General features: G+C 54.4%; 47 protein-coding genes and 1 riboswitch (1 of these 48 running past the window's edge). Of the genes, 17 read left to right on the top strand and 30 right to left on the bottom strand.

All coding sequences use genetic code 11. The features are described 5' to 3' along the window. Window positions 1-967, bottom strand: the 5' portion of a protein-coding gene (locus FE783_RS27735; RefSeq protein WP_158302060.1) for an ABC transporter substrate-binding protein. It extends 416 nt beyond the left edge of the window; only the first 967 of its 1,383 coding nucleotides appear in the window; it begins with the start codon at window positions 965-967; its stop codon lies off the left edge, out of view. Window positions 968-1,374: 407 nt separating this feature from the next. Here FE783_RS27735 and FE783_RS27730 point away from each other — a divergent pair, with 407 nt between their 5' ends. From FE783_RS27730 to FE783_RS27715, 4 genes are all read left to right on the top strand, one after another. Then, window positions 1,375-2,235 (top strand): helix-turn-helix domain-containing protein, encoded by an 861-nt coding sequence (locus FE783_RS27730; protein ID WP_138882631.1) that lies wholly within the window; start codon window positions 1,375-1,377, stop codon window positions 2,233-2,235. A gap of 725 nt (window positions 2,236-2,960) precedes the next feature. After that, on the top strand, window positions 2,961-3,503 hold the full coding sequence (locus FE783_RS27725; RefSeq protein WP_238403280.1) for an RNA polymerase sigma factor: 543 nt from the start codon (window positions 2,961-2,963) through the stop codon (window positions 3,501-3,503). A gap of 29 nt (window positions 3,504-3,532) precedes the next feature. Further along, window positions 3,533-5,053 carry an extracellular solute-binding protein gene (locus tag FE783_RS27720; RefSeq protein ID WP_158302059.1) on the top strand — a complete coding sequence of 507 codons (1,521 nt, stop codon included), beginning with the start codon at window positions 3,533-3,535 and terminating at the stop codon, window positions 5,051-5,053. A 24-nt stretch (window positions 5,054-5,077) separates the two neighbouring features. Then, entirely contained in the window at window positions 5,078-6,445 is a 1,368-nt protein-coding gene (locus tag FE783_RS27715) for an ABC transporter substrate-binding protein (RefSeq protein WP_138882628.1), read from the top strand. Between the two features lie 52 nt (window positions 6,446-6,497). Here the strand turns inward: FE783_RS27715 and FE783_RS27710 are convergent, their stop codons facing one another. From FE783_RS27710 to FE783_RS27645, 14 genes are all read right to left on the bottom strand, one after another. Further along, on the bottom strand, window positions 6,498-7,562 hold the full coding sequence (locus FE783_RS27710) for an FAD-dependent oxidoreductase (protein ID WP_138882627.1): 1,065 nt from the start codon (window positions 7,560-7,562) through the stop codon (window positions 6,498-6,500). Continuing rightward, window positions 7,559-9,502 carry an FAD-dependent oxidoreductase gene (locus FE783_RS27705; RefSeq protein ID WP_138882626.1) on the bottom strand — a complete coding sequence of 648 codons (1,944 nt, stop codon included), beginning with the start codon at window positions 9,500-9,502 and terminating at the stop codon, window positions 7,559-7,561. The genes FE783_RS27710 and FE783_RS27705 overlap by 4 nt, the downstream gene beginning before the upstream one ends. 13 nt (window positions 9,503-9,515) lie before the next feature. After that, on the bottom strand, window positions 9,516-10,823 hold the full coding sequence (locus tag FE783_RS27700; protein WP_158302058.1) for an ABC transporter substrate-binding protein: 1,308 nt from the start codon (window positions 10,821-10,823) through the stop codon (window positions 9,516-9,518). A 298-nt stretch (window positions 10,824-11,121) separates the two neighbouring features. Next, window positions 11,122-11,763: an SGNH/GDSL hydrolase family protein gene (locus FE783_RS27695; protein ID WP_138882624.1), complete on the bottom strand. Its 642-nt coding sequence runs from the start codon at window positions 11,761-11,763 to the stop codon at window positions 11,122-11,124. 28 nt (window positions 11,764-11,791) lie between these two features. After that, window positions 11,792-13,546: a glycosyl hydrolase family 28-related protein gene (locus tag FE783_RS27690; RefSeq protein WP_138882623.1), complete on the bottom strand. Its 1,755-nt coding sequence runs from the start codon at window positions 13,544-13,546 to the stop codon at window positions 11,792-11,794. Window positions 13,547-13,611: 65 nt separating this feature from the next. Continuing rightward, entirely contained in the window at window positions 13,612-14,724 is a 1,113-nt protein-coding gene (locus FE783_RS27685) for an FAD-dependent oxidoreductase (RefSeq protein WP_138882622.1), read from the bottom strand. Then, window positions 14,721-15,047, bottom strand: a complete 327-nt coding sequence (locus FE783_RS27680; RefSeq protein ID WP_420799775.1) for a hypothetical protein — start codon at window positions 15,045-15,047, stop codon at window positions 14,721-14,723. Before FE783_RS27680 ends, FE783_RS27685 begins: the two co-directional genes overlap by 4 nt. Beyond that, window positions 15,031-15,537, bottom strand: a complete 507-nt coding sequence (locus FE783_RS27675) for a hypothetical protein (RefSeq protein ID WP_238403283.1) — start codon at window positions 15,535-15,537, stop codon at window positions 15,031-15,033. Before FE783_RS27675 ends, FE783_RS27680 begins: the two co-directional genes overlap by 17 nt. A gap of 548 nt (window positions 15,538-16,085) precedes the next feature. Further along, window positions 16,086-17,150, bottom strand: a complete 1,065-nt coding sequence (locus tag FE783_RS27670; RefSeq protein WP_138882619.1) for a LacI family DNA-binding transcriptional regulator — start codon at window positions 17,148-17,150, stop codon at window positions 16,086-16,088. 170 nt (window positions 17,151-17,320) lie between these two features. Next, entirely contained in the window at window positions 17,321-18,451 is a 1,131-nt protein-coding gene (locus tag FE783_RS27665; protein WP_138882618.1) for a glycoside hydrolase family 88 protein, read from the bottom strand. Window positions 18,452-18,488: 37 nt separating this feature from the next. Further along, window positions 18,489-19,541 (bottom strand): LacI family DNA-binding transcriptional regulator, encoded by a 1,053-nt coding sequence (locus tag FE783_RS27660; RefSeq protein ID WP_138882617.1) that lies wholly within the window; start codon window positions 19,539-19,541, stop codon window positions 18,489-18,491. Window positions 19,542-20,080: 539 nt separating this feature from the next. Beyond that, window positions 20,081-20,833 carry a succinate dehydrogenase iron-sulfur subunit gene (gene sdhB / locus FE783_RS27655; RefSeq protein WP_138882616.1) on the bottom strand — a complete coding sequence of 251 codons (753 nt, stop codon included), beginning with the start codon at window positions 20,831-20,833 and terminating at the stop codon, window positions 20,081-20,083. Window positions 20,834-20,835: 2 nt separating this feature from the next. Beyond that, window positions 20,836-22,596, bottom strand: a complete 1,761-nt coding sequence (gene sdhA, locus FE783_RS27650) for a succinate dehydrogenase flavoprotein subunit (protein ID WP_138882615.1) — start codon at window positions 22,594-22,596, stop codon at window positions 20,836-20,838. Window positions 22,597-22,612: 16 nt separating this feature from the next. After that, window positions 22,613-23,278: a succinate dehydrogenase cytochrome b558 subunit gene (locus tag FE783_RS27645; protein WP_138882614.1), complete on the bottom strand. Its 666-nt coding sequence runs from the start codon at window positions 23,276-23,278 to the stop codon at window positions 22,613-22,615. Between the two features lie 471 nt (window positions 23,279-23,749). Between FE783_RS27645 and FE783_RS27640 the strand changes: the two genes are divergently transcribed. Continuing rightward, a complete protein-coding gene (locus FE783_RS27640) occupies window positions 23,750-24,655 on the top strand; it encodes a LysR family transcriptional regulator (RefSeq protein ID WP_202916274.1) in 906 nt (301 codons plus the stop codon). Here the strand turns inward: FE783_RS27640 and FE783_RS27635 are convergent. From FE783_RS27635 to FE783_RS27625, 3 genes are read right to left on the bottom strand one after another with little or no spacing between them, the layout of a single operon-like run. Beyond that, window positions 24,652-25,881, bottom strand: coding sequence for a cation:proton antiporter (locus FE783_RS27635; protein ID WP_138882613.1), 1,230 nt, complete (start codon window positions 25,879-25,881; stop codon window positions 24,652-24,654). The genes FE783_RS27640 and FE783_RS27635 overlap by 4 nt on opposite strands. 29 nt (window positions 25,882-25,910) lie before the next feature. Then, entirely contained in the window at window positions 25,911-26,576 is a 666-nt protein-coding gene (locus FE783_RS27630) for a potassium channel family protein (protein ID WP_138882612.1), read from the bottom strand. A gap of 12 nt (window positions 26,577-26,588) precedes the next feature. Next, window positions 26,589-27,929, bottom strand: a complete 1,341-nt coding sequence (locus tag FE783_RS27625; protein WP_202916273.1) for a TrkH family potassium uptake protein — start codon at window positions 27,927-27,929, stop codon at window positions 26,589-26,591. Window positions 27,930-28,020: 91 nt separating this feature from the next. Then, window positions 28,021-28,233, bottom strand: a riboswitch (cyclic di-AMP (ydaO/yuaA leader). A gap of 248 nt (window positions 28,234-28,481) precedes the next feature. On the opposite strand from FE783_RS27625, the gene FE783_RS27620 reads away from it, so the two are divergent. After that, window positions 28,482-30,086 (top strand): CPBP family intramembrane glutamic endopeptidase, encoded by a 1,605-nt coding sequence (locus FE783_RS27620; RefSeq protein ID WP_138882611.1) that lies wholly within the window; start codon window positions 28,482-28,484, stop codon window positions 30,084-30,086. A gap of 64 nt (window positions 30,087-30,150) precedes the next feature. Here FE783_RS27620 and uvrC read toward each other — a convergent pair whose 3' ends face one another. Continuing rightward, on the bottom strand, window positions 30,151-32,052 hold the full coding sequence (gene uvrC, locus FE783_RS27615) for an excinuclease ABC subunit UvrC (protein WP_138882610.1): 1,902 nt from the start codon (window positions 32,050-32,052) through the stop codon (window positions 30,151-30,153). Window positions 32,053-32,334: 282 nt separating this feature from the next. Beyond that, window positions 32,335-32,652: a thioredoxin gene (gene trxA / locus FE783_RS27610; RefSeq protein ID WP_138882609.1), complete on the bottom strand. Its 318-nt coding sequence runs from the start codon at window positions 32,650-32,652 to the stop codon at window positions 32,335-32,337. Between the two features lie 266 nt (window positions 32,653-32,918). On the opposite strand from trxA, the gene FE783_RS27605 reads away from it, so the two are divergent. After that, complete coding sequence (locus tag FE783_RS27605) at window positions 32,919-33,050, top strand: YqzM family protein (protein ID WP_138882608.1); 132 nt, start codon at window positions 32,919-32,921, stop codon at window positions 33,048-33,050. 82 nt (window positions 33,051-33,132) lie between these two features. On the opposite strand, the gene FE783_RS27600 is transcribed toward FE783_RS27605, so the two are convergent. The 7 genes from FE783_RS27600 to FE783_RS27570 all read right to left on the bottom strand — a co-directional run bounded on the left by FE783_RS27600 (window position 33,133) and on the right by FE783_RS27570 (window position 45,495). After that, on the bottom strand, window positions 33,133-34,323 hold the full coding sequence (locus tag FE783_RS27600) for a hypothetical protein (protein WP_138882607.1): 1,191 nt from the start codon (window positions 34,321-34,323) through the stop codon (window positions 33,133-33,135). A gap of 100 nt (window positions 34,324-34,423) precedes the next feature. Continuing rightward, complete coding sequence (locus FE783_RS27595) at window positions 34,424-35,104, bottom strand: WCX domain-containing protein (RefSeq protein WP_138882606.1); 681 nt, start codon at window positions 35,102-35,104, stop codon at window positions 34,424-34,426. Window positions 35,105-35,153: 49 nt separating this feature from the next. After that, the gene (gene dnaI, locus FE783_RS27590; protein ID WP_138882605.1) at window positions 35,154-36,113 is read right to left on the bottom strand and encodes a primosomal protein DnaI; all 960 of its coding nucleotides are present in this window, start codon (window positions 36,111-36,113) and stop codon (window positions 35,154-35,156) included. A 55-nt stretch (window positions 36,114-36,168) separates the two neighbouring features. Beyond that, window positions 36,169-37,665, bottom strand: coding sequence for a DnaD domain protein (locus FE783_RS27585; RefSeq protein WP_138882604.1), 1,497 nt, complete (start codon window positions 37,663-37,665; stop codon window positions 36,169-36,171). Between the two features lie 188 nt (window positions 37,666-37,853). After that, window positions 37,854-38,738 (bottom strand): alpha/beta fold hydrolase, encoded by an 885-nt coding sequence (locus tag FE783_RS27580; protein WP_138882603.1) that lies wholly within the window; start codon window positions 38,736-38,738, stop codon window positions 37,854-37,856. A 72-nt stretch (window positions 38,739-38,810) separates the two neighbouring features. Further along, a complete protein-coding gene (locus tag FE783_RS27575) occupies window positions 38,811-44,714 on the bottom strand; it encodes a CehA/McbA family metallohydrolase (protein WP_138882602.1) in 5,904 nt (1,967 codons plus the stop codon). 487 nt (window positions 44,715-45,201) lie between these two features. Continuing rightward, window positions 45,202-45,495: a YuiB family protein gene (locus tag FE783_RS27570; protein WP_138882601.1), complete on the bottom strand. Its 294-nt coding sequence runs from the start codon at window positions 45,493-45,495 to the stop codon at window positions 45,202-45,204. A 180-nt stretch (window positions 45,496-45,675) separates the two neighbouring features. Between FE783_RS27570 and FE783_RS27565 the strand changes: the two genes are divergently transcribed. The 4 genes from FE783_RS27565 (at window position 45,676) to FE783_RS27550 (ending at window position 50,338) form a co-directional block, all read left to right on the top strand. Then, window positions 45,676-46,302: a DUF3298 and DUF4163 domain-containing protein gene (locus FE783_RS27565; protein ID WP_138882600.1), complete on the top strand. Its 627-nt coding sequence runs from the start codon at window positions 45,676-45,678 to the stop codon at window positions 46,300-46,302. 126 nt (window positions 46,303-46,428) lie between these two features. Then, complete coding sequence (gene hemQ, locus FE783_RS27560; RefSeq protein WP_138882599.1) at window positions 46,429-47,175, top strand: hydrogen peroxide-dependent heme synthase; 747 nt, start codon at window positions 46,429-46,431, stop codon at window positions 47,173-47,175. Between the two features lie 294 nt (window positions 47,176-47,469). Further along, window positions 47,470-48,351 carry a helix-turn-helix domain-containing protein gene (locus tag FE783_RS27555; RefSeq protein WP_158302057.1) on the top strand — a complete coding sequence of 294 codons (882 nt, stop codon included), beginning with the start codon at window positions 47,470-47,472 and terminating at the stop codon, window positions 48,349-48,351. Window positions 48,352-49,048: 697 nt separating this feature from the next. Further along, entirely contained in the window at window positions 49,049-50,338 is a 1,290-nt protein-coding gene (locus FE783_RS27550) for an ABC transporter substrate-binding protein (protein WP_158302056.1), read from the top strand. A gap of 108 nt (window positions 50,339-50,446) precedes the next feature. On the opposite strand, the gene sda is transcribed toward FE783_RS27550, so the two are convergent. Then, entirely contained in the window at window positions 50,447-50,587 is a 141-nt protein-coding gene (gene sda / locus FE783_RS27545; RefSeq protein WP_138882596.1) for a sporulation histidine kinase inhibitor Sda, read from the bottom strand. After that, on the bottom strand, window positions 50,584-50,820 hold the full coding sequence (locus FE783_RS27540; protein ID WP_138882595.1) for a hypothetical protein: 237 nt from the start codon (window positions 50,818-50,820) through the stop codon (window positions 50,584-50,586). Before FE783_RS27540 ends, sda begins: the two co-directional genes overlap by 4 nt. Before the next feature lie 403 nt (window positions 50,821-51,223). Here FE783_RS27540 and FE783_RS27535 point away from each other — a divergent pair, with 403 nt between their 5' ends. After that, on the top strand, window positions 51,224-52,201 hold the full coding sequence (locus FE783_RS27535) for a helix-turn-helix transcriptional regulator (protein ID WP_138882594.1): 978 nt from the start codon (window positions 51,224-51,226) through the stop codon (window positions 52,199-52,201). A 152-nt stretch (window positions 52,202-52,353) separates the two neighbouring features. Here the strand turns inward: FE783_RS27535 and FE783_RS37720 are convergent, their stop codons facing one another. After that, window positions 52,354-52,524, bottom strand: a complete 171-nt coding sequence (locus FE783_RS37720) for a hypothetical protein (protein WP_158302055.1) — start codon at window positions 52,522-52,524, stop codon at window positions 52,354-52,356. A 1,261-nt stretch (window positions 52,525-53,785) separates the two neighbouring features. Here FE783_RS37720 and FE783_RS37715 point away from each other — a divergent pair. The 5 genes from FE783_RS37715 to FE783_RS27510 are packed head-to-tail and all read left to right on the top strand — an operon-like array spanning window position 53,786 to window position 57,420. Then, entirely contained in the window at window positions 53,786-54,925 is a 1,140-nt protein-coding gene (locus FE783_RS37715; protein WP_158302054.1) for a sensor histidine kinase, read from the top strand. Then, window positions 54,922-55,581 carry a response regulator transcription factor gene (locus FE783_RS27525; RefSeq protein WP_138882592.1) on the top strand — a complete coding sequence of 220 codons (660 nt, stop codon included), beginning with the start codon at window positions 54,922-54,924 and terminating at the stop codon, window positions 55,579-55,581. Before FE783_RS37715 ends, FE783_RS27525 begins: the two co-directional genes overlap by 4 nt. A 3-nt stretch (window positions 55,582-55,584) precedes the next feature. After that, a complete protein-coding gene (locus FE783_RS27520) occupies window positions 55,585-56,547 on the top strand; it encodes a polyprenyl synthetase family protein (RefSeq protein ID WP_138882591.1) in 963 nt (320 codons plus the stop codon). Window positions 56,548-56,566: 19 nt separating this feature from the next. After that, window positions 56,567-56,944 carry a hypothetical protein gene (locus FE783_RS27515; protein ID WP_138882590.1) on the top strand — a complete coding sequence of 126 codons (378 nt, stop codon included), beginning with the start codon at window positions 56,567-56,569 and terminating at the stop codon, window positions 56,942-56,944. 17 nt (window positions 56,945-56,961) lie between these two features. Beyond that, window positions 56,962-57,420 carry an NUDIX hydrolase gene (locus FE783_RS27510; protein WP_138882589.1) on the top strand — a complete coding sequence of 153 codons (459 nt, stop codon included), beginning with the start codon at window positions 56,962-56,964 and terminating at the stop codon, window positions 57,418-57,420. The last annotated feature ends 251 nt before the right edge of the window (window positions 57,421-57,671 follow it).

The raw sequence follows: 57,671 nt of genomic DNA, 5'->3' as shown, positions 1-57,671 counted from the left end.
TATCCCAGTTTACTTGTTTCAGTTGTTCTTCCCACACATAGATCAGACTCGACAGGTACATCATCATGGCAGCGTTTTGATCTTTGACAAAAGCATTATTATTGTTAGGAACAGTTCCGGTTTGGGACAACAGATTCGTATAACCAGACTCGGTTGTCGGACTCTTGAAGTAGGTTTCGTAGAACGTTTTCCAGCGTTCATCCTTATAAATGGTTGGTTTGTCTGTTTTGGCATCGACACCCGGGATCGACATCGGGTTCATGCGAATCGTGTGTGACGGAGAGTGGACGTATCCCAAATACTGTCGGTTGCCGTCGTTGCGAGAAAGCCGAAGCGACAGCCTAACCATATCTTGCCAAATCATGCCGTCTTTCGGGTATTCAACCCCAAATTTATCGAATATATCCTTGTTGTAATACAGAACCAGATTATTCGTTTGCACGGGGAGTCCGAATAATTTGCCTCCCGAAGCCTGTCTCATCGCTTCGATAATCGTCGGCTCAAAACGATTCAGATCAACCTGATGCTTTTTGATCAGCTCTGACATGTCGTATTCAATGCCGTAGGGAAAAGCCCATTCCTCGAAGTTGCCGATCGACTGGAAGAAAATATCAAACCGCGTTTTGTTGGCAAGCAATTCATCCAGGTTGGTTCCTTGCGTTCTCGTGATATACTTGATGGAATAGTCAGGAAACTTCTGACGAATCAGGTCACCATACCGATAATCAAAGCTTGCTTCGGAGTCGCCGTTATTGGTGTAAAACACGATTTCCACAGGATCTCCTTTTTCGTTTTTGGAGCCGGGAGAATCCGGGGATGTTCTGAAGCCGTTGTCGGCATTTGCCTGTTCGGTTTGTGAACCGTTTCCTTCCGCTACGGTATGAGGCTTTCCGTTACAGCCCCCCAGCAAGGGTGTCAACGTCAGCAAAAACAAGACGCACTTCAGAAAAGCGGCCTTTTCTTTCAACTTGGAACACCATCCTTTTGTTATCGTGATACATATCAAACACAATGTTAGCGCTTACAATTCGAGATGCATTTTTATTTTTTCCTCCGGAAGTTCAAAACTAACGTTGTGTCGAACAGCGCTTTTCAGAAAGCGTTCCGAAGCAACACTGGCTCATTTCTTTCCGCTTCCTCCCCCCTTTCTTTCGTTCAGCACAATCAGCTCTAAGTTTTATGCAGAATAACAACGACAATCTTGACTCTCATTGAGAGTATATAGTATATTTCTGACCAAATATATGAATATTCCTGTTGAATACATACACAATTGTGTTAAGATTAGCTCATTTAACAATCGATTTGATGAACTAACAAAAGGAGATGCTGATTGCGACGTGAACATGCTCCTCGCAGACAGCAGCCATATTCATGATTACATTATCGGGCTTTAATGGATCCAATATCGCGGATCTAGCCAGCAACGGCAATGATCATTACTTCACAGTTAATTCCTGCGGATATGAAAAGTTCATGACAAAAAATGTCAAGAAGCTGAGAGAAAATGGACGGCCAGACTTTCAAGTGATTTATATGCTGAAAGGAACGGGCCATTTTTGGATAGATGGTCGGCAGACCGAGGTAACGAAGGGGCAGATTGTGCTATTCCATCCGGATGAAAGACAAGAATATGCCTATGCTGGCAAGAATTCTCCGGAGCTGTATTGGATTCATTTTTCCGGATACGGAGCGCTCCAATGGCTGGAGACGGTTGGACTTTCCAAAAAACGGATTTATCATGTCGGGAAAGATCCGCAGGCAATCGAGCTGTACAAAAAAATCATGGTTGAACTTCAAATCAAAGCGCCACTGTTTCAATCCGCGGTCGATTCGTACACCATGTCGTTGATGTCGTTATTCGGAAGAAAGGCGAGTCTCATGCAGAAGCCGGAAGCTTATGTAAAGGACCCATCCATCTTGCAAATTATGACTGAAATGCATGCAGATTGCACCAAAAAATGGACCGTAGCGGACATTGCAAAACAATGCGGTTTGAGTCCGAACCGAGTCATGCATAAATTCAAAGAGCAAACCGGCAGTTCGGTCATTGGTTACTTGACCCGTATCCGGATGGATAAAGCCAAGGACATGCTATTGAACACCTCATTGAGCATTAAGGAAATTTCTCAACTCATCGGATACGATAACCAGCTCTATTTCAGTCGATTGTTCCATAAAACGGAGAGCATGTCCCCGAGAGACTACAGGGCAGGGGAGTTCAGACACCTCTAGAAACGTGCTGTTGGCAATCCTGGCATTAGACGCGTGCTGAAAAACATACAAAAACCCGAACTAACCATGAGTTCGGGTTTATATGCTGCCATTTTTTATTTAATCCGGAGTCAATGCCCTCTCCGTTAGTACGGTGGTGGTACAGTCAAATTCGAAATTCAGACAAATATGCTTCATGGTCTTATGGTCTTATGATCTTGGATTTCCACATTCGATATTTGTATAAGCAATCCACGCCACCAGTTCACCTATAGTCATTCCCAATGGACGTTCAGTGGTATTATTGGAGGACTCGACATAATCTTTAATTATTGGTGAGATCAAAAAAATGAAAATAAAGTAAAGAATCCTACCAATTATTAAAAGGAGAAAAAAATAAAATCCGCCCGAAAATGAATGTTTTTTACATTGAATAAGTCCAAATATCAATAAAGCCGAAAACAGAACAATATAGACTACACTAAGAAATATAACCAAAATATTCATAATATCCAGAATATCATCTCCTTTAGTTGGAGCTTTTCTTCACTTTTTGGGGCGTTCTCGGGGGCTCCCCCAAAAGTAATCGGAATATGCTGCGAAGATATTTCTTCACTTTTGGGGGATGTTTTCGGGGTCCCCGAAAAGTAATCGGAATACGCTTCAGAGCTTTTCTTCACTTTTTGGGGAAAGTGAGGGAACTCTTTGCAATAAGCGCTCGTCCAATACATCGAGGTGAACGAAAAGTGGGTTTGGAATATTTGAGCACGCTGTCCGACAGCACGGACAAAAACGCCATCCTATCGGACTTGATGGAGCGCTACGGCAACGACGTATGGAACTACGCGTTTTTCCTGACGAGCCGTTTCGATCAGGCGGACGATATTTTTCAGGACGTCTTCATCAAGGTATACCGCAGCATGTTTTCTTTCCGCGGGGAATCGAGCGTCAAAACATGGCTGCTCGCGATTACGCGCAACGTCGCCAAGGACCATCGCAAGTCGGCATGGGCCCGCCGGGTGCTCTTGATGGCAACGATCCGCCGGTCGGAAACGGCTTCCTCGACGGAAAAGGAAGTGCTCAGCCGGATGGTGAACGGCGACATATGGAAAGCCGTCATGGATTTGCCCGAGAAGCTGCGGGAAGCGCTGCTCCTATACGCCCACCATCAGTTGACCGTTCCCGAAATCGCCTCCATGCTGAACATCTCGCAGGGCACCGTCAAATCGCGGCTCCACCGGGCCCGCGCGAAGGTGCCCGCCATTTTGAAGGAACAATTGATCGATTAGCGATGTCAGACACCAAGGAGGCGATCCGATTGAAATTGAAACGACTGGATTGGGAAAAAGAGCTCCGGCATTTCCCTTTGAATCCGAAGGGCGTGCCGGCCAAATTAAAGCAAACCGTGGAGGAACGAATCGCGATGGGTGCGACACCGAAACGATATAGAGGCGGGGCTTGGGCCGCCGCCGCAGTCATGCTGATCGCAGCGGCCGTCCTGTACGCCGAACGCGAGACGGTCATGAGCCTGTTCAGGCAGGAGAAGGACGAGCTGCCGTTCGACGTCAGCTCGGAACGGTCCATCAAAGTTCATTGGATCGACGGCATGTCCTTCATGAGCCGCTATGGAGAGGCATTTATTATTCAACATCCGAATATGGACGTGGAGACGATCAACTCGCCTCCTTACGATCCGCAGAAAGACCGGACGGCCCAGTTCGAAGAAATGATCGACCGGGACAAGCCCGATATCGTCTACTTGACGACGGACATTTACCGCCAAATGGCCGAGAAAGGCAAGCTGCTGTCGCTGGAAACGTTCATCGGCAAGGACAAGTACGATTTGAACGGCTTTCACGACGGGGTATTGGAAGCGCTGAGGGAAGCGGGCGGCGGCAAGCTGTACGGATTCGCTCCGGACTTCCAAACCAATGCGCTTTATTACAACAAATCGCTGTTCGATAAATACGGAATCCCATATCCGACCGACAAGATGACCTGGGAGGACGTGTTCCGGCTTGCGCAGCGTTTTCCGGCCGATGGCGAAGGGGATAACCGCATTACCGGACTGTCCAGCTCGCTCCTTTCCGCTTCCGCCTATGCAACGGCCGAAACCGCGGGATCGACGTTGGGGCTCAGCCTAATCAGCTCCGACGGCGACAAAATGACGGCGGATACGCCGGCATGGAAGAGCATATGGCAGTTCGTCGAAGACGGAGTCAAGAAAGGCTGGCTGTACGAAGCCAAGCCAAGGACGGGCAGCATATCCGGCATCGATTACTACAAACGGTATCCGTTTGCTACCGGCACCTCCGCCATGATGGTCGGGCAGGCAAGAGTCGCATACGAATTGATCGAAGCGAAGAAACGATACCAGTTGGCCGACTTCGCCTGGGATATCGTTACGGAACCGGTCGATCCGGCCAAGCCGAATATGGCCTCCTCTTTCTCGTTCGACGGCATTTACGCCATTCCGGCACAGTCGACGAACGCGCGAGATGCGTGGGAAATGCTCAAGCTCATACACAGCGATTCGATAGCGAAGAAAGTAGCCGCCCAATACTCCGGCGGACTCGGTTTAAGCACGCGCAAAAGCGTCACCTCGTCGTCGAACGGCTACCATATGGAAGCTTTCAGCGCCTTGAAGCCGGATCCGGAGACACGGTTCAACAGGAACGCGATCCTTTCGCGAGACGTCAATACTGCGATTTCTACCGCAATAAACGAAGAAATCAAAGCCGCGGCAGCGGGAACCAAAAGTCTCGAAGCCGCAATTAACGCCATTCAGCAGCGTGGGCAGCAGGCCATCGAGCAGGCGAAAGCCGCGCAGAAACCGTGAACGGGATGGAGGTTGAACGAACCAATGAAGTCGAATAGCAAATCGGGCTCCCGGTTCGCCGGGGCGGCCCTGACCGCCTTGCTGGCAGTCCCCGTCCTGCTGGCCGCCTGCAGCGCCAAGACAGGCGACGCGCCGGCCAAACAGGTGCTCCGCATCCCGTTCGGCAGTGAGCAAACGTTTCAATCCCAGTACGGCGACTATTTTGCCGTCAAGTTTCCGGACATCCAGGTGGAAATCATTCCGACCGAAGGACTTCGCGGGCCAGGCAAAAACTATACGGAAGAATATGAGAAGCTGATCCGCGAGCAGAAGCCGGACCTGCTCGTCATCTATTCGATCGACTACGACAAATGGGCGTCCAAAGGACTGCTGCTCGATTTGGAGCCGTTCGCCCGGAAATCGAAATTCGATCTGGACAGCTTTACCCCCTCGGCGCTCGCGCAGCTCAAATCAAACACCGAAGGCAAGCTGTTCGGGCTCGCACCGGAATTGACCAGCTATGCGCTGTATTACAACAAAGATCTGTTCGACAAATACGGCGTGCCGTACCCGACCAACGAAATGTCGTGGGAAGATACGATGAAGCTCGCCCGCAGATTCCCGGTCGATCCCGACCCCGCGAAGCGGATATACGGCATTCACGAGAAATATTCGACGCCGTTCGATTTCGTCAACGATATCGCCAGCACCGAGAACGCGGCATATTTAAGTCCTGACAGGAAGAAGATGACGCTTGACTCGGACGTGTGGAAAAAGGCGTTCCGCCAAGTGATAGAGGGTTTCAAGAGCGGCAATCTGTATTATTACTACAAAGACGGCAAGCGGGTCAATTACGGCCCGGAAGAAACGAAGCAAATGGATTTGTTCAGCTCGGGCAAAGCCGCCATGATGATCAGCGGAACCGAGCAAATGTTCCGCATGAAGCAATGGGGGGAGAACGGCCTAAATTGGGACATCGTCACCGTACCCGTCGATCCGGCCAATCCTGAATACACCCGCTATTTTAACGTTAGCCCGATCTATTCGATCGCGGCCAATGCGCAAAATGCGGAAACCGCTTGGAAAGTCGTGCAATATTTCAACAGCGAAGAGGCTGCACGTGTAAACCAGAAAACGTCCGACGTCTTGTCGACCCGCACCGCTTTCGCGAAAACGAAGGACGGTCGCAGCCTGGAGCCGTTCTACACGCTGAAGCGCCGCAGCTTGGAGAACAGCTCGTATGCCGTAATGCCCAGCTCGTTCTACGGTACGTTCGAAACGTTCGTGATTCGCGTAATCGACGATGCGGTCAAGAACCGCCTGACCGTCGACGAAGCGCTGCGGACGCTTCAGACGGAAGGCCAAGCGCTGCTGGATAAAGCTTGGGCGGAAGAAGCCGCCAAGACGAAGTAACATGAAAAGCCGCAAGCCGCCCCGCTTATTCCAGCGGGAGCGGCTTGTCGGTTTATAAATGATGAATTCGATCCTGCGAGTCTTCTCCGGACCTTGAGGTGATCAAGGAAGCCGCCGCCTCGCCCAACAGCATACGGTTGATTACGGACAAAGTCTGCATCTCCGCAGCCGGTTGCCCGGTACTTGCAGCCAAGTAGCGAGGGAGCCACGGGCCGGCAAGTACAAGTCCTTTGCACCGGGAAATGGCGATGTCTCCTGCTGTCAAACCAGCAGCCCTAAGCGACCCATTGAACGGCTCCAGCAGATGGCCGATCGGCCGGTCTTCAGCTGGGAAACCGTCCTCCAGCCGGAAAGCGGAGCCGCCCCATTCTTCCTCCGCCCAATAATAGACGGCCGCCTGCCCGCAGCCTTCCACCTGTTCCCGGATCGCCCGAACCGCTTCCGGGATAGTCGCGTGGAACTCCAAATTGCGACCGGACGAGTCAAGCGCCGTCAGCCCGATATCGGCTCTTGCGCGGCCCTCCGACTCGGAACGCAGGAGCAGCGTATGCCCGTCCGGCAGCACAATCTCCTTCGTTCCGTCAACCTTCGCGTTCCGCATATGAAAAGCTCTGCTAACTTTTCTCGCCAATGCTGTTTTTGCGTAGTCTTCATCGATTAGTCGCCCGTGATCCTCCGTCTCAATGACGAGTGGAGCGTTCAGCAGCCGGTATCCTTCCCGGGTACCCGCGATCAATCCGGCAACCGCGCCGTCGCGCAAGGCAATTTTCGACGACCACCCGTGGAACATCACATCGACGTCCGCTTCCATAGCCCATCGGTCGAACAGCAGCTCCGCGACGGACGAACGGGTTCCCCCGTCGTGCCTCGACCAGCGGGCCAGCTCCTTCGTCAATTCGCCGACTAGCGCCGAATCGGCTTGCGTCCGCTCCAATCCGGCTGTCGCGCACCGCGCGCGGCCGATCTCCCAGCCGTGCGCGCTTCTTCGCTCGACTATCGCCACTTTGCTTCCCGAGCGTGCCAGAGCGGTCGCGCATGCGATCCCGATCAGCCCTCCGCCCGATACGATCGCATCGTACGTTCCGTAAACCGGTATTGCATCGCCAACACCTTTCATGCCTGCTCCACCTTCCCGCTCGTATCGGACTTCAATGCATCCGTTAGCCGATCGCGCACGATTCGGGCCATGTTCCGGGCATATATGCGGCTATCGTTCCGGTAAGCATCCCATATCCGCATGGCGGAATCTTCTCTGCCAAGCAGCCCGAGCAAATAAGCAGCCGTCATGTCGAGATTCCAGCGAATCGAAATCGATGTCTGAATGCCGCTTCCCCAGTCGCTGCCCAAACCGGGATCAGCCAGCAGCAGCTCCGTTTGACGGACGGCTTCCTCCTTCAAGGAGCGCGGAAGGAGCGGAGCAATCTCGATCAAGTAGTGGAATATATGCAGCGTTTGCGCGAAAACGGGCAGCCGAATCGAAGCCACGGCCGACTGCAGCTTGCCGAGCAGCATTTCGGCGCACGACGTCTCCCGCAAATGCTTCAAAGCGACGAGACAGGCGATCCAACGCGGCGGAATACGCGGCTCAAATCCCGGCAGGGCGTCATCATCCTCATCGGCCACGGCGCGAATCAAATCCGGCACCCCGGTCCTATCGCCGTGCAGCGCCAGCGCAATAGCCGCGCCCCGGCGCTGCCGGCCCGTCGACTTCGCGTGCGTTTCCTTCAAGAGAGGGAGTGCGGCGTCTCCGGCTTTCCATAACCACCATAGTGCTTTGCCTTCCTCGTCGGTGCCGAGCGCATCGGCAAGCGAATGAAGCGCTTCGGGCCGGCGGACCGATTCGGGCGTCCATCGGCGTTCCTCCCGTTTGCTGCCTGACAGCGTAACCCAAGGAGCACTGACACGTGTCAAGTCGTCCGCCCGCAGCACGCCTCGTTCGACGAGACGACGCTGCAGGAAGCCGATGTCCAGCTCGCGCGGCTGCCGGCCGGTCGCGCAGCACAGGGCTGCGGCCGTACCGGCGACTTCGCCGACGGCGTGCATATCCGGCTGCATCCGCAGAGCGGCGGAAGCATCATGCTCCATAGACAGCGCGCGGCAAGCGATCAACAGCCCATCCGTTCCGGCAGGAACGAAGCAGCGGAAAGGGACATCGCCCCCGATCCGATGGCTCCAGGCACTCATGACTTCCGTCCACCACTGTGCAAATTTGCTCTCGTTCGCCATATCTTTGGCATGGGTGTCGTAATGGGAATAGCATTTCATCACGACATCGTCGAACCGGCGGTCCATAATCAAATCGTCCAGCGTCAACGTATACTCCCCGCGAACGAGCCTGCCCTCCCGCGCCCCGAAATGCGGAGAGATCGCAATGAAACCGTCTTTGCCAAGCTCCGGGAGTTCCCATAGCAGCTTCCGGGCATACATGATGGCGCGGGATACGTCTCTCGTGCTGGACGTATCGACCCATCCGGCATCGAAGTTGCGGAAATCGGCTATTTCGCTCTCGTTCGAATATCGCGGAGGAACGGAACAGCCGTTCATGACGCCGTCCCACTCGCGCCCTTCCTCGAACGGAACCCCCGCCAAGGCGCATACGTCGCCGTTTCCGGTGCTGTCGAGCGTAATTTGGGCATCAATGCGGACGGTGCCTTCCGGGGTTTCGAACACGGCTCCGGCTACCTTTCTTCCATCCGTCAGTGTTTCGACGGCGACGCAATCGTACAGGACGGCAACGCCGTTTTCAGCCAATATTTGCTGCAGCGCGATTTTTTTCGCTTCCGGATGAAAGCCCTTCGCTTTGCTTCCCAATTCGTCCGCAATGCTCCTCGTCCGTTTGTCCAGTTCCTGTTGCATGCCGACATGCAGCCCCAAATAGTAGGCGTGAATGCCCGTATGGGTACCGACTCCCCCGATTCCCCCGCTGCTCTCGGCCAACACCACTCGCGCGTTTCCGTTCGCGGCGGCGAGCGCTGCCGTCACTCCGGCAGTGCCTCCTCCAACCACAAGCACATCCGTCTCCAGTCGTTTCACTCCGCTTGCTCCTTCCCGCTCCATAATCCCCGGCCGCCTATTTGCCCATCTGCTCGGCGATTTTTTTATTGATTTCTTCCTCCGCCTCTCGTAGGGCGGTATTTACGTCCTTGCTTCCCTGTTGGACTTCGATCAGCTTTTTGTACATGGCCGTGCGCGCAATATCGTCGTATCGCGTATACGGAGCCGGAGCCGCGATCGTATCCATCATGAATGACTGCAAATGCTTCCCTTTCAGCTCCGGGAACATGCTGCCGAATGCCTGTGCCGCCTTCTCGCTGCGGATGACGGGAACGTTGCCTTTGGCCGACAGCGTCGTCTGCACCTCTTCGGATACGAGGAACGACATGAATTGAAAAGCTTCGTCCTTATGCTTGCTCATCGGGGTAATGGCGAAATACGGAGCGTTCATCTGCGTGCCCGCCCCTTTCTTGCCGGCAAACTCGGGGAACGAGACGACATCCCAGTTCAAGCCTTTCTGGGTAGCGTCCGGCAGGAGCGGAATGAGCGTCGGTCCGGTTCTCATCGCCAGCGTCTTCTCCTTCAGAAACAAATCCTGCTCGGCTCCGCCGATATTGCCCTCAATGCGTCCGAAGCTCGACATCGTTTCCATCCATTTTTGCCAAGCATCCGTATTGACCGCCGCCTTCGATGTTTTCGGATCGATGAAAGCAAGTCCCGACTGGTTTTTGTACGTAATGTTCTGCTGGTTGAACATGAACCCCTTATATTGGATACCGCCTTCCATGCGGGTCAGGCGCTTGGCCAGCTCGTATACCTCTTCCCACGTCATGCCGTCTTTCGGGTACGGAACGGCGAATTTGTCGAACAGATCTTTGTTGTAGTACAGTGCAGCCGTACTCATGTAATAGGGCATCATCAGAAACTCGCCGTTCTCGGAATACGATCGGATCACCTGCTCCATGCCGGGATTCAGCCGGCTCAAGTCAAACTTATGCTTCTGAATGAGCGGAGTCAGGTCCGAGATCAGCTTCAAATCCTTGAACGTACCGATCGAAGCGATGCTGCAGCATACGAGATCCGGTGTCTCGCCGGTAGCTAGAGCGCTCTCGAACGTAACTGTCGTCAAGTTGATTTGCACGAACTTCAATGTAATATGCGGGTATTGCGTTTTCAGCATATCCTCGAGCCCCATGTTTTTAAAAAAGAGGGGATCCAGCGTAGCGAAAATCGTCAGCGTCACCGGCTCGGGATTCGTTTGCTTGGCAGTCTCCCCCTCCGTGTTCCGTACACCGGTTTTCCCGCCGCTCCCGGCGCTACACGCCGTCAGCGCAGCCGCAATCATCCATACTAGAATCAAACGTCCCCATTTTGTCCCCTTCATCGAAAAGCCTCCCCCGATATGACCCATCCTCACACTCCGGCCAATCCCTCCGCGCTGGGAATCGCGCAAATTTTCAAGCTGAAACGTTACCAATCGCTGCTTATGCCAATGGCATGCTCGCCGTAGCGCACGCGTTGAACGTTTACCCGATATCGTATACGGCATCCATTTCGCGGGAGCCGTCTGGACCCCGTATGCCGCCACGTTCGGGTTTGTGCTGCCGTTATTTGGGGCTGCTCGTCGCTTTGGCGCGCAGAAAAAGCTTGCGCCGCGCGGGCCGTAACGCGAAATAACGCGCCTACAGGGCGCCGCCCAGCCTGGCGGCAATGCAAGCCGCGTAGCGCTCGTGCCCGAGCCGCGTCGGATGAACGCCGTCGTTCGAGCCGCTGTTCTCGATCGTGCGGAGCAACTGCCCCAAGTCATTCCCTTGCGCCAGCCATCGCTCCCAGTCCGCCTCGATGTCGGCGAGCATGCATCCGCGGCCGGCGGCAACGTCGCGGATCGCCGCGTTGTAATTTCGGATGCGGTCCGAGACGCCGGACGGTGCGTACCACTGCTGCGGATGCCGCGAATAGTAGTACGATCGACCGTCGCCTTCGATAATCGGATGGATCGTGCATAATACCAGCGTTGTGCCGATTCGTTGCAACTGCTCCGCCATATGCGCCAAATTTGTCTTGAACTCGGGTAATGGTACTTTTGCATCCGTTTCCGACAAGGCGACATGATCGTTCATGCCGAACTGGAGAATGCAGACATCCGGCCGGAACGCCAGCACCTCCGCTTCTAAAAGCCGCAAGGCGTCCCGGGTCGTCTGACCCGGGAATCCCGCTTTTCTGATCGCGTAGTCGAATCGTTTGCCGAGCATGTAAAGGTAAGTTTGTTCCTCCTGCAAATGTACTCCTGCCGTAATGCTGTCTCCGAATGCCGCCACCAGCATCTCCGTTGCTCCTCTCGCCGGTTTTTGCTCAGTTTAAAGCGATCGTCTTGACGACGCCGCTATCCGTTTTATAGAACAAGTCGTTCCCGTTGCGGAACAATGCGTTGTTGGGCACCTGCGCCGCCGCGCCGCCATCTGCCAGTTCGACCCCGTCCGCATAAACGAACTGATCGTCCATCGGAAGTGAGGAAATGTTGCCGAAAATAGCGTTCCGCGCCGTCAATCCTTCCACGTTGCGAATGGCCGTATGTCCCCCATGAACAATATTGCCCGAAACGACGCAATCTGTTGCGGACAAATTGATGCCTGTCGTTTGCAGCGGCGTTTCCCTCGTATCTTTCATGATGTTGTTTTGCACGATCATCCGTTTGCAGTCCGTTTTGGTGGACCCCGAATTCGCCGCGCCCCGAATATCGATTGCCTTCGAGTTGGAAACGGTGCAGTTGTCGATCAATATATTGTTCGCAATGATCAGATCGTCGCAGGAAATGACCGATATGCCCAAATGTTTGCTTTCTTTGATCGTGTTTCCGGTGACTTGCACGGCACGACAGTTCATCAGGTTGATCCCGTATCCGTTGCGCAAACAGATATTTCCCGACACCGTCGTTTCACTTAAAAGCGTTGTGGAAGCACCTTCCCTGGCAGCCACGAAAATGCCGGCTATCGCGTTGCCGCTGCATTGATTGTCCGCAACGATGCAGTTGCGGGAAGCGGACGTCGCGCTGCCCAGCGAGTCGCCGACATGAATGCCGTATGTGCCGTTGTTGCAGCAAATGTTGCCGATGATAACCGCTTCCTGCATCCCCTGATGCATCCCTATTCCGGAGTCGTGCTCGTTGTCCGAACACATGTTGCCGATAAACGAAATATGTTTGACGGCCCCCGAATGAAACCCTTTCTTGCCGTTTCCGTGAGAATAACAGTGCAGGAACGCGACATGCTCCGCCGCGACCGGAACGCCCGCGCCGTTGGCCACGACGTCTTTAAACTCGACGTCGTAGACGACAACGAATCGCGATCGAACGGCCAGACCGTAGTTGGCGCTGCCGATCGGCTGCCACAGCGCATTTTGCTGGCGATTGCCGTCCACGGTCAGATGGGCCGCATATATGTTTGCCCCGCTCGCTTCCGTCACGATCACGTTATACGGATTGCCGAACGCGTCGGCTCCGTCCGGTACTTGCAGTATCGTCACGCCACGGCCGGCGCCGATCAGGCTTGTATTGCTTTTGACCGTCAATCCCGGGGAACTGATATGGTACGTTCCGGGAGGAATATGCACAATGCCTCCTCCCGCCAGCGCCGCCGCGTCGAGCGCGTTCTGGATGGCGATCGTGTCGTCCGTCGCGTCACCGGCCGCACCGAACCATTTGACGTTCAGCGTTCCGTCGTGAATGCGCTTGAACCGCGCCCCGCCCGGTGTCGCGACAACGACAGTCCCCGTGTTGTCGGGAGATACGTTATCGGAGGCATCGTAAGCAAAAAAACCTTCCTTCCCCTCGTCGCGCACATAGTACCGGAGCGACTCGCTCGGACTGCTCTCGGCGCGCAAATCGGCCAGTGTGACCGTGACGCAGCAATCCATGTTCATCAGCTCGTTCGGCGTCGTTTTCCGATTGACGTACACCGCATCTGCAACAGGTTGGGCCGATGCGGGGGCGGAAAACAAATTGCCGAGCGCCATCGCCGCTCCCGCCGTTCCCATCGCTGCCAATACCGCCCTGCGGCTCATAGCCGCATTCCAATCGGAATCAGAACGAATATGTTCTTGCTTGGCCATTCGTATTCCTCCTTGGTCAATGTGTCATCCAATTGAATACAGTGCGCTTCCCTCCCGGCACAAATTCAATCCCGCCGCATCGGCTCGGGCAATTTGCCTGCGAGAACGGACTCCGGGGCAACCGCGGATGCGGCGGCTTCGCCAAGCAACAGCCGATTGACGACGGCAAGCGTCTCGACGCCCGCATCGTATCCGTGCGCACATGCCTCCGAATAGCAAGGGAGCCACGGACCGGCAAACAATAGCCCTTTCGTGCGGGATGAAGAAACATGCCGGGTGGTCAGCTCGGCAGGCAGCAACGACCCGTTTGTCTGCCGCAACAGACGGCCGATCGGCCGCTCTTCGCCCGCCTTCGGAAAGCCGTCCTCCAGACTAAAGGCGGGCTCGCTCCATGCTTCCTCCGCCCAGTAGTACGCGACCGCTTCCGCACATCCCTCCGCCTGCTCGCGAATGACTCGCAGCGCTTCCGGTATTGCGGCATGAAATTCCAGGTTGCGGCCTGCCGCATCGGCCGCCGTCAGTTCCATAGCGGCACTGGTGCGGTCTTCCGCTTCGGCGCGCAGCACAAGTTCGCGCCCGTCCGGCAGCGTCAGCGCCTTCACGCCATCCCATGCGGCGTTGCGGAGCAGAAACACTCTGCGAGCCCCTCTCGTCAAGGCGGTTTTCGCATACGTCTCGTCGATCAATCGCCCATGCTCCTCGGTTTCGATTACACGGGAAGCTTCCAGCAGCACGTACCCTTCCCTCGTGCCCGCGACGAGCCCCGCGACGGCGCCGTCGCGGGTGACAACCTTCGACGACCAGCCGTGAAACACGACATCGACACCCGCTTCCATCGCCCAGCGGTCGAACAGAAGCTCCGCTACGGATGCGCGCTGCCCCCCATCGTTTGTCGACCATTGGTCCAGTTCTTCCGCCAGCTCGCCGACAAGAACCGAATAAGCGCTCGCCCGTCCCAGTCCGACTGTCGAGCAGCGGGCCCGGCCGATTTCCCAACCGAGCGCGCTCCTTCGCTCGACAAGCGCCACCTTTTTGCCCGCCCGTGCCAGCGCGGTCGCGCAAGCGACACCGACCAGTCCGCCGCCGGAAACGATGACGTCGTAAGTTCCATATACCGGCATTCCGCCGTTCATGCCGTTTCCACTGTTTGCAAGCTGTCCGCTGTTTGATCTGCTCATGCCTGACTCACCTTCCCGCTCGTTGTGGATATCCGGTTGTTCGCCAATCGTTCGCCGATGATTCGCGCCATATTGCGCACATAGACGTGCTCGTCGTTCCCGTAAGCGTCCACGATTCGTCCGGCGTCCGTCTCTTGGCCAAGCAGTCCGAGCAAATAGGCGGCCGTCAATTCGACGTTCCAGCGAATCGAAATCGATGCCTGAACCCCGCTCCCCCAATCGGCGCCCAGTCTCGGATCCTCGAGCAGCAGCGCGGTTTTCCGCGCAGCTTCCTCACGCAACCCGGGAGAAAGCAGGTGAGCAATCTCAATCAAGTAATGCAAAATGTGCAGCGTCTGCGCAAATACGGGCAATCGGATCGAAGGTGCGGCTGCCGGCGGCAGTTTGCGCAGCAGCATGTCGACGCATGACGTCTCCCGTAAATGCTTCAAAGCGACGAGACAGGCGATCCATCGCGGCGGAATGCGCGGCTCGAAGCCCGGCAGCGCGTCTTCGTCTTCGTCGGCCACCGCGGATCAAATCCGGCACTCCGGTCCGGTCGCCGAGCAGCGCCAACGCGATCGCCGCTCCCCGGCGCTGCTTCCCGGCCGACTGCGCATGCGTCTTCCGCAATATCGGGATGGCGTCGGCGCCGCTCTGCGACAACCACCAAAGCGCTTTTCCTTCCTCGTCGGTGCCGAGCGCTTCCGCAAGCGAACGGATCACGTCCGGCCGGAGGACCGACTCCGGCGTCCAGCGCCGCTCCTCCCGCTTGCTGCCGTGCAGCGTCACCCACGGTGCGCCGAGCCGCGTCAAATCGTCCTCTTGCAGCACGCCGCGTTCCATCAGGCGCCGCTGCAGCGCGGCCACATCCAGCTCGCGCGGTTGCACGCCGGACGAGCAACACATGGCGGCGGCCGTACCGGCCACCTCCCCGACGGCGTGCATGTCGGGCATAATTCCCAATCAAACCGTTCTCCCCATCCCCGCCAAGGCTATCCCGCCAGCCTTCTAACCAAATTCTCCCCCGGCGTTCCGTGTTCCGCTTCCTGACGTTTCAGGCATCACCTCCTTCAATAATCCGAACGGGCATCCTTGCACGGCATTGACGAAGTTTCTCCACCCCTTTTTGTAAACGTTTTCAAATAAAAACCGACTCGAAATCCGCTTTAAACTGCAGTCCCCGTCTTTTTTAATTTGTACAAGTTATCATAAGTTAACATTTAAGTTAACGATTTGTTAACTGAATTGTAACCTCTTTTTCCCTTCAAATCAACAATAATTTTCCAAGCGCCGTCAAAAAAACACACAAAAAAAGACCGTCCCATCCGGCATCGGCCGTATTCAGGGACAGTCCTGTTATTTTTCTTAAGCTCCGTATGCTAAGGCGAACAAGCAAGCTGCGTTTTTCCGTCCGACAACGGCACGCAGGAAGCCCTTTCGACCAGACGGGTGGAAATCAAAACTTGTCTTGCGGGCTGGCCGGGGCTCTCGATCAGATCAAACAGCATCTTGGCGGAAAGCGTGCCCAGCGATTCCATGTCCTGCTCTATGATCGTGACCGGCGGACTCTCGTACGGGAACGAGGCGGTATCGTCGAACGAAACCAGCGACAGCTCTCCGGGTACGCTCTTGCCGACAATTCGGGAATGCTGCAGCGCCATATGGCCGAGCAGCGACGTCGTTGCAAAGGCTGCCGTCGCCCCCGACTCCTGAAGCTGCTTCCAGCCCTCCTCATCGGGATTGAACGATGTCGATACCCGGATAACCGAATCATCGCCGAGCTCGACCCCAGCCGCCCGCAAGGCGGCAAAATATCCGTTCAAACGATCGGTCTCCCATGGAGACGGTCGGTGGCTCATAATTGCGGCAATACGGGTATGGCCCAGCTTCAACAAATATTCGGTCGCCGTGACCCCGCCGTCGTAATTGTCGGATGCGACGGAATGCAGCGGATTGTCCCAATCGGCCAACCGTCTGCTGCCTACGAAAACCATCGGGAACTCCCGTTCCGCCAGGCGCCGGAATCCGTGCAAATGCGACTTGCACGTAATAACGATAATACCGTCCACTCCGGATTCGGCGACTTTGCCGTACACTTCTTCGGCATCTTGCGCTTCATCCGATGCTTGGACCCCGATCATGACGATGTTGACACGGCTGCGGGAGCCTTCCCCGCATATGCCCATCAGCGTATCCCTGAAAAAACCTTGACCGGTCGAATGGCCGCTTCCGCCGATATATAGAACTCCGATCGAACGGCTCGCCTTCCATTTCGTTTCGGTCGCGTCCGACTTGAGCGAGGGCAGCAAGTACCCGATATTTTGCGCAATCGTCTTGATTTTCAGTTTCGTCTCTTCGGAAATGCGCGGATGATCGGCAAGAGCAAGTGAGACGGTCGCTTTGGAAACCCCCGCGATTTTGGCGATGTCGTTCATCGATGGCATGTCGTTTTCCCCTGTCCGCTGCGTTTCCCCTTATTGTAAACATTGCAGGTTAATATTTCAACATCCACCGTTCTGTTAACTCGATCGTTAACGAGCAAAAAGCCCCGGTTCGGGATTGCGGCTGCTGCTGCTCCGTTTCCCCGAACGGGACCGAATGAATTAGTTCGCTATTATTCGTACCAGTACCCTTTATGGCCTTTCTCCAATCGCATAAGCGCTTCGAGGTAGTAATAGTCGCCCCAGATGACGAAATCGTCAGGCGACGAGTTGCCGCGCACGTGGTAAGAGCCGTGCTTCAGCAGCCCTTCTACGCTTTCATCGCCGATCGTCGAATAGTTCGTGACGAGCGACTTCATCGTGCGTTCGAGTCCGTCCTGCAATTCGGCGCGCGCCGGATCGTTCGGCTCCAGATGGCCGAGCAGCTCCAGAATGCCGCAAGCCGTAATGGCGGAAGCGGAGCTGTCTCTAGGCGTTCCCGGCTCGATCGGCACGTCGAAATCCCAATACGCCACATCGTCGGCCGGCAAGCTTTTCAGGAAGAAGCGCGCGAGGCGCTTGGACGTTTCCAAATAAAGCGGGTCTTTCGTATAGCGGTACGACAGCGCAAAGCCGTAAACGCCCCAAGCTTGTCCGCGCGTCCAGGTAGAACCGTCCCGGTAGCCTTGATGCGTGCCGCCGTGAATCGCGTCTCCCGTTTCTTGATCGAAGTAGAACGTATGATAGGAAGAATCGTCTCCGCGTACGAGAAACCGCCGGCTCTTGTCCGCATGGATCGTCGCGACGTCCCGGTACTTCTCGTCCCCCGTCTTCTCATAAGCCCAATACAGGAGCGGCAAATTCATCAGGCAGTCGATAATGATGCGTCCGCCGTTCTGCTCATGGCCTTCCGGACCCCACGCCTGGATAAGTTGGCTCTTCGGCCGCCAGCGGCCGAGCAGATGGTCGGCTGCTTTCAGCGTAAGCGCCTTCGCTGCCTCGTCCTTCTCGACCATCCACTGTGCTTTCGACGACAAAGAGTACAGGAAGCCGATATCGTGATGGTCGATCGCGACTTTCGCATCCAGCCGCTTGCGGAAGCTCTCCACGTTGGCGCGGGCCGCATCGCGGAATTTCGCGTCTCCCGTATATTCGTAGCACAGCCACAGCATTCCCGTCCAGAAGCCGTCCGTCCAATCCGTATTCGGATTCAGCTTATACTTGATGCCGCCGTCGACGCTGACGTGCGGGAACATCTCTCCGCCGTACCGGTCGATATTAGCCGATGTTTTCAATACCGCATTCTCGATCGCTTGTTTCCACATGTTGGTTTGCTCCTCTCAAATGTACCGGGTATGCTGTTCATGTTCCGGAGGACAACCGCTCGACGAGTGTGAGCGGAATTTTTACTTCACCGCCTGCGTCGGGGGGCTGAAACGCTTTATCGCCTTTGGCCTTCAGCTTCGCCTGCTCGCCCAAATGGGTCATCATCCAGCGGAACGAGATATCGGCCTGATGCTCGTACGGAATGTTGAACGTCGTAATGGCCGGATACGAATGCTCCGCTACGAACTCGTTATTGATGCCTACAACCTTGAACCGCTCCGGAACCGCATAGCCGCACTCGATCAACCGGTTCTGGCAAACGAACGCTTTCCAGTCGTCGAAGCAGATGACTCCGGCAGGCGCCTCCTCTTCACTTCGCTCCGCCAGCCATCCCGGCAAATCTTTGTCGGCAATGTCTCCCGTATCGATCATATCGGACGGATAAGCACCGCCGATCAAGCGCAGCCCATCCCGGAAACCGTTCATCCGCTGTTCGTTCGTGGCGAAAGCCCGACGGTTGCCGTAGTAGTAGAAGGAACGGCAGCCCTGCTCATGAAGATGAACGACCGCATCGACGCATGCTTGGTAGACGTTCAAGTTGACCGTTCCGATCGCCATCCGCTGCAGCTCGTTCCAACAGTTGAAGAACAGGATCGGCGTTCCGTCGTTCACTACCTTGCGCGCCGATTCTTCGGACATCGCCAGGCCGTGGCAAAACAGCCCGTCCACACGGCGTTCCAGCAGCTTCTCGAGCAGACGCGTCTCTACCTTGGAATCCAAGTCGGTCGAGAAGACGGACAAATGGTAGCCGTATTTATGGGCCGTCCGTTCCATCTGCTGCGCAAACAATCCGTAGTAGCCGACGAAGCCGGGAAGCAGCAATCCGACTTCGTACGATTTGCGGCGGCTTAAAGAAGCGGCCATCACGTTGCGCCGGTAACCCAGCTTCGCAGCGGCCTCTTCGACTTTGCGGATCGTCTCCTCGGTCAGCGGCACATTGCGGCGATTGAGCACATTCGATACCGTCGCAGTCGATACACCCGCTTCTTTGGCGACATCGAACACGGTGGCCTGCCGGTGATCCGACATCGGTCATGCACCCCTTTTATTTAAACGTTTAAATCAAGTATAAATTTAAACGTTTAAACTGTCAAGACGAGAGTGTCGAAAATGAGCGCGAAGATATTGGGATGAATGCGGGAACTAGCGCATGATGAACGCAAAATGACAAGGCTGACGCGAGAAAAAAGCGTGATGATACAAGGTAGTAGACGCAAGATTTGCGCAAGGTCAGTGCAGGATGAACGCAAATAGCGCAGGAAGGGCGTGAAATGTTCGAAGGATGCGGCCTCTCCATTTCGTTCAAACTTCAACTCAGACAAACAGTACCACAGCGCCTGCACACGGACTCGCACCGCCAAGATTCCAATCAAGCCAAACGATACGACAGCGCGCCCCACATACAGACAAACAAACGATTTCGCACGAGTTGCTGTCGACAGACAAGGTTAAGCAACCGCCATACGAAGAGAATGCTTCGGCTACAGCCACTCTATTTCCCGACAAACAAAAGGAGGATGCTGCACCCGCAGGTACGGCATCCTCCTTCTACGCTATTCCAAGCCGGCTTACATGCCGAGCCATTTCTTGAACAAATGCTTCGTCGTCTCGGCATTGATCGCCGCGATCGACGTCGTCAGCGGAATGCCTTTCGGGCACGATTGCACGCAGTTCTGCGAGTTGCCGCAGCCCTCGATGCCGCCGTCCTCCATGAGCGCTTCCAGACGTTCGTGCTTGTTCATTTCGCCCGTCGGGTGCGTATTGAACAAGCGGGCTTGGGAAATCGGAGCCGGGCCGATAAAGCTGGAACGGTCGTTGACGTTCGGACAAGCTTCCAGGCAGACGCCGCACGTCATGCATTTGGACAGCTCGTACGCCCATTGACGCTTCGATTCCGCGAGCCGCGGTCCCGGACCGAGATCGTATGTGCCGTCGATCGGGATCCATGCTTTGACGCGCTTGAGCGAGTCAAACATCCGCTGCCGGCTGATGACCAAGTCGCGAACGATCGGGAACGTGGACATCGGAGCGACGCGCACCGGCTGCTCCAGCTTGTCGATCAGAGCCGAACAAGCTTGGCGCGGCTTGCCGTTAATGACCATGGAGCAGGCGCCGCATACTTCCTCGAGACAGTTCGACTCCCAGCATACCGGAGTCGTTTTGCCGCCGCTTGCCGTTTGCGGATTGCGCTGAATTTCCATCAGCGCGCTGATGACGTTCATATTCGGGCGGTAAGGAACTTCGAATTCTTCCGTATACGGCTTCGAATCCGGGCCGTCCTGACGGGTGACAATCAACTTAATTTTTTTCGTCTCAGCCATGATCAGTGACCTCCCGCCTTCTTGTTCGCCGTGTAATCGCGTCTACGCGGCTCGATCAGCGATACGTCGATATCTTCGTACGAAATTTGCGGACCGTCCGGAGTCCATTTCGCCAGCGTCGACTTCATGTACTTGTCGTCGTTGCGGTCCGGGAATTCCGGCTTGTAGTGCGCGCCGCGGCTTTCGTCGCGCATAAGGGCGCCGACGGTCATCGCTTCGGCCAGCTCCAGCATGTTCCACAGCTGACGGGTGAAGGCAACGCCTTGGTTGTTCCAGCGCGCGGTATCGTTGATGTTGATCTTTTGATATCGGGCTTTCAATTCCTTGATCTTATTGATCGTGTCCTGCAGCTTGCTGTTGTAGCGCACGACCGTCATGTTGTTGGTCATCCATTCGCCCAGTTCCTTATGAAGGACATAGGCGTTCTCGGTGCCGTCGAGCTTCATCAGCTTTTCGTACCGGTCCGTATTTTTCTTGGACTCGCGGTCGTATACGGCACTCGACACGTCTTCGGAAGATTTGTTCAAGCCTTTAATGTATTCGATCGCCTTCGGCCCTGCCACCATGCCGCCGTAGATAGCCGACAAGAGCGAGTTCGCGCCGAGACGGTTGGCGCCATGGTATTGGTATTCGCATTCGCCTGCGGCGAACAGTCCGGGAATATTCGTCATTTGGTTGTAATCGACCCACATGCCGCCCATCGAATAGTGAACGGCCGGGAAAATTTTCATCGGAATTTTTCGCGGATCGTCGCCCATGAATTTCTCGTAAATTTCGATGATGCCGCCAAGCTTGACATCCAATTCCTTCGGATCTTTGTGCGACAAGTCGAGATATACCATATTCTCGCCGTTGATGCCGAGCTTATCGTCCACGCACACGCTGAAAATTTCCCGTGTCGCGATGTCGCGCGGAACGAGGTTTCCGTATGCCGGATATTTTTCTTCGAGGAAGTACCAAGGCTTGCCGTCCTTGTAAGTCCAAATCCGGCCGCCTTCGCCGCGCGCCGACTCGGACATGAGACGAAGCTTGTCGTCCCCCGGAATGGCCGTCGGGTGAATTTGAATGAATTCGCCGTTCGCGTAAGTAACGCCTTGTTGGTACACCGCACTTGCGGCCGTACCGGTATTGATGACCGAGTTCGTCGTTTTGCCGAAAATAATGCCGGGTCCGCCCGTAGCGAGGATTACCGCATCGGCACGGAACGTCTTTACTTCCATGCTGCGCAGGTCTTGCGCGCTCACGCCGCGGCATACGCCGTCGTCGTCGATGGCGACGGACAGAAACTCCCAATGCTCGTACTTCGTGACGAGCCCTGCCGTCTCCCAACGGCGAACTTGCTCGTCAAGCGCGTACAGCAGCTGCTGTCCGGTCGTCGCACCGGCGAATGCGGTGCGGTGGTATTGCGTACCGCCGAACCGGCGGAAATCGAGCAAGCCTTCCGGCGTACGGCTGAACATGACGCCCATCCGGTCCATTAAGTGAATGATGCCGGGCGCCGCTTCGCACATCGCCTTGACGGGAGGCTGGTTCGCCAGAAAGTCTCCGCCGTAAACCGTATCGTCGAAGTGCTCCCAAGGGGAGTCGCCTTCGCCCTTCGTATTGACCGCTCCGTTAATGCCGCCTTGGGCGCATACGGAGTGGGAACGTTTAACAGGTACCAATGAGAAAAGGTCGACGTGAACCCCGGCTTCGGCGGCCTTTACGGTAGCCATCAGCCCGGCAAGTCCTCCGCCTACGACAATAATTTTGGAATTTGCCATTACAGTTCACTCCCCCTTAATGTTTGCTCGCCATATCCAGCACGGAAGTATCTTGGAACGACGCGTCGGTGAATGCTACCATCGTCAGCACGAACATGATCGACATGATGACGAATACGCCCATCCAGATTACGCTCGACACGCGCTGCGCCCGCGGCCCGATCGTAATGCCCCAGCTGACCAGGAACGACCACATGCCGTTCGTGAAGTGGAACGTTGCCGCCAGAACGCCGACCAAGTACAACGTGAAGTAGAGCGGGGTCGTGAAAATTTCGTGCATAACGACACCGAGGCCATCGTGCGTTTCATTGCCGATCGCCACTTGGAACCGGGTCTGGAAGAAGTGCCATGCGATGAAGATCAGCGTAACTACGCCCGTAATCCGCTGAAGCGTAAACATCAGGTTACGGTAATACCCGTAACGGTTTACGTTATTGCGCGATTGGAACGCTACGAACAAGCCGTAAATGCCGTGGTACAGAATAGGCAGCCAGATGCCGAACACTTCCAGGAAAATAACGAGCGGCAAGCTGTTTAACCATCGTACCGAGTCGATGAACGCCTGATGTCCGCCGTTGAACGCTTCATAGTTCGTAATCAAGTGTTCGATTAGAAAAAAGCCGACGGGTATTACTCCGAGCAGAGAGTGAAGCTTTCGGTAGTAATAGGAATTACCGGTCATGGAAACGAGTTCCCCCCTAGAGAAATATGACAACGTGTGCAAAGCAAACCATCTTTCATTGTACTCCCGAGTTTGACAAGCGTCAACAAAATGTCGTATACGGTCGAAATATCGACAGTACGGCATGGCCTCAATTTCGGCGTTACCGGCATTTTCCCGGGGCTCCCCCAAAAGTACTCGGCGTTTCTACAACGATTCGCTTCACTTTTGGGGGAACTTTCGTATACATGCCTATTTTGCCAAGGAAGGACTTGTTTAAACCTCGGATTGTGAACAATGTTTGACATCTTTCATGTTACTCCCAAAGGTCTTATAATGGAAATGCCGATTTCTTATAATCCGTTATGCACATTAGGTATAAGATCATCTTGTCGATGTCGTGGATTTCGAGAGCGCAATTATAAGCAGATCGGGACACATATATTAATGAAATAATTCTCATACTCCCATTTTGAAATAGGAGCTGATCGCATGCTGCCCCATTTGGAGGCATTCGCCGCCGTAGTCGAGAATGGCAGCTTGAACCGGGCCGCACAGACGCTCAACATTTCGCAGCCGGCGCTATCGCGTAAAATCGCCCAGCTGGAAGAGCATCTCGGCATTATGCTGTTCGAACGCAAAGGCAAGAAGCTCGAGCTGACGAGACTCGGTCAAGTGTGCTACGAGTACGCCCTCGAGCTGTCCGAGATGGAGCGCAAGCTGCTGCTGCGCATCGCCGAGTACCGCTCTTCGTCCAGAAGCATCACGATCGGGGCGAGCCTTACAACGCTGCAATCCACCCTTCCCGATCTGATCGCCCTGTACACCCGCGATTTTCCGGAGACGGATATAAAGGCCATTACCGGCAAAACGCATGAGATCGTCAGCCTCGTCAAAGAAAAAAAAGTCGACCTCGGGCTCGTCGCCTCGAAGATCGACAGTCCCGAGCTGACCTGCGTCCCGCTGTTCGACGACCATCTATGCCTCGTGCTCCCATCGTACCACAAATGGGCCGAGAAGCCGGCGATCGAGATTAGCGAGCTGCAGGAGCTGCCTATGATTTTGTTCTCGAAAGGGACGTGGTACCGCATTCTGATGGACGAGCTGTTTCACCGGTACAGCGTATACCCGGATGTGAAGATGGAAATCGATTCGTTCGAAGCGATTCTTCGTCTCGTCTCGACCTGCAACGTGGCGACGCTGCTGCCGAAGTCGTACTTGCGTCAAATGATGCTGGACAATAACGGACTCGTTATGCGCACCATTCCCGAGCTGGAGGAAACGACGCGGACGACCTCCCTGCTGTTCGGCCATGAATCGACGCTCAATTACTCGACCCGTCAATGGATCCGCAAGGCGAAGGAACACTATGCGCGCGACGGCAACGCCCTCCTTTAAGAATGAACCTCCAAGCCCAGCTTCCTCGCCGCATAAGCCGTCGTGCTGGCTTGAACGACGATCGTCAGCAGGATGGCCATAAAGGTGACTGCGGCGATAACGTCGGCATGGGCGATCCCCGCTCCCGCGATCATTCCGGACAAAGCGGCCGGGATCACTCCCGTTTCCCGCACCCAGCACATGAACAGCAGCTCATTGCGTTCCCACTTCGCTTTGCGGTCCGGCAGGGCACAGGCGTAAACCGTCAGGGGCCGGGCGATCAGCATGAACACGCCGATGACGGCAAGGCTCGGCAGCAAATATTCGAACACGACTCCAAAGTTAACCTGGCTGCCTAATAAAATGAAGATAAGCATCCGCATGATAACGGTAATATTGTCGGAGAAATGAGCCATTTCATGGAGCTTGTCCTCCATCTTCAAGCCGAATGACGCGGAGTTGCCCCATATCAGACCGGCCGTAAAGGTCGCCATAAAGCCGCTCACCCCGAGCTGATCCCCGAGCAAATAAGCGCCTAGTGCAGTCACGACCATCGCGATCGTCGTATAATCCTGCAAAAAGCCTACGCGCAAATGCGCCACCAGATACGTCATTAGAAACCCGAAGGCCAGACCGATCAATATGCCGCCGGCGGCCGATTTGACGAAATCGATAACCGCTCCCGCCAATGTCACCTTCTCCGTGCCGAGAATAACCGCTACGACCGAGAACGTCAAAATCGACCCCGTCGCATCGTTGAAGGCGGACTCGCTTTCCACCGTCTCCCGCACCTTCTCGCGAATTTTCACTTGGCGGAACACCGGAATGATCGTCGCCGGATCCGTCGAGCTGATAACGGCCCCGAGCAGCAAGGCGTACAGCCAAGGCAGGCCGAGTACATAATGCGACACCGCCGCCGTCAGAAACGCCGTAATCAGCACGCCCGGCACGCTTAGCAGCGTCAATGTGACCCATACTTTCCTGAGTCCGGATAAGCGGATGTTCCGACCGCCGTCGAACAGGATCAACGCCGAGCCGACGGTCAATATGAACTGGTTCGTAAAGGAACTGCTCGTCTCCGTTACGAGGTGAAGCCCTTGACCGACCGCGATGCCGGCCACCAGAAAAAGCGCCACGTCCGGAACTTTCAGTACGGAAGCGAGCTTTCCCGATACCATCCCCAATGCGAATATAAAGACAAGCAGGAATATTACGTGATGAATGACCACTCCGGTCGCATTTTCCACGCCTGCCGCCTCCATTCTTTATCCGATTTTTATGAGCCGACAAGCTCCTCTTCGAACGATTCGATCTGTTTGTTCGTCCCGATGATGACCATGACGTCGCGTTCATTGATAACGTCCGAAGCCGCGGGAGCGATAATAACGCCGCTCTTCTTGTTGATCGCCACTACGCTGCAGCCGTATTTCGCCCGCGGATCGAGCTCCTTCAGCGTAATCCCGTTCAGTTTCCCCGGTACGGAAATTTCTACGATCGTATAGTCTTTGGACAGTTCGATATAATCGAGCAGATTCGGGTTCACGAGCTGATGGGCGACCCGGATCCCCATATCCCGCTCCGGATAGATGACCCGGTCCACGCCGAGCCTCTCCAGCACTTTGCCGTGCAGCTCGGTCAATGCTTTGGCCACGACCATTTTGACACCGAGATCTTTCAGCAAAATAGCCGTCATAATACTAGCCTGGATATCGTCGCCGATGGCCACGATCGCGCAGTCGAAATTCCGTATGCCGATGGACCGGAGCGTTTCCTCTTCGGTCGAGTCGGCGACGATCGCGTGGGTCAGGATATCCGCCATTTCGTCGACGGCTTCCTCATCCCGGTCGATCCCGAGCACTTCCAAGCCTTGGCCGACCAGCTCCTTGGCCAAACTGGAGCCGAATCTGCCCAAGCCGATAACGGCGAATTGTTTCATTTTCATAGTACGCTTCCCCTATCCGATAATAATTTTGCCTTCCGGATGTCTATACAGCTCTTTTTCCGGTTTCGGCTGCAAGGCGTACGCCAGGGTAATCGGTCCGAGACGGCCGGCGAACATCGTCAGCATAATCATGATTTTGCCGAACACGGTCAAATCCGGGGTCAACCCCATCGATAATCCGACCGTGCCGAAGGCGGACGTCACTTCGAATAGAATCATCAGAAATTGGTGATCCTCCGTCGTGGACAGCACCATCGCCACTACGATGACGAGAAAGATGGCGAACAGCGTAAGCGTAATCGCTTTATAAATGCGGTCCTTCGCCAGGCGGTGATGAAACAGGACGATATCTTCCTTGCCGCGAATCATCGCCACCATCGCGCCGATCAGTGTCGTGAACGTCGTCGTTTTGATCCCGCCGCCGGTGGAACCCGGGGACGCTCCGATAAACATGAGGATGATAATAAAAAATTGCGTCGCTTGACGAAGCCCCCCGATATCTACCGTATTCGCGCCGGCAGTACGCGGCGTGACCGATTGGAAGAAAGCCGCCAGCACTTTGCCGGTTCCGTTCAGCGAGCCGAGCGTACGCGGGTTCGTATATTCGAACAGGAAGATGACGATCGCTCCCAGAATGATCAGGAACGAAGTCATGCTCAGTACGACCTTCGTATGCAGAGACAGCTTGCGCCTCGTCCTGTATTCCATCACGTCGGCCATGACGATAAACCCGATCCCGCCCAATATGATAAGCGACATCGCCACGACGTTGATCAAGATATCGTCCGCATAAGGCATCAGGCTGCGGAATTCTCCGGATAGATCGAAGCCGGCATTGTTGAACATCGAGACCGCGTGGAACAGTCCTTTGTAGACCGCCGTGCCCACCGGATAATCGAACGACCAGCGAATCGCGAACAGCATGGCGGCTACCAGCTCGATCGTCAACGAATAGACGAGCACTTTGCGGATAAGCCGGACGATGCCTTCCATCGAGCCTTGATTTAACGCTTCCTGCAAAATGAGTCGCTCGCGAAGCGAAATCCGTTTGCGCAAAACGAGCGCGATCAGCGTGGACATCGTCATGAAGCCGAGACCGCCTATTTGGATCAGCGCCATAATGACCACTTGCCCGAACACGGAGAAATAAGTTCCGGTATCGACGACGACCAAGCCGGTTACGCACGTAGCGGACGTCGCCGTGAATAACGCATCGATAAACGGGAGCCCCATGCCGTCCGATGTCGACACCGGCATCGAGAGAAGAATGCCGCCGATCACAATAATGACGGCGAAGCCGATGACAAGAATTTGCGGCGGCGTGAGTCTTTCGAACACGGATTTGCTTTTCAAAATCGTTCACCTCATTATGGAAATGCAGCAGCACCGTTTTCTTTTTTGGACAACAAAAAAAGACACTGGAACCCCAATGCCGTAAACGGTGTGGTTTCCTGACTGGAGCCTACGAGGTTAGCTGACGGATTCGGGTTGTTAGGCACCCTATTCGCATCCCCCGCTGCAGCGGGCTGGCGAAATTCACCCCTTGAGAGTCCTGCAAAGCGGTATCGCGGCTACGAAGCGCAGTCCCAATACTTTGCAGAGATCCCAACATACATGGTTCCCCCGTTTTCATAAAGAAATTCGGCTCGGTATGGTTATTATTGGCTGACGAAGTGATTATAATCCTGTGGGGCCAAGATCACAAAGCCGCTATTTCATGAAAAACGAGTTGAAAACACGACTTGAGGCAAATTAGATCACTTGTCGCACTCTTTTCATTGTCCCTACCTTCGTTGCTTCCGTTTAATAGCTGTTGCGTGCTAAACCGGGTAAAGATCAGGCGGCTTCCTAAGTGGCATTTCAAAAAAAAGTGTGTTACGTTTAGAAAAAAAAGGGAGGGCTTGCATGCCGCGTCCGCAATCGTCCCGTCTCGGGACTCTCGCTATAATCGGTATCCTTCTATTTGCCGTCACGAACTGGTGGCCGCTCCTAACGGGTAAAGAAAACAAAAACGCCATCACCGAAACGCGCCCGACCGTTACGAAGCAAGCCGCCGCAGTCGCCGCAAAATCGTATGTGGAGCGGGCAGGCGGCGGCAAGACGAACCGTGCGTCCGTCGTTTATCAGTCCAACAAGCTGCTCAGCGGTTATGTACAGAAGGAGCGCTTGACTGCGGACTACAACTCCCGCTTTCTCGGCCGTGTTCCCATCGACTTCTACCGGGTCGAGCTTACGACCGACCGGAACGCCGACTATTTGGTGGACGTCAATATGACGAACGGCTCGGTCATCGGCTGGCAGACGAGAAGCAAAGGCGAGGCGCCTTCCGTACGGGAAGGACGGAGAATAGCCGAATCGTATTTGCGTCAGGCGGGCAAGACCCCGGATGACTACCAAGCGTTCAATCCGAATACTTCTTCTCCGTACCAATTCGCCTTCGAGCATCGTAGCGACAAGCTCGGGGAAGCCAAGCTGCGGGAAATCGTGGAGATTCGGGACGGTCAAGTAACCGCATTCCGAACGGAGCTGCGCGTACCGGACAGCCATTACGACTGGGTGAAACGACAGGACCGAACAGCGTCGTATTGGACGCAATGGAATATGACCCTCTCGGCTCTAATGGGCATAGCCGCTATCGTATTCGCGATCGTTTACCGCAAGCAAATCTCGTTCGTCAGAGGCATTTGGCTGACAATTACATTCCTAGTCCTGTATTGGATCAACAATGTAAACATGCTGCCCGCCTTCAAAACGCTTGACGGGCCGGCGGCCGATCCGTTTCTGGCAAGCGACGAGGCGGTCGTCATGGTGATGGTCATGAACGTAGTCGTGGCCGTTCTCGGCATCATCGGATATTTTTCACTCGCAGCGGGAGAACCGCTATGGCGCGGGATGGGGCTGAACGTATGGCCCAGATGGCGGGAGGCGGGATTTGGAAGGGATACGCTGGACAGCATGAAACGGGGGTATTTGCTCGCCCTGCTTATTCTCGGCATCCAGTCGCTGCTGTTTTTTATCGCCGAACAGCGGTTCGACATGTGGGCGGTGAACGATCCTTCCGGCTCGATGTACAACCTGCTGAGACCGGAGCTGTTTCCTTTGATGGCTTGGACCGCAGCCATATCCGAAGAAGCGGTATACCGATTTTTCGGAATCGCCTTATTCAAGAAGCTGCTTTATTTCCGTTTTCTCGCCATTCTCGTGCCCAGTATCATTTGGGCGTTAAGCCATACTCAATATCCGATCTACCCCGTATACACCCGGCTTGTGGAAGTGACGATACTCGGAATCGTATTCGGATACGCGTTCCTGAAGTTCGGCTTTGCGACCGTCTTATTCGCCCATGCGACGATGGACAGCCTGTTGATGAGCTTCTCCTTGATGAACATGGGGGGAACCGGAGACGTCGCACTCGGTCTGTTCTATATCGCGATGCCGGCGCTCGTCGCTTGGATCATTTGGCGTCTGCACCGGATCCTCGTAGGGAGACGGAGCACTCCGTTGACTTGAACGATCAGAACAACAAGCCCGGAGGCGGCATAATCCGTCTTCGGGCTTGTTGGTGCGCTGCGGCTCAATCGGCCGCATCGGTAGAAGCGTCGGGACCGTGCAGAGCGGCCAAAATATCGCGGGCCAGCTTGTCGCCGATGCCGAGCGGACGGAAATCGTCGACCGCCGCTTCCTTTATTTTTTTCAGCGAGCCGAAATGTTTGAGCAGCAGCTTGCGCCGTTTCTCCCCGATTCCCGGAATCGAGTCGAGCTGCGAGGCGACCATCGATTTCGCCCGCGTCTCCCGGTGGAACGTGATCGCGAACCGGTGAACCTCCTCCTGGATGCGCTGCAGCAAATAAAATTCCTGGCTGTCGCGCGGAAGCGGAACGATTTCCGGCGGATCGCCCGTCATGAGCTGCGCGGTTTTATGCTTGGCATCCTTGACGAGTCCGCACACCGGGATATAGAGGCCGAGCTCGTTCTCCAGCACGTCCACGGCCGCCGATATTTGCCCTTTGCCCCCGTCCACGACGACGAGGTCCGGCATCGGCAGCTGCTCCTTCAGCACGCGTTCGTACCGTCGGCGGATCACTTCCCGCATCGTCTCGTAATCGTCCGGACCTTGTACGGTGCGGACTTTGTATTTGCGGTATTCTTTACGGTCCGGCTTGCCGTCCACAAAAACGACCATCGCCGATACCGGATTGGTGCCTTGAATGTTCGAGTTGTCGAACGCCTCGATGCGGCGGATCGTTCCTGTGCCGAGCCATTCTCCGAGGCTTTCCACCGCTTTGACCGTACGCTCTTCGTCCCGCTCGATCAGGCGGAATTTCTCCTCCAGCGTCACCTTGGCGTTGTCGCAAGCCATGCCGACAAGCTGCTTTTTGCGGCCCCGCTGCGGCTGATGCACCTTGACCCGCAGCCATGCTTCCAACGATTCCGCCACCTCGTCGTCCGAATGACGCTCCTTCGCCGGCGGTTCGCCGCCCGGTGCGGACGCATCGGTATCGGATTGCTCCGCGGACGGCAGAAATATTTCCTTTGGCAAAGCCGGGTTATCGCTGTAATATTGCGTCACGAACGTGATGAAATCTTCGTATTCGTCCCCGTAATACGGGAATAGCGATACGTGGCGCTCGATCATTTTGCCTTGGCGCATATACAGAATTTGAACGCACATCCAGCCTTTGTCGACCGCATAGCCGAATACGTCCCTGTCGACCGCATCCGTCATCGTAATGGTCTGCTTCTCCATGACCGCGTCGATGCTGACGATTTGATCGCGCAGCTCCTTCGCCCTCTCGAAATTGAGCTCCTCGGCGGCGGCAATCATTTTGCGGGACAGCTCGTCCTTGATCGCTTCATGACCGCCGTTCAAAAACCGCGATATTTCCTGAACCATCCGCTCGTATTCCCCGGCCGGTATTTCGAATTCGCACGGCGCCACGCATTGCCCGAGATGGTAGTACAAGCAGACGCGGTCCGGCAGCGTCTTGCACTTGCGCAGCGGATACAGCCGGTCGAGCAGCTTTTTCGTTTGCGCGGCCGCGAAGGCGTTCGGATACGGCCCGAAATATTTCGCTTTATCTTTGAGCACTTTGCGCGTGACTTCGAGACGGGGGTGCGCTTCGTGCGTTATTTTAATATACGGAAACGATTTGTCGTCCTTCAATAGTACGTTATAACGAGGATAATATTGCTTGATCAGATTGCATTCGAGAATGAGCGCCTCCATGTTGCTCGCGGTGACGATATACTCGAAGTCGCATATTTCCGCAACGAGCCGCTGCGTCTTCCCGTCGTGGCTGCCGGAGAAGTACGAACGGACCCGGTTTTTCAACACTTTTGCTTTGCCGACGTAAATGATCGTTCCGTCCCGGTTTTTCATCAAATAACAGCCGGGCTTGTCGGGAAGCAGAGCAAGCTTCCGCCGGATCGATTCGGCGATTTTGTCGCGTTCTCCCCCAATGCCCTCTTCGGACATGTTCTCCCTCCTCTGTACCCCAAAAAGTGAAGCTGATGCTTCGATGTTGATTCCTGGTACTTTTCAGGGACCCCATTTCCTATTCCCTAAGATTTTCTGTACCAGGGGGCTCCCCCAAAAGTACTTGGAATATGCTTCGCAGGCCAGCTTCACTTTTGGGGGACCAAAAAAAAGATCCCGTTCCGCAACGCGCGAAAACAGGACCTGCGTCGTTCCTATCGTTATCATACGACGAGCGGGACTGTTTGCACAATCCCGCTCGGCAAAGTAACGGTCGCCGGCTTACAGATGGCGGCCGACTACGTTTTTCAAAGCATCCTTCGGCTGGAAGCCGACGATTTTGTCCACCGGCTGGCCGTCCTTGAACACGATCAGCGTCGGAATGCTCATGACGCCGAAACGGGAAGCGGACTCCGGATTGTCGTCGACGTTCACTTTGGCGATTTTGAGCTGCTCGCCCACTTCTTTATCCAAATCTTCCAGAACCGGCGCAATCATTTTGCAAGGTCCGCACCACGGGGCCCAGAAGTCGACAAGAACGGTTCCGCTGCCCTCGACTTCGCTCTTGAACGATTGATCGGATACGTTTACGATAGCCACAGGATTTCCTCCTTATACTTACAAAAAGTGTGTACCTATATATTTTAATACCTTTTGTCCAACATGTAAAGTATACCACAAGTCGGGTTACTTTCATAACTGAAAACATATACCGCCCGCTTTTTGTGCATACTATGAGTGACGACGGAATCGCAAATTGTTGCAGTTTTGTCACACTTATTTCCCTTTACAATGCAATCGGCGATTCGGTATACTAAACATAGCCAATTTTGCTAATGGACGATTAGCACGGGAGGAATACACGCATGACTGATCCTAGATTGCATACGAACGAAGAGCCTAGAAACGATTTCATGGACGTTGCTATGGGGTTCGCCGTCACATTCGGAGTTTTCTTTCTGATGGCTCTCGTCGCGACGATCATTCAATTGTTCTAATTCGCGCAGGCCGCCGGCCGCGCACGGAGAAAAGCCCGTTTCCGTCCCGTACGGAAAGGGCTTTTTTTGCTTTCCCGCCGCGTCAGCCGTCCAGCAACCCGACTATATGCCGCAAACGCTCCAAGCCTCGCTGCTCCGCGCTTTGCGCTCGGCTTAATGCACGGCTTGCGGCATCGAGCGACTCGCTGTCGCGGATATGCTCCGGCCGGCGCCGGTGAAACGGAAACCGTTCCGCGACAACAGCCAGCTCCCGCGAAACGTCATCGTACCATTTCGCCGCCTCTCGCAGCCGGGCGGCTGCGCCCCCTCCGATCCGATCGGCCGCCTCCAGCAAAAACATCGAGGCCAGCATTCGGCATTCCTGCCAAACCGCCGCGTTGTATGCATGCCCAAACCCGTCAGCACTGCGGTTGTCCAGCGCATGCTTCCAAGCATCGTATCCGGCCAATCCGCTTCGGAAGCCGCTCTGCACCCATTTGCGAGGACTCTCCGCGAACTCCAAGGCGAATTCCAGCGCCTCCTTCACGACGGCGGCGTCATCGGATGTATAGGCCGGCTCCACGCTATACAGCTCCATCAGGCCGATCGTCGAAGCGCCAAGATCGTCCCACTGCTTGAAGCCTTGGCTCGTCTCGTACTCCCCGTGAAGCATAAGCCGGCCTGACTCATCTTCCAGAATCGAGTATAAGGTCCCTTCTTCCTCGTCCTTGATGATCCAGCAGCCGAATCGGTTATTTACGGTAACGTCTTCGGAAAGAGCCATGCCGCGGAGGGCCAGATCGTCCCTCAATCGATCCGTGAACACTCCGTCCGTCAATTCGCCCTTCCGATCTTTCTCCAGATCGAATTTAAACGAAGCGGTCCCGATTCCCGAATAATAGTAGCCGTACTGATTATAGCCGTTAATCGCATAATATTCGGCGATGCCGAGCTCCCAGCCATAACAGGGAAGTCCTTGATCCAGCGCCCGCTTGGCGGTTTCCCAAGCCAGCTTCTGCTTCGTACCAAACTCCGGATCGTGTTTCCACGCCGATATCCCGGTTACGTTATACCCGAGATTATGCCCGAGCAATCTCATCATTTCCGTATTCCAGGCCGTCGGCCCGGCCGCCGATACGTTAGCGTTTACATTGAGCACGAAAGCGTGGCCGATTCCGCCCGCCAGCCACGCATCGGACATCCGGATGCCCAAATAATCGAGGCAGCCTTTCAAAGCCCCTATATGCGATGCCCAGAATGGGCGCCACTGAAGCTTGCCGAGTTTGACCGACATCTCCTCACTCCTTATGTCCCGGAAGCAAGCCTCCGGGAGCTGTTTGTGATGACATAAGTATACCGCGGAGGTACGACATATGATGTCCTAGTACGCGCTCCTACCACGACAATCCTCTCAGCTTCTTCTCCAGCCGGTGCCGCATCATGTTCCGGAGCCAGCTCGGGGAAACGATCCGAAACTCGTAAGGGATCGAGAGTAGCAAACGCATGAATAACTCCACGCTATAGTAACGGACCCGAAAGACCGAATTTCCGCGGTATTCGGCATCGAGCCGAAGCGCTTCGACTATTTCCGGCGGGTCGAACCGGACGTCGGCGTAGAAAGGCTCCGTTCTCGGCGTGTGAGGAGATGTCATCGCCGCGTTAATGGCGGCAGCCAGCCGCTCCTCCGCCTCTTTGGGCTCCTTCTTACTACTCCATGATACCCTGCCGGGCCGTTCGTCGGCTGACAGCCGCTCCAGCTTGTCGAACAAGCCGCTCAACCCGAGCTCCCCGTCGCCGTCCAAAGTTCTGGCTTTGTCCGCCAGCAACGAAAGCGCCTGCTTCTCGGGCCCGGTAACCGTGACGGCCGGCAGCCGGAATGCGGCGTTCGAGTAACGGTATCCTCGTTTCACAGGGCAATAATCCACGGGAGCTTCCAGCGAATCCCGCAAATATTCCACATCCCGGGACGCTTGGCGGACGGAAATGTTGAAACGCTCCGCGATCCGTGTACAGTTCGGATACTTGCTCTCGCGGATCTGCTTGTCGATCCACAAGATTCGATGCCAATTGCTCAAGGGCAAGCACCTCCCCGGACGTTTTCTCAAACAAAAAAAAGCGGGGCTTCTACGCTCCCGCTTTACCGCGTTTATTCGTTCCGTTCACGACGACGACTTCGACAAAAGGCCGGATCCGGTCCATAATCCGCTGTCCCTTGTATTCCTCGTCCCCGTCCTTGCTCGTGAAGCTGAAATGCTTCTCCAGCTCGTCCGGCTCATGGTTGGACGTGAAGAAGGTCGGCTTCCGGTTCATCCGGTAGTTGAGAATCGCCCCCATGACGTGATCACGCACCCACGGGCTCAAATTTTCCGCGCCGATATCGTCGAATACGAGCAGATCGGTTTCCTTGAGCAAATCTATCGTTTCCTTCATCCGCTGCGGCTCATCGAACATAGACTTCAAATCTTCCACGAAGTCGGGCATGTATACGATAACGCCGGATCGGCCGCTCTTCGCGAGCTGGTACAGCATATAGCACATGAGGAACGTTTTGCCGGTGCCGAAAGGACCTACGAGGTACAGCCCTTCCTTCTGCAGCCCTTCGGCTTGCGTCCGCCGTATATATTTGAGAATGGCTCCTACCGCCTCGACCCGTTCCGGATCGATATCCACGATCTCGTCGGTCGAGTAGCCGTGCGTCAGCGCCGTATTATCGATGTAGAAGCTGCGGATCCGGTTGCGGATCGCATCCTGGGCCTCCTTGGCGATCAGCTTCTTGCACGATACTTTGCGGTCATGCAAATAAGTCGTATCGCCCGCCGTCTCCACCGACAGCATCGTGTAATGCCCTTCGAAATCGTTCGGACACCGCTCCAGGCCGGGGCAATTCGAGCAATTGCGGTGCTCGGTCACGTATTGATACAGCCGGTTCATATTGACTTTGATCGTCCGGTCGTCCAATTCCGGGTAGTTCGCGCGCAATCTCTGAACGAGCGGATCGTCGAGCAGCTGCTTCGTCTTATGCTCCGCCCGCTCGGCAAATGAAAGCTTGCGCCAATTTCCAAGCGCTTCGGCTAACGATTCCATATGAATAGGCACGCTCCTTTCCTTCACCGTTCAGAGTTCATGCCAGGTCGGCACGTCAAGTCCCTTTGCCGTCTATTTCCCTCGCCAGCCTGCGGATTTCCGCCAGCTTCTCCTCGCTGACCGGCCTTTGCGTCGGGATATCGGTAATGATCGCGATTTTCGGCTTCTGCGCACGCACTCCCCCGCGTCCTTTGCCGGGTACCGGCGTAAGCTTGCCGTCCGTTTTCGCGGACGCTCTCGTCCGCTTCATCGTTTGCTCGCGTATGTAAGCGACTGCTTGCTCGTAGCTGCTTATTCCTTTCGCCATCATGTTGGAGGCGACCGAGTCGATATAGTTTTTGGTCCAGGACGATTCCTTGTATACGTGCAGATGATGGATCATCACATTGATCACTTCGTCCGGCATCCGGTAGTTGACGTCGATTTTCTCGAAAATATCGGAAACCGTCTTCGGCACGGAGCCTTTCGGGAAAAACCGTTCCAGCACTTTCGTATAAGGCTCGTTGCGCATGATCAAATTGTACTGGTGCTGGTTGCATTGGCTGACGAACATCGCCGGCACCTCGAGATAATATTGCATCTCCACCGGCTTCTCTTCCATGACCAACTGATCCGGTCTCGCCATGCCGGCGATTTTGTGGAAGAGCCTCTCCCGCTCCTGCTCCCGGTCTTTGTCCTGACGGAAGTACAGGTTCGCTTTATACTGCATCATGTCGCTGTCCAGCTTCCCGTCCTCCGAGAACATCCCGTCCTCGTCGAGCAGTCTGCACGTCTCCCGGAGCGACAAATTGTATTTCCGGGCGATTTTGTTAATCTCGAACATCTGGTCGGGGTTGTGGCGTAAATTTTCGACGAACGGCCGGTTGCGGGAAGTGCCTCGAGGGAAGCGCTGAACAATTTCGCTGTAATGGAACGCCTTCGTCGTGACGTCGATCGTCCGCGCGGTTTCCCTGGCGGGCGCCGTTTCTTGCAGCGCCTGCTCCAGCTCGTAGTCGATCACGTTCGCATTCAAGCGGAACAAATCGTAGAACGGCACCGACAAATCCTCCGATTGCAGTCCCGCGTCCTGCATCTCCTCGGGCTCCGGCGAATAAAACTGCTCCCTCAGCGACAGCACGGCGTATTTGCCCACTTTGTCGTGCAGCAGCATGACCAGATGCTGGTTTTTGAAAAATTCCTGCGGCGTCAGCGGCTGGGCCAGCACATATTCGTACATGTAGTCGTCGGCGGCGGGAGAATATTTGCGGTTCGTCTGCAGAAGCCCGATCGCTTCGAGTCTCGACGTCTGCTCGACGAGCAGCTTGCGTCCCCGTTCCCCCTGCTCCAGCTCCAGCGCCATGAACAGCCTCCGCTGCTGCTCGAGCTCCGAGAAGCCGGTCCGGTCCCCGGTAACCTGCTGGTACAACGTATGGTAGACGCTGATGGCGAACCCGCCGATCATCGGCTGGTATATACCGGCGATCATCCTGTAGTCAAGCCCGCTAAGCGCAAAATCCCGGTATACGCAAAACCGGTGGTTTTCCGAAAAATGAAGCATATTCGTAATACGCATGAAAGTTTCCCCATTCCTGTTTCAACGGCAATGCGAACGGCAAATCGAATCCGTTCCTCTATTCTATCACAAAACGGTTCCGAAAGTGTCGAAAACCTTGTTCCTCTTACACTAGTAAAATCCGCCCAAAACTTCAACAAAAAACCCCCGCCTGATCCAAATCAGGCCGGGGGTCACCGCGGTTCATCTCAATATTCCGTACGCGCTTCTTCCTGCGAAACGGCGCCGGGAAGCGGTTGTTCGGCTAGGAAAGGGATTTCGCGCGCTTCCTTGACCGATGCGGAAGCCGTCGCCGTCCGGCGGGTCAGAGCTCGAATCCAGCGTCGAATGCAATCGTTCATACCCGTGGCGACTTTTGTCGGAAGTTGATGTTTCTCGCCATGAAAGACGTACGTTTCGCACACGGGCAGCTCCCTCTCCAGCTTTTTCCGGTAACGCTTGAAATTACGGTCTTTATCTCCGTACAGCAGCAGCACCGGAGCCTTTAACTCCGACAACCGCTTCGTACAATTGTAGTTCAAGCTGTATTGATAATATTGATGGATGTTCGCGGTATCGCCCTGCTTCGCATCGCGCAATAAATTGCGGTACGTGAGCCTGCTGTCCGCATTCCCCCAGGCGATGCCGCGCATGAGCGCGCGGGCCAGCGGCCTGAGCCGGGACAGCCCGATCGCGGCGCGAATCCGGCTTCGCAAGACGATGTCGCTTGCTTCGGACATCGCGCTGACGAGAATGCCCCCCTCGAACCGTTCGGGGTGAGTCAGCATCGCCTCCAACGCAATCGAACCGCCGGTGGAATAGCCGCAAACAAACGCTTTGCGGATGCCGAGATGATCGAGCAGCTGCTTGATGTCTTCGACGATGAGGGCGTACGTGAGAGGCGCCTGAGACGCCTCGCTTTTTCCGTGTCCGCGTATGTCGAACGTGATGACCGAGAACTCGCTCGCCAGCTGCACCTGCTGGTAGCGGAAGTTGGCACTCGTAAGCAGCGGCGGATGAATGAATACGATCGGCGTCCCTTTGCCGTGAACCTGGTAATGCAGTACCGTCCCGTTAATGGCTGCGCTTGGCATGCATTCGTTTCCTCCCGGAGTAGAAGTTGGCTATTCTGCTATAACCTATACGCTTCCCCGGAGAACGGCGTTTTATTTCGTCACTTGAACGGTCATCGTATCGCTAAAGGTAGTGCCTGCATAGTTGACGAGCTCGCCGCGGTACTGGTAAGTTCCTTTAGCCTTATTCGTCATATTCATGACGGCGGATTGCGCCGACGGCGTACGGCTTTGCAATGCTTGCGAATGGATGAGTACGCCATTTTCATACAGCCGGAACGTGTCGCCGTTCGTTCCCCACCACATGTTCATCGTCACTTTGTAGCTGCCGTCGCCATCCCAGTTGTCACTCGACAGGACGGGCTTGGACGGTGCAGCCTGTGTGACGTTGACGGTCAAACCTTCGCTTCGGGTTACCCCGAACGCGTTCGCGAGCTCCGCATAGTAACGATACGAGCCGTTCGGTTTATACGTAACGGAAGTTACGGTCGATTGGGCATTCGGCGTACGGTCGTAAACGATCTTCGTATCGATTAATACGTCGTTCTCATACAGCTTGTATAAGGCTCCGTTATTCCCATGCCACATGTTCATCGTAATGTTGTAGCTTCCGTCCTGAATACCATTATCCCATCCGTTGTCGTGTGAAAGAACGGGAACGCCCGGCTTGGCCGTGCTTTTCGATAAGATGTTGCTCACCGTTGCCGTCGCCGTTCCGCGATTGCCGGCCGCATCGACGAATTCGAACGTAAAGCTGCCGTTAAACGCGAACGTATACGACGGCGAACCGCCGTTGTTCGTAATCGTTACCGGCTCGCTTGGCGTTATGACGGCCGTCACGGGCTGATAAGTCGCTTCGGTTACGCTGTATGAAACGGTTGCGGTCGGTGCCGTCGTATCGTTGCCGGTCGCGGTCGTCAAGTAGCTGAACGTCCTCCGGGTACCGTCCTTGGCGGCTGCGGTCACCTTGAAGGTGCCGATCGGTCGGCCGTCGTAGGGAATATCCGTGTAGCTCTTGGAAACTAGAGCCGCCCCCTCGTTTAACGTCACCTTCGCTTGATCCGGATCGAAGCTTATATCGTTCACGATGAAGGATTTTCGTCCGAATTCGGTCGAAACCGCGACGGGCTGACCCTTGTACGAGATGGCCTCCACAATTGCCGCATTGGAGCTGTCCGCAGCTTCGATCCAAACCGGATTGGAGTAGGCAAAGCCCGTACCGGCTAGCGGCCCCGTACCCGAGGTGTTGTCCTGCCCCTTCTCGCTCCGCACCTCCAGACGATAAAACTCTTTGTCCGCTACGGGAATTTGGATCGTCCGGACGAAAGAGTTCGTACCTGCGGACGTCAAATCTTGCTCAAACAAGATAGTCCTTCCGCTGTAATCCGCGATGTTCCCGGTAACGGAATATTTGATGACGCGCACATGAGTCAGATTGGAGTTCGGATCGTAGGCTTGGATGCTCATCGGTACGGTGCCCGGCCGCTCGATCTTCAGCGTCTCGCCCATACCGGCGCCGCCGATGCCGAATCGGATGTCCGGACCGTTCGTGCCGTAATAAGCGCCCGAACCCATCAGTTCCAACACTTCGTCACGGGTAAGGGCAGGGAGCTGTCCCTTGATAAAAGGATCGCCGACCTTCGCACGGATGTGGCCGTCGGAGTTCGTAATGCCGTAATATTTCCGCTCCCCGCGTATATTGATTTCGTCCCAGAACTTGAACGCCCGCTCGTTCGACCGGTTGTCGAGCGCGTGGAAGGCGCCGTTCCATACTTCGACGCCCGTGAAGCCTCTCCATGCATAAGGCGTCTGGAACGAATACGTGGCATCGAACGGATGGGCGATATAGAACAAGCCATTCTGTCCCGTTACGTCATCGATGCTGCTCTGCCACGTATACCCGCTTCCCGGAGCGTTAATGTCATACCGCGGAACGCCGGTCAGCCCATAGGCCAATGCATGGCCGAAAGACGTCGTAATTTCGGTCCCGGTCAAGCTGAGCAGATGCCCGTCGTAGCTTTGCGTAACTTGCTCCGCATCCTGTTTCTGCGAATCGGTATTGTGGTCGGTATTCCAAATCCACGAATGCAGCCTGTTCGTGTAAAGACTGTCGGCATTTTCCGCAACGGTGTTGACCCCGTCGCTATGCCGGTTGTGCGTATGATTGTCGCCGCTATAATAGCCTTCGCCGTCCGCATTGAAGCTGGCCCTTCTCTCCAGTTGAAACAGCGATGAGTACACGGCCGCCGTGACCGACGATCTGCCGCCCTCAAGCGCGACGGCCTTGACCTTGATCTCGGATTGGGTACTAGGCTCTATTCGCGGAATCCGGACTTCTCCGCTGTCGAGCAGCTGTACGAAATACGGCGGCTCCAGCCGGACCGCCACTTCCTGAAGTGGCGAATAGGTTACGTTCGTTACCGTTACCGTTATGTCGAATGGCGTACCCGCTGCAATCTGCGAAGGCAGACGGATGTTAAGGTCCGCGTATTTCTTCAGCGTGAAGTCGGCCTGCATCCGTCGGATTGCGCCGAGCTCCACCCTTTTGCCTTCGACGGAATATTCTCCATTGACGGGAGTTACGGTATATACCCCTTTCGGCGCATACAGCTGATACTTGCCTTCGCTGGTTGTAACCGCTGTTGCGGCCGGCTGCCCGCTAACGCCTGCGGCGACGACTTTCGTAAAAGCAACGGGAGCGCCCGCTTCATCCTTCACGATACCGGTTATCGTGCCGACATCGCCCGGATCACCCTGCTCGCGAATAAACTTCGCCCAAAATTCGGCAACCTCGTATGGCTTCTCGGCCGGTCCGGCCACATGGGGCAAATGGTAGATTACGAAGCTCCGGCTCTGCCCGTTCGGGATAACGGCGTCTAACCAGGCTCCTGAGAAAATCGCCTCCTGCATGACGATGCCGGGCTCCTGATCTTGCGGCCAAATGATCGCGTGCGCCGTTTTGCCCGTAAACTGGTCGTTGATGCCGCTGAACAAGTAGTTTTCCGTCCAGCCGCTCTTGACGGCGGTTCTTTCCTCGCCGTATACCCACCCTTTCCCCGGCAAATAGCTTTGCTGCTCGCCGGGTTGATCCGGATCGAAAATGTAGCCGAAATGTCCGTCGAAATCGGCGCCCGTATCGTTTGCGAGCGTAATATCCATCTTGATTAACGGCGTACCTTCCACGATCGAGTAGCGTACGCTCGATTTCATCCGGTTATTGAAGTCCCAGCTTCCGTCCGCTACGATCCGGTTGCCGTCCAGACGAATATCCGGCATCTGCAGCTTCGTCAACGGGTGGAACCAGGACCACGCCATATACTTGCCGTTCGCGCTGTCCTGCGCCGTCTCGCCCAAATCGTCGCTCAGCACGAACTCGGTATAATCGAGGTTTTCCTCCATATTCAGCTTGGGAACCGCATCCATTATATGCCCGGGAGTAAGCGTCCCCCACTTGTTGTTGCCGGATGCGTCGTTGCTCCAGTCTCTCGGGTCTTTGCTTGCCGTTCTTACCGTGCCCACATTGAATTTGATGTCCGGGCTCTCGATATAGTAATAGTCGTTCTTGGGCCACCAGTCTCTGGAAGTTCCCTCATATATGAAACCGGGGTCGCCCCGTGTCACGCCTGCTGCGATTTCGATGACAGGCGCTGACATCCGGAAGTCGGCCTGAGCCTTCTTTCCCGACACAAGCTCCGTCACCGCCCGCTCGAGCGAATCCGTGCCGTTTGTCGCAAAAAGGTTGTACGCGCTCCCGCTCATCGCGTACAGACTGTACATCCCTCTTTGGTCGGTCGTTGCGGCCGCCACCTTGACGCCTGCGGCCGTCTTCACCGTAATGTTCACGCCGCCGGACGGCAGACCAAGCGAATCGGTCACGACGCCCGTTATTTTCCCTACGGCAGCAGGGTGGACGCCGTTCTTCACCACATTCGCCCAAAACTCGGCCACGCCGTACGATTCGTTCGCGGGTCCCGGGTTATGCGGCAGCTCATATAGGATCAGCTCCTGCTCGCCTCCGGGAGCAAGCGACACCGCGAACCAGGCGCCGGTTATGTACCCTTCCGGTATTAGCGCCGATGGCTGCTGATTGTCCGGCCAAATGATCGCATGCGCCGTTTTCCCGGTATATTTGTCCTGGATGCCGTTAAAGATGTAGTTTTTGTTCCAGCCTGACGTTATATATTCGTTCACTTGTCCGCCTCTCCATCCGACGCCGGGCACGTAGCTTTGCTGCTCCAGCTTCTCCTCCGGGTCGATGATGAAGGCCAAATGCCCGTTATACCCCGTCGTCCCTTTGTTGGACAGATTCACCTTCATTTTGATAAGCGGGCTGTTCTCTACGATCGAATACGTTACCCTCGCTTCAATGCTCGGGTCGCTGTCCCACGTGCCATCGGCAACAATCGTGCTGCCGGATGCTTGGATAGCGGGCAGACTCAGCTTCTCCGTCGGGTACCACCACGTTCTGCCCACATTCCGGCTCAGCACGAATTCGGTGTAGTCCAGGTTGTCGTGCATATTGAACGTCGGCGCGGCATCCATAATATGTCCGGGAGTAAGCGTCCCCCGCTTGTTGTTGCCCGACGCGTCGTCGCCGTAATCGGTCGTATTCCGGGTACCCAGCGAATCGGTGCCGATCGTAAGCTTCACTTCTTCGTCTTGCAAAGTGTAATAGTCTTTTCCTTCGTTCCAATCCCTCGACGCCGGTCCGTACGTAAACCCGGGATCACCGCTGCTTCTGGCCGCGACGGCAGCGGTCGAGTCCGGAAGCTCCGCCGCCCCGTTACTCGCGAGCAAGCCCAAATTCGCTTCCGCACGATCCGCCGTCTCCAGACTGACCGTTTTCGCCGCTGACATCACATTGTTTTTGGCCGCCTGCAATGTGTAGTCAGCCCCTTGCATCACGTAAAGCTGGTAGAAGCCGCTGCTGTTCGACGCCGCTCGCGCGACCGTGGCGCCGGATGCATCCTTGACGGTTATTTCGGCATTGGCAGCCGGAGAATGGTCGGTATCGGTCACCTTACCGGTAATCATTCCCGCCAAGGAAGGGTTCTCTCCCCGCCAGATCATGTCGGCCCAGAACTCCGCGTTGCCGTACGGCTGATCGGCCGGCCCGGGGGTGTGAGGAAGGTGGTAGAATACGAGAGTTTTGCTCCCGCCCGCAGCCATATCCGCTTTGAACCATACGCCTTGGATGTAGCCCTCCGGCACGAGCGCTGCCGGCTCGTTCTCCTGCGGCCAAATGATCGCGTGAGCGGGATTGCCGGTAAATTTGTCTTTCACTCCGTTGAATATATAGTTCCGGTTCCAGCCGGTCGTGATATACTCGTTCGCTTGCGCCGTGCGCCATCCCCAGCCGGGTACGTAGCTGTGCTGCTCTCCCGACTCGTCGGAGTCGAAGAAATAGCCCAAATATCCGCTGAAATCGGCAGTCCCTTCGTTTGCAAGCGTCAGCTCCATCTTGATGAGAGGCGTATTCTCGACGATCGAATAGACGACGGACGACTTGATCGCCGCATCTTTGTCCCAATCCCCGCTGGCCGCTATGCTGCTGCCGGCAATGCCGATGTTCTCCATCTCCAGCTTCTCCGTCGGATACCACCAAGTTCGGTGCGGCTGGGTTCGCAGGACGAATTCCGTGTAATCCAAATTGTCGCGCATGCTCGGCTTGGGGGCCGCATCCATCATGCTGCCTTTGGTCAGGGAGCCCCACTTGTCGTTGCCGGACGCGTTCGGGCTGAAATCCGTCGTGCTCGAGGTCTGCAGCCTGACGGTCCCGACCGTAAATTTGACATGATCGTTTTGCAAGTAATAATAATCCGCCGTAGTGACCCAATCTCTGGCTGCGGGACCGTACGTGAATCCCGGGTCCTCTCTCGAGACGCCCCCGACCGCACTCGATTCGGCCGATGCCTTGTCTGCATAGTAAGCGGTTACAAACAAAGTCGCCGCCATCGTCAATGCGGCCAAAGCGTTGGCCATAGCTCGTTTGCCCATGCTTTTCCTCCTTCGTCTTTAGATTAAGTTTTCGTCTATATTATAAATGAAGGATTGTCGACATTGCTACAATAGTTTTGTAAAACATTTGTTATGTTTTTGCTGGAATCGAAACGCGAAAAGCCGGAGGCGCTCCCCCGGCTCTTTTCGATGGTTTAATTTAAAAAACGCCGGGAATAACGCCCGGGTGGCCATTTGGAGGGTAACAACTCGACATCAAAGACGGCCCGTCTCCGTTGGAGCTGTCGTTAACGGAACTGTATTCCGCTAATGACCGATAAAACCAGTTTGCCAAAAGGATAAAGGAACTGTTATCCGTTATTCAGCCCGTTTACCGCCATTGAAGCGCAAAATCTAGGGTTTAGCGAACTGCAGTTCCGCTATTAACTGCGTATGCCGTGAAAACTCCTGCTTAGCGGAATATAGTTCCGCTACCGAACAATCATGTGCAACAAAAAAAAGCTTCTCCAGCCGGAGAAGCGAACCGTCAAAACATTTTGTAGCCGCGCACCCGCAGCAGATGAATCGTCTTGCCGCTCAGCACCGCGCCCGCCAAACCGCAGACGAACAAGAAATATTCGCCGAACTTCAATTCGGCCAAATGCGCGAGCAAGGAACCCGAATTCCACGCCCAATAAATGAGCATGCCGATCACGGCCGCGATATACAAATAAATAGGAAAATGGGTCGTTTTCAGCAGCATGTTGAAAATGAAGCCGATTCCGAACATGAGCACGAACACGAGCACCATCAAGATAACGAGCTGGATGATGTCTATCATGAGCAGTACCTCCCGCAACTTTCCCGAATTCAACGTCAATTGTAGTGGAATCCGGCCGCGAAGTAAAGAGCTGCGGCGCAATAGTCAGGAAACCGTCACTTGTAGGTACAAAAACGGAACGTCGCGGCCCATGGCGGAATACGATTGGAATATAGGCTTCTGGAAAGGAATGAATATCCGATGCTGAACAAACCGTATACGCTGCCCCTGCAAATTCAAACGATTCACCGGATCGGACGGAAGCTCGATCTGTACGTCCCGCGCATCGTGAACGCCCCGAACGCGGAGGCGCAAGCGAAAATGAACAACGCGATAGCCGCTGAAGTGCAATCGATGCTTAAACAGCTGGGGTACGTCCCCAATTCGAAGACGACGGAAATCAACGGCTTCTACGAAATCAAGACGAACGAACGGGGCCTGCTCAGCATCGCGCTGAACATTTACGGCTACACGGAACACGCCGCCCACGGATTGACGCTGATCAAGTCGCTTACCTTCGACATCTCGACGGGAATATCGTACTCGCTCGGCGAGCTGTTCTCGCCGGGCAGCGATTACGTCGAGCGCATTTCCGGCATCGTCAAGGCGCAGATCGCGGAGCGCGGCATCGAGACGCTGCAGCCGTTCACCTCCATCCGTCCCGACCAAGATTATTACGTCGCGGACAAAGCGATCGTCGTCTATTTTCAGCTGTACGAAATTACGCCCTATTACTTCGGGTTTCCGATGTTCCCGATATCCGTCTATTCGCTGCAAAGCATCATCCCGGATAACAGTCCGATCCAGCCGATGACGATCAATAACTAGCCTTGTTCCCCTTGCCTTGCGGCGGGGGATTTTTCACTTCGAGCGAGTTTGCCCTTTTGGTACCGATTCGCTACAATTACTTGTGGAACCGACTATCAGAGCGGACATAAGAGAGGAGTGACACCCATGAGCGAAGCAGTACAAACGCTGGAGGGCTGGTACGCGCTGCACGATTTCCGCGCGATCGACTGGAATGCATGGAAGCGGGCATCCGCCGAAGAGCGCGCCAAGGCGGAGGACGAGCTGTATACGTTGCTTGCGCAATGGAACGAGATCGAGCAGCAGAAGCAAGGAAGCACCGCATTTTATTCCGTCGTCGGACAGAAGGCCGACCTCGTCTTCATGCATTTGAGAGAAACGCTGGACGAGCTGAACGAGCTCGAGAACGCGTTCAACAAAACGACTTTCGCCCAGTACACGATTCCCGTCTATTCGTACGTATCGGTCGTGGAGCTGAGCAGCTATATGGCGAAGCCGGGCGTCGATCCGATGCAGGACCCGGAAATTATGGCGCGGCTCAAGCCGATTTTGCCGAAATCGAACCATATCTGCTTCTATCCGATGAACAAACGCCGTTCCGGAGACGACAACTGGTACATGCTGAGCATGGAGGAACGCCGCGGGTTTATGCGGAGCCACGGGATGATCGGACGCAGCTATGCGGGCCGCGTCAAGCAGATTATTACGGGCTCCGTCGGCCTCGACGACTGGGAATGGGGCGTGACGCTGTTCGCGGACGATCCGCTCACGTTCAAGAAGCTCGTCTACGAGATGCGCTTCGATGAAGCGAGCGCCCGGTTCGGAGAGTTCGGCGCTTTCTATGTGGGCAATCTGCTCGATACGGATAAGTGCCACCGCATGCTGGGCGTGTAAGCTCCCCGGCCGGCAGCCGAATCGGGTAGGAAGGGAGGGACCGGCTGGCCCCCAGTCCTCTCGGACCACCTGGCATACGGCTTGGCACCAGGAGCCAGCCTTGAAGCCCTCGGGATTGCCAATAGGCGATCCCGAGGGCTTTTTGGCTTTCCTTCCGAGCGCCTCAGCCTCCATACGGGCAGTCGATCAACAATTACCTTTCATTACAGGATTAGGTTCATGTATGATTTGGGGGATAGATAGCAACTTTTTAGGGGTTATTCCGACATGACCAGAGAGGAGTTCGGGGTTGTTATGAAGATCAAACGCAAGATTGAGTCCTTTCGGGGACAAAGGTATTTCAGGCTCGATTTTCCCGTTTACGTGAACAGGGTAAGAGAAACGTTCGACTTGAAGGAGCACTCCCACGATTTCGTGGAGATTGCGTATGTTGCCGAAGGCAAGGGGTTCCATTATATCGGCGATCAGATCGTCCCCGTACGCAAAGGCGATCTGTTCTACATACCGGTCGGCACCTCGCACGTATTCCGGCCGGCGGATGGGGCGGCGAGACAACCGCTGATCGTATCTAACTGCATCTTCGGCTTGGAACTGTTCGACCGGATCATTCAAAGCCATTCGCTGCTGCTTCCGTCGGAACAAGCGGACGCTCTGATCGCAATCCGGAACCGTTCCGTATGGCTTCGGGCGGAAGAGCATTCGACCGAAGCGAGAAACTTGATGCAGCAGCTGTACCAGGAATATGTATTGAGGCGGGAAGGCCGCAGAATGATGATTGTCACTTTCATCACCCAGCTCCTCTTTACGCTGGCCCGTTCCATTTACGGCAGCCGTCCGGAACCGGTCTCCGACTCCGCCTCCAGAATAGAAGCCGCGATCCGCTGCATTCAGCAAAATATCAACGCCCCTTTGTCTCTCGCGGACATTTCCTCAAAGATCAACATCGGAACACGGCAGTTTCATCGCTTGATCAAAAAAGCGACCGGTCAAACGTACACCGACTACGTTCACTCTTTACAAATCGAACGATGCTGTGAGCTGCTCCGTACGACAGACCAAAAAGTGTACGAAATCGCCGAAACGACGGGTTTTAAGGACTTAAAGCACTTCCACGCCATATTCAAACGGAAGACCGGGCTTTCGCCGAGGGAATACCGCAACCAAAGCCGCGTTTGATAGGCTCGGCAGCGCCAATGGCACATTACCATTCAATGAACGCCGAGGTCGATCAGGCCATCTCCAGACGGGTCGGAACAGGCGGAAAGGTGCACCTCTATGACGATCGGACATGCCGCCGAAGAGTCGGGCCTTTTTTCGCATGTTAGTACTTCTTCCTGCCGCGAGCCGTACAAAGTCGGTTTATGCCATAATAAAGTCGAATATCCCCCCTATTGCGGAACACTCTTTATACTACAATGAGGGAGAACCCGGTCATCGGGTTGGCAGCAGCGCCCGTTGGGGAAGCGATTTCCCGCGTGCCGGCTGGAAACGTTCGCCGAGATCGGAGTACGCTTTTCACATTCCCATGGAAGAACATCGTTCTCTATTACGTAACCCGAGCTTCGGGCAATACTTCGGCGTGAATGTTTATCCGGACGCAGCAGCAGAAATCGTTACACCCGCTCCTTTCGGGAAAGAACTGCCGATCGTCGCGGAAATCGGTTCAATGGATGCAATCATCGAGAGAAGGAGGTGGATACCTGGAAGCGTGGCGTATATGGAGCGACACAAACGATTCGTCCCGGAGGCAATACCGCGATAGAATGCATCAAAGAACTGAAAGCGCTTGCAAGACCAAGCGACAATCCGGCTTCGGTCATTGTTCCGAGGAATGCTCTATTAAGAAGCGGAATGTTACAAGGAGGGTATCACAGTGAAAAAACGCATAGTATCTGCATTGGCTATAGTACTGCCTTTATTACTTGTAGCCGGTTGCGGGGGCAGTAGACAGCCTGCCGCGGAGAATGCACCAGCAGCAGAGAATCCGCCGAAACCCGTTACGTTAAAGGTTTTTGTCGTGCCCAACGTCGGTGAAGAATATTACAACAACCTGATTGCCGCGCATATCAAGAAAAAATTTCCGCATATTACGCTGGAATGGATCCCATACGGCCAGAAGCTGCCCGAGCTTCTGGCTTCCGGCAACGCGCCGGACCTTATTTTCGACGGGCTGACCAACCTGATCCCTACCCTCGAGCTCGATATCCCATTAAGTCTGGACGAACTGGCCGAGCGGAACAAATTCGACTTCTCCAAAATCCAGCCGGAAATGATCAAGGAAATCCGGTCATACTCCAAGACAGGGGAACTCGTCGCCTGGCCGCAAGCAAAGCACATATTTGCATTGCACTACAACAAGGACATTTTCGATCAATTCGGAGTTCCATATCCGAAAGAAGGCAGTACTTGGGAAGAAGTGATGGAGCTGGCGGCCAAATTGTCCCGAACGCACGAGGGGATCGAATATCGCGGTCTAAGTCCGGGCGTTGGCCACAACCGGCTGTCGACTCAACTGTCCGCTCCTTATGTAGATCCGAAGACGGAGAAGTCCGTGATCGGCACGCACGAATCTTGGAGGAAGTTGTTCCAAACTTATAAAGACGTATTCGGCATACCGGGCAATTACCCGAAAGGCGCTGCGTACAATGACGCAGCGAGAGCGTTTATGACGGATAAGAAATTGGCGATGTATCCCCATCTGCTGATGCTCCCGGACCCTAAGCTAGGCGTCAATATGGGACTTACTACGTTCCCTTTCTTTAAAGATAAGCCTTGGATCGGCCCGTCCGGATTTATGGAAGTCATGGTTATTTCCAAAACGACCAAAAATCCGGACGCGGCGTTCCAGGTCGTAGCCTATCTGACATCGGACGAAGTGCAAACCAGCAATGCGAGATTGGGGATGAATCCCGTCGTAACGAACACCCAGGCGCAAATGAGCTTGTTCGCCGACCTGCCGGCGGCGAAAGGAATCGACTTTACTCCGTTTTTCAAGATGAAGCCGGCGGAATCGTATAGCAAGACGATCTACGATGCGGCAGGCAGCAAAGCGGCCATCAAATATTTGCAGGAATTTATTAACGGAAAGCTCGACCTGAACACCGCGTTGTCCCGAGCGGACGAAGAAACGAACAAAGCCATTGAGGAGCAAAATAAAAAGTGAACGGAAATGTTCGGGCGCGATCGATTCGCGGATGATTCGACATCCGGCTACGGCGCAAAAGTAAAGCCCGGTCCGAAGCGGACCGGGCTTATTTGCGTGTATAATCGATCAGAACGGATGGCAGACCGGAATTTCCAGCTTCCGCTTCTCCATTTCTTTGCGCAAAATCAATATGAATTCCTCATCGAGCTTCCACTGCACCGACCGGATGTAGCATTCGACCAAATGTTCGTCCTTCAGCGCCCTCATTGTACACCCTCCCGGATGGCTGCCAGCGGCTCCATCTCCAATTCCCGTACGGCCGTATCCGTGATCGTCTTGAACGTTCTCGCTTTTTGCAATATTTCACGGGACATGTCCCGCAGAAACACATCGGATTCTCCCTGATCGGTCAGCAAATAGAGGCGGTGCTTGTTGTTGTGCAACACGGTTTGAATCGCCAATTCAAAGAAACGGTCGTCTCCCTGATTTACCTTCATCATCACTCGTCCCCTCCCAGGCTGTCATCGTGCAGCATGATCGTTGTCACGACTTCCATATTTATACACCTTATGTTATCGAAGATTAGGTCCCGCGTCAGCGCAAACTTGTTGCATTCGAATGCAAATCATTTTGCATTCCAATGCAAAACGATTTGATGCCCTCCACGATTCCTTTTAATCCCTTATTTTTCGACATAATCCGCTCAATGCGCACCGCCGGCAAGTATACAATGTCCTAACTTGTAGATTCAATGAGTAAATGGGAATCATCTGGTAACAAATCCCTATTTCCCAAAATTTTCAGGGAATATGTCCAAAAAGTCGAAATAGCCGTCCTTACGTCCAAAAAAACGGTATAATGGTCGTATAAGCTTGATTAGACGATAAAGGATCGGGATCATACATGGCAAAAGCGGATCAATTGCTGGCCGTACTGTGGCTGCTCAGATCGAGAAGCCGCATGACCGCGGAGCAGCTCGCCGAACAATTGGAAACGAGCGTAAGAACGATATATCGCTACATCGACGCCCTCTGCATGAGCGGCGTACCGGTAGAAGCCGAATCGGGACATGGCGGCGGATACCGTCTGCCGGCCACGTTCCGGGAAGCGCCTCTTTTTTTCAGCATCGACGAATTGAAAGCGATGGTCCACGCGGGCCGGTTCGCGGAGCAAGCCGGGTATCCGTATACCGAGCCGCTGCGCCAAGCAACCGGGAAAATGCAGAGCCGACTCAGCGAGGAACAGATGGAGCAGCTGCAGCGGCATACGGCCGGCTTCGAGGTGATACAGCCCTCCTCCCATCGGGTGGCGGAGAGCATTCTTCAAGATATCGAGCGCGCGGTGGCTAACGGAAATACGTTAACGATTCAATACGAGAAGTGGAAAGGGTCGGAGCCGGAGGAACGCAAGGTTGACCCATACGGGCTCGTCAACCGGTTGTACAAATGGTACTTGATCGCCCATTGCCATCTCCGCGACGACATGCGCGTATTCCGCGCGGACCGTATAGCGGGAGCTTCGCTTACCGAGGATACTTTCGTGAGGCCGGAGTCATTCTCGCTCCGGGAATTTATGGAGCACCGCTTCGAATTTTGGCAGGACAACGCCGAGAAGCCGGACCAAACCGTGAAGCTGCAAGGCGAGCCTCATTCGATCGCCAGCCTGTGCGACAATTGGTATATGCGGGATCGCGTCGTATCCCACTCCCAGACGGAGGTAACGCTGCTGCTGGACAAGACGAGCCTCGAAGGGTTCGTTCCCCGCTACGTGCTGTCGTTCGGCAAGACGCTCCAGGTTGTCGAACCTATCGAATTGCGTCGGCGCGTTGCGGAGATGGCTCGCGAGCTGGCGGAGTTTCATGGGGATGAGGTGGAGGAATAGAATGGGTAACTCAAGGATCGGCCGGTCATCTCGGATCTATTGAATAACTGCCGATAATGGATAGTCTTCACGTATAATCAAAAAAAATAAGAGATCGTGTATTTTGCAGTACACAGTCTCTTATTCTTCATATTAGATTTTTGAATGAGGATTCAGTACCATGTTCCCGTAACTGTAGCGTCGCCGCTTCTATTAAAAGCACTTTCCAAACCTTTTTTCTCAGATTCAGCTAGCTTGAGAGACGAGTTAACGCTTACATTTTTTTCTTTCTTCGTCATTCTAACTGCTTTCTCTAAATCTGTAGACCAATTAATCGATTTCACTCAAAAAAACCTCCCTTGGATAGATTTAACTTCTACTACTGATTATAAGAGACTTATTGGAGAGTGTGAAGAGATGAATAAAAAAATTTTCTTTGTTATAACTATAGTTTTGGTTATAGGTGTACAGATCTGGTTTGGATATCTAAGATTCCGCTATCCATATTTAGGTATAAACGTAACATTAAATGAACAGAAAAACTGGACAGTCGTATCTATCGATAGAGGGGGGACACCAGCTGTTCTTAATATTCAAGTAGGAGATGTTATAAATAAAATAAACGAAAGAAGCCCAAGCGAACATAAATCGGTAACAAAATGGAATAACCTCGAACAAGCAGATTCAATAGAAGTACTTCGAGAAAATAATACAATTTACATTCGAACGGATAAATTAAAAAATTCCATAAGCCATGATGTCCTTCCTTTGATAGCGGAAATTATTTGTTTTTTTACTGCCCTTGTACTTTATCTTAAAGTTCGTAATTCCCGGTCGGCGATATTCCTCTCTCTCGTATTTCTAAATATCGGAATTACCTTCATGTGTCTAGGTGCTTCTGTAAGAGGAGACATTATCGGTAAAATAATGATGATCAACTCTCTATCGTTCATTCCGGTTATTTTCCTCCATTTTTTAATCGTTTTTTTCAAGGAAAAGAGCAATTTGCAGTTGAATTCGAAGTATTTGCCGTATATCTATTATTTTATGATATTTAAAATGGTAATTTCGATATATTTACATATAGAATTTGATATTAACTTTCTTTTATACCGGATAGTATCTGGAAGTACACTGCTTACATTTCTTATTGGCATTATTTTCGACTTCGGTATACTCGCATATTTATATTTTCGTCATAGAAAAGAACCATCCTATTTAATCACAATCATTCGAGTAGTATTCTTTTCTCTGTTTATTTCTTTTTCGCCGATCATATTACTTTCTTTTCTACCTGATCTTATAAACGGTCAAGTATTAGTATCTTCCCATTATACCGCTTGGTTTGTCATTTTTTTCCCGCTTGCCTTTGCTTACTTGATAATGTCTCAAAAAATTTATGATATTGATATGGTAATTAGACGGATATCAGTAACGGTTATTATGACAATTGTCCCAAGTGCTTGTATAACCGCCTTAACTATTATTTTCTTTTACGAAGATATCTCCATTAAAAAATTATTTGCTTTTTTTATAGCAACCTTAACGGTGCTCACCCTTATACTCTACTCAATCGAACACATGTACACCCGCCTTGAACGCTTCATGTTCCCGCGCAAACACGTTCTTCAAGCCGCCTTGAAAAAAATATCCAAGGACCTCACGTCCACCTCCAGCTTCCGCGATCTGAAGGACCTGATTCTTCTCGACATCGTCAACACGCTACAAGTGTACGGAGGAGCGATCGTTTTCAAATACAGGGACAGCACGGAAATTATAAGCGAAGGCGAAATCGACCAAACCGAGATCGAGCGGTTGATCGTTCAGGATCATCCCGAGGAGCATCCGGAGCTGATGTGCTTCGAGATTAACCGGCATGAGGAATATACGAGCTACCTGATTATGACGCGCAAAAAGTCGAATACCCGGCTCGGGCTGGAGGAAGTGCAATGGCTGAACTTGATCATCTCGTACCTGGCGGTCAGTCTCGAGAACGTCTACTTGATCCGCAAGCTGACGGACAAGCTGAACCGTCTCGCTTCCCAGCTGCCCGACGAGCAGGAGGCGCAGGATTTTAATTGGTTCCGCAAGCTGAGCTTCGAGCTGCAGGAGCGTGAGCGTATTCGTATCGCCACGGACCTGCACGACACGACGATGCAGGATTTGTTTTTCCTGAAGCGCAAGCTGGCCGCAATCGGGGATAAATACGTACTTCCCGCGGAAGCGAAGGACAATATTCACAGCTTGATCGAATACGTGGAAATCATCAACGTCAACTTGCGGCAAAGCTGCTTCGACCTGCACCCGTATTTGTTGCAGGAGATCGGACTCGTGAGAACGATCGAGAAAATTATCGAGCGGGAATCGTACTCTTGTCCGTTCCAGATCCGCTTCGACGCGGCAGGCGCGAATGCGATCGAACGGAAAGATTTGGAAGTCAAGCGTCATTTATTCCGAATCGTGCAGGAATTGTTAAACAACGCGAAGAAACATTCGGAAGCGACTCTTGTGAGCATCCGACTGACGGCGAGCAACGGAAAATTTGTGCTGCACTACCGGGACGACGGCGTCGGCTTCGATCCGGACCGGCTCGCCGCCCCGGACGTCGGTACTTCCGGAGTCGGCATGGAGCAGCTGCGCAGTCGCATCTTGCATTTGCAAGGCCATCTGGAGCTTGATGCCGGTCGCGGTACCGGTGTCGATCTCCGTATCTCTTTTCCTACGAAAGAAGGGTTGACCGCATGAAACGTACCGTCAGAACGATCGTAGTGGACGACCACCCCGTGGTAGCCAGAGCCACGAAACATATTTTGGAGCAAGTCGAAGGCGTTAGCGTCGTCGGCATCGCGGCGAACGGCCAAGCGGCTCTCGAGCTGATCGAGGAGCATCAGCCCGATCTGCTTTTCCTCGACTATCATTTGCCGGACCAGTACGGCAGCCAGGTTGCCGAACGGGCGAAGCGGCGATCGCCGAATTCGCATATCGTCATTTTCACCGGAATCGATGTCGCCGACATGTACAACCAGCTGATCGAAATCGGCGTGAGCGGCATCATCTCCAAAGAATCGGGCGAAACGACAATTCAAAATCTGGTCCGCTGCATTCTGGACAACCATACGATGATTCCGATCCCGATCTACCGGCAGATGAGAATAACGAACCGGCAAAAACCCTCCGAAACCGAATACGTAGACTTGTCTCCCGACGAAATTCAAATTTTGACCCTGCTCGTCAAGGGAGCGACGCATGAGCAGATCGCCGATCATATCCATGTCAGCAAACGGTCGGTCGATAATTATTTAAAAAAAATATACGACAAGTTCGACGTTACGAGCCGCATCCAAGCGATCGAGAAGTTCGTGCGAAGCCCGATGTACACTGATCTACAGGAGGAGATCTGACCGATGCAGACCGCTCTTATGCACGAAATGGAACAGATTATCGACCGGCTCGTGCCTATCCCGGAATTCAATGCGTTGCTTCGTACTTTCGTACGGGACAAGGCCGGGGAAACCTCCCGATGGGGCGAGACGACAAGACACGTCCACTATATGTTCGGGGGCGCTTCCCCGCATATCGACCGGATTGCCGCGCTAACCGAGCTGATCGTGCTTGCGCTTGATATCGCCGACGATTTGCAGGACCAGGACAACGCCGAAAAGAGCTGGATGCGTTGCCCGCCGGAGCTGTCGTTGAACGCGGTAATGGGGCTGCTAATGGGTACGGTCGGCGAATTGGGCCGGCTGCAATCGGAGCACCCGGGGGACACGTTTCCCGAGCCGGGAGAAGTCGGGCTAATCGTCATGAATGCGGTTAACGGCCAATACCGCGACTTGACCAACGATATCGCATCCGAGCAGGATTATATATCGGTCGTCCAGCAGAAATCGTGCATGCTGCTGAAGCTCGCTTATTATATGGGCTACGGTTCGGTTGCGCCGCTCCCTCCCGTCGCCGAACAGATGGAGCTGCTGGCCGGTTACTTGGGCGTCGTCTCCCAGCTGTCCAACGATCTCCGGGATGTGCTGCGGTACGACATCAAAAACGATTTGCTGCACAAAAAGCGGACGCTCCCCGTCTTGTTCCTGCTCGCCGACGAAGAAGATTCATTCCCTGTCATCCGCCAATATTACGACGGCGCAATTGATCGGGACGAGTTTCTGAAGCATAAGCTGGCAAGCGTCGACTATATCCGTGAATCCGGATGCGTGGAATATACCGAAGTGATCAAGACGCTTTTTCTGCAAAAAGCGGAGGAAACGATGGATGCGATCCCCGCGGCCGATCCGGAGTGGAAGGAACGGTTCCGGGAGCTGGTCATCGGGCCCAAGCAGCCGGAAGCCGAGCCTTCCGAAGCCACTTCCTGAGCATGGAGGCGACCCTGCCATGACAACGAGCGATCCGTTTCAAGCCGTATTCGAACAGCTCAAGCTTGTGCTAAAGCCGTATGAGCCGTTCATGGACGTCAAATCCGACAGCGGCATCGACTATTATCTCGACACGCGGACCGTCAATCCGAAAAACAAGCTCCCAATCTTTTTCGGAGCGGTCGCGATCAAGAAAAACTATGTGAGCTATCATCTAATGCCCGTCTACATTTACCCGGAGCTGCTCGACTCCGTGTCCGCCCCATTGAAGAAACGGATGCAGGGGAAATCGTGCTTCAACTTCAAAAGCATCGACGATACGCTGCTCAAGGAGCTGCGGGAGCTGACAGAGCGGGGGTTCGAACGGTACCGCAAGAACGGATTGCTCGGACCGTAACGGAAGGAGTGTGCGAAATGAAGCAGGAGCCGGTATTGAAAGTTACCGCCTACCTAACAGCCGTTCGCGAAGGCGAACAGGCGCTGCTCGTCTTCGAAGAGGAGGACTTCGAGCACCTCGGACTGCAGGTGCCGGGCGGTACGGTTATGGCAGGCGAGTCGTTGGAGGATGCGCTGCTTCGGGAGATCCGGGAGGAAGCGGGGATCGAGCAGGCTGTCATCAGGGCGTATTTGGGCGAACATTCTTACGTTTCCGAGAAGCTGGGGTGCGAACTGACCCGGCACTATTACTGGCTGGAGGCGACAGAGCTTGTGCCGGGTAGGTTCACGCATGTGGTGACAAGCGACGACGAGGACAACGGTTGGATTTACCATTATCGTTGGATACCGTTTGCCGATTCGCCGCCGGTGCTGTACGGTCAGTTGGGCCAGTATTTGGTCAAGCTGCGGGAGCTTCATATCTCGGCCTCAAGCTAAATGGATAACCTGCATCTAAAATCACTTCAATCCAGGAATAGCGATGCGCTAACAGGAAAACATCCATCTAATTTCGCGATAATCGGGACAATGGAGTGCAATTGCCAAAATTAACTGCATGTTTGAGACTGTCGATTAAATCGCCAAATTCACTCGGAGAAAACGATTCAAAAAGGTCGGTTTACCTTTAAAAAACATATTTTTCTTTCATTTCCTCCATTTTACTCTGTATTTTGGTATCATATAGATAT

The sequence above is a fragment of the Paenibacillus mesophilus genome (genome assembly GCF_005938385.1).
Taxonomy (GTDB): Bacteria; Bacillota; Bacilli; order Paenibacillales; family NBRC-103111; genus Paenibacillus_AB; species Paenibacillus_AB mesophilus.
The sequence above is the reverse complement of the archived record's forward strand: the minus strand, read 5'-3'. Positions and strand labels throughout refer to the sequence as shown.

Excerpts from the sequence above, each read along its gene's own strand:
- FE783_RS27730 (WP_138882631.1), top strand. The coding sequence starts at position 1,375 with ATGATTACATTATCGGGCTTTAATGGATCCAATATCGCGGATCTAGCC.
- FE783_RS27715 (WP_138882628.1), top strand. The coding sequence starts at position 5,078 with ATGAAGTCGAATAGCAAATCGGGCTCCCGGTTCGCCGGGGCGGCCCTG.
- FE783_RS27710 (WP_138882627.1), bottom strand. The coding sequence starts at position 7,562 with ATGAAAGGTGTTGGCGATGCAATACCGGTTTACGGAACGTACGATGCG.
- FE783_RS27705 (WP_138882626.1), bottom strand. The coding sequence starts at position 9,502 with ATGGAGCGGGAAGGAGCAAGCGGAGTGAAACGACTGGAGACGGATGTG.
- FE783_RS27700 (WP_158302058.1), bottom strand. The coding sequence starts at position 10,823 with ATGAAGGGGACAAAATGGGGACGTTTGATTCTAGTATGGATGATTGCG.
- FE783_RS27695 (WP_138882624.1), bottom strand. The coding sequence starts at position 11,763 with ATGCTGGTGGCGGCATTCGGAGACAGCATTACGGCAGGAGTACATTTG.
- FE783_RS27690 (WP_138882623.1), bottom strand. The coding sequence starts at position 13,546 with ATGGCCAAGCAAGAACATATTCGTTCTGATTCCGATTGGAATGCGGCT.
- FE783_RS27685 (WP_138882622.1), bottom strand. The coding sequence starts at position 14,724 with ATGAGCAGATCAAACAGCGGACAGCTTGCAAACAGTGGAAACGGCATG.
- FE783_RS27670 (WP_138882619.1), bottom strand. The coding sequence starts at position 17,150 with ATGCCATCGATGAACGACATCGCCAAAATCGCGGGGGTTTCCAAAGCG.
- FE783_RS27665 (WP_138882618.1), bottom strand. The coding sequence starts at position 18,451 with ATGTGGAAACAAGCGATCGAGAATGCGGTATTGAAAACATCGGCTAAT.
- FE783_RS27660 (WP_138882617.1), bottom strand. The coding sequence starts at position 19,541 with ATGTCGGATCACCGGCAGGCCACCGTGTTCGATGTCGCCAAAGAAGCG.
- sdhB (WP_138882616.1), bottom strand. The coding sequence starts at position 20,833 with ATGGCTGAGACGAAAAAAATTAAGTTGATTGTCACCCGTCAGGACGGC.
- sdhA (WP_138882615.1), bottom strand. The coding sequence starts at position 22,596 with ATGGCAAATTCCAAAATTATTGTCGTAGGCGGAGGACTTGCCGGGCTG.
- FE783_RS27645 (WP_138882614.1), bottom strand. The coding sequence starts at position 23,278 with ATGACCGGTAATTCCTATTACTACCGAAAGCTTCACTCTCTGCTCGGA.
- FE783_RS27640 (WP_202916274.1), top strand. The coding sequence starts at position 23,750 with ATGCTGCCCCATTTGGAGGCATTCGCCGCCGTAGTCGAGAATGGCAGC.
- FE783_RS27630 (WP_138882612.1), bottom strand. The coding sequence starts at position 26,576 with ATGAAAATGAAACAATTCGCCGTTATCGGCTTGGGCAGATTCGGCTCC.
- FE783_RS27620 (WP_138882611.1), top strand. The coding sequence starts at position 28,482 with ATGCCGCGTCCGCAATCGTCCCGTCTCGGGACTCTCGCTATAATCGGT.
- uvrC (WP_138882610.1), bottom strand. The coding sequence starts at position 32,052 with ATGTCCGAAGAGGGCATTGGGGGAGAACGCGACAAAATCGCCGAATCG.
- FE783_RS27605 (WP_138882608.1), top strand. The coding sequence starts at position 32,919 with ATGACTGATCCTAGATTGCATACGAACGAAGAGCCTAGAAACGATTTC.
- FE783_RS27600 (WP_138882607.1), bottom strand. The coding sequence starts at position 34,323 with ATGTCGGTCAAACTCGGCAAGCTTCAGTGGCGCCCATTCTGGGCATCG.
- dnaI (WP_138882605.1), bottom strand. The coding sequence starts at position 36,113 with ATGGAATCGTTAGCCGAAGCGCTTGGAAATTGGCGCAAGCTTTCATTT.
- FE783_RS27585 (WP_138882604.1), bottom strand. The coding sequence starts at position 37,665 with ATGCGTATTACGAATATGCTTCATTTTTCGGAAAACCACCGGTTTTGC.
- FE783_RS27580 (WP_138882603.1), bottom strand. The coding sequence starts at position 38,738 with ATGCCAAGCGCAGCCATTAACGGGACGGTACTGCATTACCAGGTTCAC.
- FE783_RS27575 (WP_138882602.1), bottom strand. The coding sequence starts at position 44,714 with ATGGGCAAACGAGCTATGGCCAACGCTTTGGCCGCATTGACGATGGCG.
- FE783_RS27570 (WP_138882601.1), bottom strand. The coding sequence starts at position 45,495 with ATGATAGACATCATCCAGCTCGTTATCTTGATGGTGCTCGTGTTCGTG.
- FE783_RS27565 (WP_138882600.1), top strand. The coding sequence starts at position 45,676 with ATGCTGAACAAACCGTATACGCTGCCCCTGCAAATTCAAACGATTCAC.
- hemQ (WP_138882599.1), top strand. The coding sequence starts at position 46,429 with ATGAGCGAAGCAGTACAAACGCTGGAGGGCTGGTACGCGCTGCACGAT.
- FE783_RS27555 (WP_158302057.1), top strand. The coding sequence starts at position 47,470 with ATGAAGATCAAACGCAAGATTGAGTCCTTTCGGGGACAAAGGTATTTC.
- sda (WP_138882596.1), bottom strand. The coding sequence starts at position 50,587 with ATGAGGGCGCTGAAGGACGAACATTTGGTCGAATGCTACATCCGGTCG.
- FE783_RS27540 (WP_138882595.1), bottom strand. The coding sequence starts at position 50,820 with ATGATGAAGGTAAATCAGGGAGACGACCGTTTCTTTGAATTGGCGATT.
- FE783_RS27535 (WP_138882594.1), top strand. The coding sequence starts at position 51,224 with ATGGCAAAAGCGGATCAATTGCTGGCCGTACTGTGGCTGCTCAGATCG.
- FE783_RS37715 (WP_158302054.1), top strand. The coding sequence starts at position 53,786 with ATGTTCCCGCGCAAACACGTTCTTCAAGCCGCCTTGAAAAAAATATCC.
- FE783_RS27525 (WP_138882592.1), top strand. The coding sequence starts at position 54,922 with ATGAAACGTACCGTCAGAACGATCGTAGTGGACGACCACCCCGTGGTA.
- FE783_RS27520 (WP_138882591.1), top strand. The coding sequence starts at position 55,585 with ATGCAGACCGCTCTTATGCACGAAATGGAACAGATTATCGACCGGCTC.
- FE783_RS27515 (WP_138882590.1), top strand. The coding sequence starts at position 56,567 with ATGACAACGAGCGATCCGTTTCAAGCCGTATTCGAACAGCTCAAGCTT.
- FE783_RS27510 (WP_138882589.1), top strand. The coding sequence starts at position 56,962 with ATGAAGCAGGAGCCGGTATTGAAAGTTACCGCCTACCTAACAGCCGTT.